The organism is Phormidium sp. FACHB-1136 (assembly GCF_014697375.1).
Lineage (GTDB): Bacteria > Cyanobacteriota > Cyanobacteriia > Phormidesmidales > Phormidesmidaceae > Nodosilinea.
Genome location: NZ_JACJRS010000035.1, coordinates 1 through 55,143 on the forward strand (window position 1 = coordinate 1; position 55,143 = coordinate 55,143).

47 protein-coding genes and 1 tRNA gene are annotated in these 55,143 nt (G+C 58.1%); 29 read left to right on the forward strand and 19 right to left on the reverse strand.

Features of this window, described 5'->3' with window-relative positions:
* Positions 1-479 precede the first annotated feature (479 nt).
* The 4 genes from H6G62_RS12280 to H6G62_RS12295 all read left to right on the forward strand — a co-directional run bounded on the left by H6G62_RS12280 (position 480) and on the right by H6G62_RS12295 (position 6,920).
* The gene (locus H6G62_RS12280) at positions 480-914 is read left to right on the forward strand and encodes a DMT family transporter (protein WP_190495492.1); all 435 of its coding nucleotides are present in this window, start codon (positions 480-482) and stop codon (positions 912-914) included.
* A gap of 313 nt (positions 915-1,227) precedes the next feature.
* Complete coding sequence (locus H6G62_RS12285) at positions 1,228-3,507, forward strand: NACHT domain-containing protein (protein ID WP_190495494.1); 2,280 nt, start codon at positions 1,228-1,230, stop codon at positions 3,505-3,507.
* Positions 3,494-6,463: an ATP-binding protein gene (locus tag H6G62_RS12290; RefSeq protein WP_190495497.1), complete on the forward strand. Its 2,970-nt coding sequence runs from the start codon at positions 3,494-3,496 to the stop codon at positions 6,461-6,463. The genes H6G62_RS12285 and H6G62_RS12290 overlap by 14 nt, the downstream gene beginning before the upstream one ends.
* A 1-nt stretch (position 6,464) precedes the next feature.
* Positions 6,465-6,920, forward strand: coding sequence for a response regulator (locus H6G62_RS12295; RefSeq protein WP_190495499.1), 456 nt, complete (start codon positions 6,465-6,467; stop codon positions 6,918-6,920).
* Positions 6,921-7,106: 186 nt separating this feature from the next.
* On the opposite strand, the gene H6G62_RS12300 is transcribed toward H6G62_RS12295, so the two are convergent.
* The 10 genes from H6G62_RS12300 to H6G62_RS12345 all read right to left on the reverse strand — a co-directional run bounded on the left by H6G62_RS12300 (position 7,107) and on the right by H6G62_RS12345 (position 20,170).
* A complete protein-coding gene (locus tag H6G62_RS12300) occupies positions 7,107-7,721 on the reverse strand; it encodes a WcaF family extracellular polysaccharide biosynthesis acetyltransferase (protein WP_199324939.1) in 615 nt (204 codons plus the stop codon).
* Positions 7,722-7,787: 66 nt separating this feature from the next.
* Positions 7,788-8,591: a glycosyltransferase family 2 protein gene (locus H6G62_RS12305; RefSeq protein WP_242051960.1), complete on the reverse strand. Its 804-nt coding sequence runs from the start codon at positions 8,589-8,591 to the stop codon at positions 7,788-7,790.
* Positions 8,592-8,621: 30 nt separating this feature from the next.
* Positions 8,622-9,878, reverse strand: coding sequence for a glycosyltransferase (locus H6G62_RS12310; protein WP_190495501.1), 1,257 nt, complete (start codon positions 9,876-9,878; stop codon positions 8,622-8,624).
* 78 nt (positions 9,879-9,956) lie between these two features.
* The gene (locus H6G62_RS12315; protein ID WP_190495503.1) at positions 9,957-11,150 is read right to left on the reverse strand and encodes a glycosyltransferase; all 1,194 of its coding nucleotides are present in this window, start codon (positions 11,148-11,150) and stop codon (positions 9,957-9,959) included.
* 125 nt (positions 11,151-11,275) lie between these two features.
* On the reverse strand, positions 11,276-12,322 hold the full coding sequence (locus H6G62_RS12320) for an MraY family glycosyltransferase (protein ID WP_190495505.1): 1,047 nt from the start codon (positions 12,320-12,322) through the stop codon (positions 11,276-11,278).
* A gap of 87 nt (positions 12,323-12,409) precedes the next feature.
* Positions 12,410-13,309 (reverse strand): glycosyltransferase family 4 protein, encoded by a 900-nt coding sequence (locus tag H6G62_RS12325; RefSeq protein ID WP_347239348.1) that lies wholly within the window; start codon positions 13,307-13,309, stop codon positions 12,410-12,412.
* Between the two features lie 276 nt (positions 13,310-13,585).
* On the reverse strand, positions 13,586-15,124 hold the full coding sequence (locus H6G62_RS12330) for a hypothetical protein (protein WP_190495509.1): 1,539 nt from the start codon (positions 15,122-15,124) through the stop codon (positions 13,586-13,588).
* Between the two features lie 10 nt (positions 15,125-15,134).
* Positions 15,135-16,514 (reverse strand): glycosyltransferase, encoded by a 1,380-nt coding sequence (locus H6G62_RS12335; RefSeq protein ID WP_190495511.1) that lies wholly within the window; start codon positions 16,512-16,514, stop codon positions 15,135-15,137.
* A gap of 147 nt (positions 16,515-16,661) precedes the next feature.
* Positions 16,662-18,959: a tyrosine-protein kinase domain-containing protein gene (locus tag H6G62_RS12340; protein ID WP_190495513.1), complete on the reverse strand. Its 2,298-nt coding sequence runs from the start codon at positions 18,957-18,959 to the stop codon at positions 16,662-16,664.
* A gap of 29 nt (positions 18,960-18,988) precedes the next feature.
* Positions 18,989-20,170: a polysaccharide biosynthesis/export family protein gene (locus tag H6G62_RS12345; RefSeq protein WP_190495515.1), complete on the reverse strand. Its 1,182-nt coding sequence runs from the start codon at positions 20,168-20,170 to the stop codon at positions 18,989-18,991.
* A 289-nt stretch (positions 20,171-20,459) separates the two neighbouring features.
* Here H6G62_RS12345 and H6G62_RS12350 point away from each other — a divergent pair, with 289 nt between their 5' ends.
* The 10 genes from H6G62_RS12350 (at position 20,460) to H6G62_RS12395 (ending at position 31,507) form a co-directional block, all read left to right on the forward strand.
* A complete protein-coding gene (locus H6G62_RS12350) occupies positions 20,460-21,290 on the forward strand; it encodes an ABC transporter permease (protein WP_190495517.1) in 831 nt (276 codons plus the stop codon).
* Between the two features lie 50 nt (positions 21,291-21,340).
* The gene (locus H6G62_RS12355) at positions 21,341-22,714 is read left to right on the forward strand and encodes an ABC transporter ATP-binding protein (protein ID WP_242051961.1); all 1,374 of its coding nucleotides are present in this window, start codon (positions 21,341-21,343) and stop codon (positions 22,712-22,714) included.
* 38 nt (positions 22,715-22,752) lie between these two features.
* Positions 22,753-23,784: a polysaccharide pyruvyl transferase family protein gene (locus H6G62_RS12360; protein ID WP_190495519.1), complete on the forward strand. Its 1,032-nt coding sequence runs from the start codon at positions 22,753-22,755 to the stop codon at positions 23,782-23,784.
* 53 nt (positions 23,785-23,837) lie between these two features.
* Positions 23,838-25,115, forward strand: a complete 1,278-nt coding sequence (locus H6G62_RS12365) for a glycosyltransferase family 4 protein (RefSeq protein WP_190495521.1) — start codon at positions 23,838-23,840, stop codon at positions 25,113-25,115.
* Positions 25,116-25,141: 26 nt separating this feature from the next.
* Positions 25,142-25,948 (forward strand): glycosyltransferase, encoded by an 807-nt coding sequence (locus tag H6G62_RS12370; RefSeq protein WP_190495523.1) that lies wholly within the window; start codon positions 25,142-25,144, stop codon positions 25,946-25,948.
* A gap of 172 nt (positions 25,949-26,120) precedes the next feature.
* Entirely contained in the window at positions 26,121-27,095 is a 975-nt protein-coding gene (locus H6G62_RS12375; RefSeq protein WP_190495525.1) for a glycosyl transferase, read from the forward strand.
* A 75-nt stretch (positions 27,096-27,170) separates the two neighbouring features.
* Entirely contained in the window at positions 27,171-28,007 is an 837-nt protein-coding gene (locus H6G62_RS12380) for a hypothetical protein (protein ID WP_190495526.1), read from the forward strand.
* Positions 28,008-28,065: 58 nt separating this feature from the next.
* Positions 28,066-29,100 (forward strand): glycosyltransferase family A protein, encoded by a 1,035-nt coding sequence (locus tag H6G62_RS12385; protein ID WP_190495528.1) that lies wholly within the window; start codon positions 28,066-28,068, stop codon positions 29,098-29,100.
* A complete protein-coding gene (locus tag H6G62_RS12390) occupies positions 29,085-30,455 on the forward strand; it encodes a glycosyltransferase (RefSeq protein WP_190495530.1) in 1,371 nt (456 codons plus the stop codon). Before H6G62_RS12385 ends, H6G62_RS12390 begins: the two co-directional genes overlap by 16 nt.
* Positions 30,452-31,507 carry a glycosyltransferase gene (locus H6G62_RS12395; RefSeq protein WP_190495532.1) on the forward strand — a complete coding sequence of 352 codons (1,056 nt, stop codon included), beginning with the start codon at positions 30,452-30,454 and terminating at the stop codon, positions 31,505-31,507. Before H6G62_RS12390 ends, H6G62_RS12395 begins: the two co-directional genes overlap by 4 nt.
* Positions 31,508-31,673: 166 nt before the next feature.
* Here the strand turns inward: H6G62_RS12395 and H6G62_RS12400 are convergent, their stop codons facing one another.
* Together H6G62_RS12400 and H6G62_RS12405 are read right to left on the reverse strand one after the other, a co-directional pair.
* Positions 31,674-32,522 (reverse strand): archaeosortase/exosortase family protein, encoded by an 849-nt coding sequence (locus H6G62_RS12400; protein WP_190495534.1) that lies wholly within the window; start codon positions 32,520-32,522, stop codon positions 31,674-31,676.
* 4 nt (positions 32,523-32,526) lie between these two features.
* The gene (locus H6G62_RS12405; protein WP_190495536.1) at positions 32,527-33,411 is read right to left on the reverse strand and encodes an HpsJ family protein; all 885 of its coding nucleotides are present in this window, start codon (positions 33,409-33,411) and stop codon (positions 32,527-32,529) included.
* A gap of 148 nt (positions 33,412-33,559) precedes the next feature.
* On the opposite strand from H6G62_RS12405, the gene H6G62_RS12410 reads away from it, so the two are divergent.
* The 13 genes from H6G62_RS12410 to hisG all read left to right on the forward strand — a co-directional run bounded on the left by H6G62_RS12410 (position 33,560) and on the right by hisG (position 47,453).
* Positions 33,560-34,174 (forward strand): YdcF family protein, encoded by a 615-nt coding sequence (locus tag H6G62_RS12410; RefSeq protein WP_190495538.1) that lies wholly within the window; start codon positions 33,560-33,562, stop codon positions 34,172-34,174.
* An 87-nt stretch (positions 34,175-34,261) separates the two neighbouring features.
* Positions 34,262-35,053 carry a DUF4114 domain-containing protein gene (locus tag H6G62_RS12415; RefSeq protein ID WP_190495540.1) on the forward strand — a complete coding sequence of 264 codons (792 nt, stop codon included), beginning with the start codon at positions 34,262-34,264 and terminating at the stop codon, positions 35,051-35,053.
* Between the two features lie 96 nt (positions 35,054-35,149).
* Positions 35,150-37,705: an EAL domain-containing protein gene (locus tag H6G62_RS12420; RefSeq protein WP_190495542.1), complete on the forward strand. Its 2,556-nt coding sequence runs from the start codon at positions 35,150-35,152 to the stop codon at positions 37,703-37,705.
* A gap of 226 nt (positions 37,706-37,931) precedes the next feature.
* Positions 37,932-38,183: a TIGR02450 family Trp-rich protein gene (locus H6G62_RS12425; RefSeq protein ID WP_190495544.1), complete on the forward strand. Its 252-nt coding sequence runs from the start codon at positions 37,932-37,934 to the stop codon at positions 38,181-38,183.
* A gap of 102 nt (positions 38,184-38,285) precedes the next feature.
* Positions 38,286-38,630, forward strand: coding sequence for a DUF2605 domain-containing protein (locus tag H6G62_RS12430; protein WP_190495546.1), 345 nt, complete (start codon positions 38,286-38,288; stop codon positions 38,628-38,630).
* 100 nt (positions 38,631-38,730) lie between these two features.
* Complete coding sequence (locus H6G62_RS12435; protein WP_190495548.1) at positions 38,731-39,027, forward strand: DUF2973 domain-containing protein; 297 nt, start codon at positions 38,731-38,733, stop codon at positions 39,025-39,027.
* Between the two features lie 305 nt (positions 39,028-39,332).
* Entirely contained in the window at positions 39,333-41,627 is a 2,295-nt protein-coding gene (locus H6G62_RS12440) for a ComEC/Rec2 family competence protein (RefSeq protein WP_190495550.1), read from the forward strand.
* A 147-nt stretch (positions 41,628-41,774) separates the two neighbouring features.
* Positions 41,775-42,989 (forward strand): amidohydrolase, encoded by a 1,215-nt coding sequence (locus tag H6G62_RS12445; protein WP_190495552.1) that lies wholly within the window; start codon positions 41,775-41,777, stop codon positions 42,987-42,989.
* 176 nt (positions 42,990-43,165) lie between these two features.
* Positions 43,166-43,762 (forward strand): hypothetical protein, encoded by a 597-nt coding sequence (locus H6G62_RS12450; protein WP_190495555.1) that lies wholly within the window; start codon positions 43,166-43,168, stop codon positions 43,760-43,762.
* Between the two features lie 44 nt (positions 43,763-43,806).
* Positions 43,807-44,454 (forward strand): hypothetical protein, encoded by a 648-nt coding sequence (locus tag H6G62_RS12455; RefSeq protein ID WP_190495557.1) that lies wholly within the window; start codon positions 43,807-43,809, stop codon positions 44,452-44,454.
* A gap of 84 nt (positions 44,455-44,538) precedes the next feature.
* On the forward strand, positions 44,539-46,296 hold the full coding sequence (locus tag H6G62_RS12460) for a VWA domain-containing protein (protein WP_190495559.1): 1,758 nt from the start codon (positions 44,539-44,541) through the stop codon (positions 46,294-46,296).
* A gap of 40 nt (positions 46,297-46,336) precedes the next feature.
* The gene (locus H6G62_RS12465; protein WP_190495561.1) at positions 46,337-46,714 is read left to right on the forward strand and encodes a hypothetical protein; all 378 of its coding nucleotides are present in this window, start codon (positions 46,337-46,339) and stop codon (positions 46,712-46,714) included.
* Positions 46,715-46,796: 82 nt separating this feature from the next.
* On the forward strand, positions 46,797-47,453 hold the full coding sequence (hisG, locus tag H6G62_RS12470; RefSeq protein ID WP_190495563.1) for an ATP phosphoribosyltransferase: 657 nt from the start codon (positions 46,797-46,799) through the stop codon (positions 47,451-47,453).
* 10 nt (positions 47,454-47,463) lie between these two features.
* Here hisG and H6G62_RS12475 read toward each other — a convergent pair whose 3' ends face one another.
* From H6G62_RS12475 to H6G62_RS12485, 3 genes are all read right to left on the reverse strand, one after another.
* The gene (locus H6G62_RS12475; RefSeq protein ID WP_190495565.1) at positions 47,464-47,661 is read right to left on the reverse strand and encodes a hypothetical protein; all 198 of its coding nucleotides are present in this window, start codon (positions 47,659-47,661) and stop codon (positions 47,464-47,466) included.
* 58 nt (positions 47,662-47,719) lie between these two features.
* Positions 47,720-50,257, reverse strand: a complete 2,538-nt coding sequence (locus tag H6G62_RS12480) for an HDIG domain-containing metalloprotein (RefSeq protein ID WP_190495567.1) — start codon at positions 50,255-50,257, stop codon at positions 47,720-47,722.
* A 108-nt stretch (positions 50,258-50,365) separates the two neighbouring features.
* A complete protein-coding gene (locus H6G62_RS12485) occupies positions 50,366-51,148 on the reverse strand; it encodes a hypothetical protein (protein WP_190495568.1) in 783 nt (260 codons plus the stop codon).
* A 225-nt stretch (positions 51,149-51,373) separates the two neighbouring features.
* On the opposite strand from H6G62_RS12485, the gene H6G62_RS12490 reads away from it, so the two are divergent.
* On the forward strand, positions 51,374-52,069 hold the full coding sequence (locus tag H6G62_RS12490) for a peptidoglycan-binding protein (protein WP_190495570.1): 696 nt from the start codon (positions 51,374-51,376) through the stop codon (positions 52,067-52,069).
* Between the two features lie 156 nt (positions 52,070-52,225).
* Here H6G62_RS12490 and H6G62_RS12495 read toward each other — a convergent pair.
* The 4 genes from H6G62_RS12495 to H6G62_RS12510 form a co-directional block, all read right to left on the reverse strand.
* Positions 52,226-52,297: transfer RNA gene (locus tag H6G62_RS12495), tRNA-Asn, on the reverse strand.
* Positions 52,298-52,449: 152 nt separating this feature from the next.
* Positions 52,450-52,998, reverse strand: a complete 549-nt coding sequence (locus tag H6G62_RS12500; RefSeq protein ID WP_190495571.1) for an NYN domain-containing protein — start codon at positions 52,996-52,998, stop codon at positions 52,450-52,452.
* 124 nt (positions 52,999-53,122) lie between these two features.
* Positions 53,123-53,797, reverse strand: coding sequence for an energy-coupling factor ABC transporter ATP-binding protein (locus tag H6G62_RS12505; protein WP_190495573.1), 675 nt, complete (start codon positions 53,795-53,797; stop codon positions 53,123-53,125).
* Positions 53,798-53,810: 13 nt separating this feature from the next.
* Positions 53,811-54,083: a hypothetical protein gene (locus H6G62_RS12510; RefSeq protein ID WP_190495575.1), complete on the reverse strand. Its 273-nt coding sequence runs from the start codon at positions 54,081-54,083 to the stop codon at positions 53,811-53,813.
* Positions 54,084-54,430: 347 nt separating this feature from the next.
* Between H6G62_RS12510 and H6G62_RS12515 the strand changes: the two genes are divergently transcribed.
* The coding region (locus tag H6G62_RS12515; RefSeq protein ID WP_190495577.1) for a photosystem II D2 protein (photosystem q(a) protein) at positions 54,431-55,143 on the forward strand (713 nt) is incomplete at its 3' end.

Genomic DNA, 55,143 nt, shown 5'->3' on the forward strand with positions numbered 1-55,143 from the left:
TGCTTCTGAAGCTCTTGCTTTTCCTCTGACGTTAGATAGTTTCTGACTCCCATGGCTTATTCCAGAATTTTAATGTATTATACGCAGTTTAGATGACTAACAGCTTATGTCGATTTCTTTGACCTATTTGAAGATTTTCGGGGCTATGTCGAGTTCTTTCTGCTCCAGGATATGGTCACCCCTGATTTCTCCGCTGTGAAATTTTTTATGCCCTTTGAGGGTTTTGAGTCATCACCGCTGCCATCGACCAAAGCCGCCTATTTAGACTACAAGCAGCAAGCCATAGCGTTTATTGAGGCCCGAAACCTAAAAATCCAAAAGGCTGGAGCAGATGGCCTATCGTAAGGATTTTGGGTCTATCGGGCTGATGTGTAGCCACGCCTACCGCTTCCGATGATTTTGATGCGTCTTCACCAGAGAATCTGCGCTGTGTCATAGACTAAATAGACATTTACCCCTCCTTTGAATAAGCATCTCCTATGGCAAACCTGTTTGTAATTTTTCTGGCCATGATGGGCGGCATTGCCACGGCGCTGCAAGGGCAGTTTATGGGGCTGCTGTCGGTAGCGATGGGGCCACTGGAGAGCGTGTTTATTACTTACTCTGGCGGGGCGGTAGTTGTGGCTATGGCGATGCTGGTGGCCCAGGGGGGGAACCTCAAGGCTTGGAATACGGTGCCCTGGTACGCCCTCACCTCTGGCCTGATGGGGTTGGTGATTATTGGGGCGATTGGCTATGTGGTGCCCCGACTGGGGGTGGCGGCGGGGTTTACGGTGATGGTGGCCACCCAGTTTGTGGCGGGGGCCATCATCGACCACTACGGCCTATTTGGGGCCATGGTGCGGCCTATGGATCTGACCAAGGCGCTGGGGCTGGGGTTGCTGATGGCTGGGGTAACGCTGCTGGTGCGGTAGAGTTTCACCTAGATCGCGAACCGTGACGAGGACGTACAGAATGGCGTTGACGACGTTATGGCAGTCAACAGAGCGTGGCCGTTACCTGCAACGGTTCTGACGATGGCCATGAGGTTGTCCAACTCCAAGGCTTGACCTTGCCATGGCCGCATAAATACTGGTTTTGATTTGTGTTCTCAGTGTATTTAAGGCAGAGTAAATACTGATTTTTGCCTGTTTTTCTGGTTTATTTCCGGTTCTAGCGGATGGCCTCTAGAACAGTGTCTTAGAAAGCAGTGATTTGCTAAGACCTCACAATATACCCGGAAGAACCATGGCGAAACGGTCGTTCAAGGCATCTCAAGACGGCATCATTAGGGCCAAGCGAGCCTTTGACTTGCGCGGATGGACCCAGGAATATTTGGCGGCTGAGGTGGGTTTGCAAACCCGCCAGTCTGTGTGGAAATTTTTTTCTGGGCGTCCGGTAGAACGCCACATTTTTATTGATATCTGTTTCACCCTGGATCTAGATTGGGAAGATATTGTTGACCGATCCGCCTTTGTTGCGGATACGCCGGATCTGGTTTTGGAAGAGGCCCAGGCTGCCGTTGCCTCGACCTCCGAGAACCCAGGGGGTGATTTGGCCGAGGCGCGGTTGCACCTGATTACCCTGGCCCAATCCCAGTGCCACCTGCTGGAGATCCCCCTCGATCTGCACCAGCCCATCACCCTGGCCCAACTCTACACAGAGGCCTATTTACGGCCCCACCAACGGTTTGGAGCAGCGGCTAGCCTCGCCAAAACACCCGCGACCGAGGCCATACAGCCCCACTCGCGGGTGTTGATCGTGGGGGGGCCGGGGGCGGGCAAAACCACCCTGTTACAGCATCTAGTTTTGGAAATCAGCGCTGAGGGTTTGCGGGGCGACGGGATGGCTTACCTGCCCGTTTTTCTGCGTTTGCGCCAGTTGGCCCTGGTGTCTGAGGCGGACATCCCTGTGCAGCAGTACCTCAACCAGCGCTGGTTGGCCAGTGGGTTAAGCCCATCGCAAGTGGATCATCTGTGGCAGCAGGGCCGGATCTGGCTCTTGCTAGATGGCTGGGACGAACTCCCCATAGAGCAGCATCGGGCCGTAACGCAGCAAATCCAGACCCTATTGGATACCTACCCTGGGCTGCGGGTGCTGATATCTGGGCGCAGCGGTGGGCCTCTGCCGCAGCTTAATGGCTTAGTCACCCTGGAACTAACGGAATTTGCCCCCCAGCAGGTCGAGGCCTTTGTGGAGAAATGGTTTGCGGCCAGCCAGCCCATCCAGGGGGAGTGGTTCGCCCAAACCTTCTTGCAGACCCTCAACCACCCGGAGAACGACCGCCTGCGGGAAATGGCCCTCACCCCCATCCTGCTGCATTTGATGTGTCTGGTTTTTCAGCGGTTTGGCCAGTTTCCAGAGCAGCGCAGCAAGCTGTATCAGCAGGCGCTAGATTTGCTGCTGGGGCAGTGGGATCAGCAGCGGGGCATCCATCGCAGCCACCCCCTGCGGCACCTATCTCCCCTAGATTTGACCGGAGTTTTGGCCGACGTTGCGGCCCACAGCTTTGAACAGGGCCGGGTGGTGCTAGAAGAGGCGGAACTGCTGGGCCTGATTGCCAAAAGCCTAGTAAATCGGGGTGCCCAGGGCGATACCCTAGAGCGGCTGTGGGCCGACAGCAAAGCTATTTTGCAAGTGTTGATTGAACACTACGGGATGTTGACGGAACGGGAATTGGGCAGCTATGCCTTTGCCCACCTCAGCTTTCAGGAATTCCTCACCGCCCGCCGATGGGCCTTAACGGCCCTAGCCAAAACCAACGCTGAGGACTGGGCCGACCTGGCCAGCCACATTGCCGATGCCCGCTGGCGGGAGGTGATCCTCCTCACGGTGGAAATGGTGCCCCAACCCGACGCCCTGTGGGAAGCCCTCTGGCGACAGAGCCAGCAGTACGTCCTGGCCCATCCCCGGTTGATGGCGCTGGTCGGTTGGGCCAAAGATCAGGCGGAAGCCATCGCCGAGGACTATCATCCGGCGGCGCTGCGGGGATTTTACCTGGGCCTGCGGTTGGAGCAGGGAATCGACCTGGCCACCGCCTTAGAGGCCCGACTGGCGCTAGATTTGCCCCCCAGCCTCGCCCTAGATGAGGCCCTGATACGCCTGCTGCACCAGGCTCGGCACTGGCTGAGGGATACCGATGGGCAGCGGGGATTTGACCTGGCCTTTGCCATGGATCTGCCCCAGCGATTTTCCCTAGGGCCGGATTTGGCGGATGCGCTGAGTCAACTCCAAACTCAACTGCTGGATGCGCTGGAAGAACAGGGGGACTTGGCGACCTGGTGCGAGTCCCAGGGGGCGGCGTGGTGCCAAGGTCTTCAGGATGCCGTGTTCCGCTATCGCGGCTGGAGTGGTGATTGGGGCAATGGGTCTACGGACGGGTCTACGGACGAGTCCCCACGCACCTACTACCACATGCAGCGGCTGCTGGTGGACAGTTTGCGACACAACCGATCCTTCACCGCCGACAGGATCCAAACCCTTGAACAATGCCTATTCGTGCGAGAGGTGCAGTATGAGTCTGCCTGATCTCAATGGCGCAACTCACTTTTTAGATTTAGTCTCCACCACGGCCCTGCGGCTATACCAGGCCGATAGCCTGACGGACATTCTGCAAAACACCGTGGATGATGTTCAACAACTGCTGGGAACTGATCGGGTCGTCATCTATCAGCTTGGTGCCTCCGGTCAGGCTCAGCCTGCGGCGGTGCAGGCCAAGGCCACCCTGCCCCCCCTGCCAGACCATTCCCTCGATTTCTCCCAATGCCTACAACGCTGGTTGGCGGAGGCCACCCTACAACAGCCCAGAGCCATTGATAACCTAACAGAGGCGGATCTGACCCCCTGCGAGCAGACCATGCTCTCGGCCCTAGGCATTCAGGCCAGTGTGCTCGTTCCCATCTACCTGAGTCTCGACTGGCAAAAGGCATCGCAATGGCAGGACGAGACGACGACAAGCCTTGAGGTTTGGGGCTTTCTGGTGGCGCAGCAAAGCCATCCTCGCCACTGGAGCCCGCTGGAACTATCGTTTTTGCGGCAGCTCACCCAACACCTGTTCCACGCCATTCAGCAGATGCAGCTACGGCAATTTTCGGATCGGCTGATTGAAAGTGCCGTGGATGGCATTATTGCCCTGGATACCAACTTTCGCTACCAGGTCTGGAATGGGCCAATGGAAAAGATGTCTGGTCTATCTCACCGCGAGGTGATCGGCCAGGTGGCCTGGGAGGTGTTTCCCTGCCTGAAAGACAAGGGCGAAGACAAGCTGATGGCCATGGCCATGGCGGGGCATTCTGTCGTAGCCCAAAATCGAGCCTTTACCGTACCCGAAAGCGGGCAGAAGGGGGTGTTTGAAGCTCGCTATAGTCCTCTAACCGATCCATCGGGCAAAGTATTGGGGTGCCTGGGGCTGGTGCGGGACATCACCGAACAAAAGCAGATGGAACTGCAACTGAGAAAGACCACATCTCGCCTGACCACCCTGATTCAAAACCTGGAATCTGGCATTTTGGTAGAGGACGAAAACCGTCGGATTTTGCTGGCCAACCAGACCTTTTGCGATATCTTTCGGCTGCCCCTTTCCCCCGAAGCCCTGCGAGGCCCCGATTGTGACAGTCTGCTGCGGCAGGCGGCGGCCCTATTCCAGGATCCCCAGACCGTGATTGAAGATATTCAACAGATTCTCCAGATCCGCCAACCCCTGATCGGTCAGGAAATTCAGTTGATTGATGGTCGCACCCTAGAGCGAGACTACATTCCCATCTTCATTGACAACGACTACCAGGGGCATCTCTGGCAGTATCGCGACATTACCGAGCGCAAACGGGTGCAGCAACAGCTAGAGCAGGCAATCCGGTCTACTGAGGCGGCAAATCGGGCTAAATCAAACTTTTTAGCTACCATGAGCCACGAAATTCGCACTCCCCTCAATGCCATCCTTGGCCTCACCGATCTGCTGCGCCTCACCCGCCTGGATGACGAGCAACAGGATTTTGTCGATACCATCCACAACAGCGGATCGATGCTGCTGGCGCTGATTAACGATATCCTGGACTTCTCAAAAATTGAGGCCGACAAGCTGGAACTAGAGCGGCGGGGCTTTGGCCTGCATCGCTGCGTGCAGGATGTGGTGCATATGATGTCTTCCCTGGCGGACGAGAAGGGGCTGGAATTGCAATTGAACATCGCCCCCGACGTTCCCCGCCGTATCATTGGCGATGTGACCCGGCTGCGGCAGGTGCTGGTTAACCTGGTCAGCAACGGGGTGAAATTTACCCAAAAAGGCCGCGTCACCCTCGACGTCGCCGTTCAAAAAGACCCTACAGCCCTGGAGAATACGGCTGAAATTCGCTTTGCCGTTCAAGATACGGGCGTGGGCATTCCTGAAGAAAACTGTGATGGCTTATTCAAAGCCTTCAGCCAACTGGATACCTCCGTCAACCGACGCTTTGGCGGCACTGGGTTGGGGTTGGCGATCTGTAAAAAGCTCGTGGAAGCCATGGGAGGCACCATCGGATTCCAGACTCAACCGGGCGTGGGCACCACCTTCCACTTCACCATTCAAGCCCCGCTGATGCTATCTCGACAGCATCCTGACGGCACCAAACCCGTTGAGGTCGAGACCTCCGCCCTGGTGAATGGCCATGACGACTCCAATCAGATCCTGGGAACATCATTACCCCTAAATATTCTGGTGGTCGATGACCTGGCCGTAAACCAGAAGGTTGCCGTTAAAATGCTGCAACGGCTGGGGTATAAGCCAGACTGCATCAGCGACGGCCTCACCGCCTTCGACCGGGTGCAGCAGGTTCCCTACGATCTGGTGCTGATGGATGTGCAAATGCCGGGAATGGATGGCTACGAAGCCACCGAGCTGATTCGCCACCTGCCTGCCGTTACCCCCGAACGCCCCTGGATTGTGGCCATGACGGCCCACTCTAACCAGCAGGATCGCCAGCGGTCTTTGCAAGCGGGGATGAACGACTTTCTCAGTAAGCCGATTCTGCTGCAATCCCTCACGGATTGTCTGGTGCGCTACGGACGGATCTACCACCCGGATGCCATGGCTCAGTTTTCGCGGCCTACCTCTGACCAACCCGCTCCATCCGCCCCCAACCCCGATCAACCGCTGCTGGATCGGGAGATGATCAACAGCATTCGCGCCATGGCTGGCGAGGAGGCCGATAGCCTGCTGGCCGAGTTAATCGCCAATTATCAAGAAGATGCCGCCCGCTGCCTACAACAACTCCACCAAGCCATTCAAGACCAGGAGGGTAGCCAGATTCGCCACCAGGCCCACGCCCTACGGTCGATGAGTTTGAACCTGGGGGTGCTTTCCCTGGGCAACCTCTGCCAGGAACTAGAACTGCATTATGGCCCAATGTCGCCCAACGACCAGAAAACCGCCCTGGCTGAAATCGAGCACCTCTACGCTGAGGTCATGGTGGCCCTACAGTCCGAGATTGCCACTCTATCCCTTCCTTAACATGACCCATCCTCAACCTACGGTGCTAATTGTGGACGACGAGCGTAACCTACGCCGCCTGCTCACCCACGCCATCACCGTCGAAGGCTACCAGGTAGAAACCGCCAGCAACGGCAAAGCCTGCCTCAGCTTCTGCGAGCAACACCTGCCCGACCTGATCTTGATGGATGCCCTTATGCCCGAGATGGATGGCTTCACCTGCTGCGAGATTCTGCACACCACCTTTGGCGACCACTGTCCCCCCGTCCTCATGATTACGGCCCTGTCGGACAATCCCTCCGTAGAACGGGCCTTTGCCGTAGGCGCAGTGGATTACGTCACCAAACCCATCCACTGGGCAGTGCTGCGCCAGCGGGTGCGACGGGTGTTGCAAACCCATTTACTCCATCAAGACTTACTCGCCGCTCGGCAAACCATTCACGACCTGCAAGCCCAACGAGTCCTAAATCCTCAGTAGATTGCAAAGCCCCCGCAGCCCTCACCCTAAATCCCTCTCCCCAAGGGAGAGGGACTTTGAAGACCGTTTCCAGTTCCCCTCTCCTTGTGGGAGAGGGGTTGGGGGTGTCGCTTGCTTCCCGTAGGGTGGGCGGGATCACGGCAAAAGAGCGTGTTTGTGATCTACTGAGTCTACAAGTCTGATTAATTACCCTGATATCAGTGGGTGAGGCAACCTCTCCCCGACGGTTGCCTCTAGACCGGGCTCGTTCGCTTTAAGGGATCGCGGCTTGAGGGCTTGGGCTGGGTTGCCGCCGTAGATCGTCCACGGTTTTAGGGACTGGGAGGCCACGCTACCCAGGGCCAGAATGGCCCCTTCCCCAATGGTAACTCCCGGCCCAATCACCGCTTTGGCGGCAATCCAACTGCTCTTTTTAATGTGAATAGGGCTAACCCGCAGGTCGAAGGTCGGCTGACTCCAATCGTGGTTGCCCGTACAGAGGTAAACGCCCTGGGACAGGCAAACCTGATCCTCAATCACGACGGGGGCTAAGTTATCAATCCATAGCCCCTCACCGAGCCAGGTGTGATGGCCTACCGTCAGCCGCCAGGGAAACTTAATTTTAACGTGGGGCTTAATCCTCACACCTCGACCGATTTGGGCACCAAAGCCACGAAGAATAGCCACTTTAATACCCGAAAAAGGTAAGAGCGGTGTTTGTACAAGAAAATCGCCCAGGTAGAACCAGAGAAGCTGTTTGAAAACCGATGCTCCAGGGGTGTAGGAGCCTGTACGGTACTGATCAAGACAAATATCAGCCATGGCCGTGACCTTAAGCGTTAAAAACAACGTGTATTCTTGTGCGGACGGATGAATTCAACAAGTGATCTACTGATGTGATTTAGCCTCGATCAACCGCAGGGAAAGGATTAACTCCGCCACCACCCGCTGAAAGGCGTAGTACCATCCGGCCCAGCCATCGAGAATGCCCCCTTTGAGAATCAAGCAATAGGCCAAAATGATGGGGGCAGATAGACCAGGAACGCAGCGGATACGATCACTCCATCCCAAGGCTTCTGGGGGGGTATTCAGTTGCTTTTGAACTTCCAACAGAGCGTAGCGATCCTGTGCCCAGAGCCAGCAGTTAAGGGATTTGCGGTCATCATGCAGAATGGGATTTTTGAGGGTAGCGGTCTTGCCCCAACACTGCAACAACTGAGTATGGCCATCGTCAATGTAGGTGGCTTTATCCCGCCGGAATAGGGCCGCTCTTGGTGGCAGAATGTTCCCCCTTAGGGGCTTGCCAAAGACACAGTACTGGAAGGGAATTCTATAGCAATCTATCCCATTTTCTGGGTCAAGGGAGGTCAATTCATCGGTCAATTCGTCACTCAAACCATAGTCGGCATCGAGGGAGAGCACCCAGGGCGTTTCGACTAAAGACAGCCCATAGTTCCACTGATTTGCATGGGTATCAAAGGGGCGCTGATACAAGGCTACTTGGGGATAGTTCTCCAGAATATCTAGGGTTTCGTCGGTGCTGAAGCTGTCTACCACCACGATGCGGTTGGCCCAAGTTAAACGCTTCAAGGTGCGGCTAATATTGTCGGCCTCGTTGTAGGTCAAAATCACTGGCGTGATGGTGGCCAGCATGGGGTTAGCGGCTTGGGTAGACAGGGTGAGAGTTTGCATAGGTTTCGGGTGGGTAGTCGGGTGTCATGGCTAGGACAGCAGGACTTTGGATGGTTCTGCCCCATCGGAAATCGGGAATGCTTCGGTTTTCTGCTGGGTCAAGCGAGCGTATTGCTCCGTCAACCTTGCGGCCTGGGTTGGCCAGCTAAATTGGGTTTCCACCAGGGTGCGACCGTTCTGGCCATCCCTGCCAGCGAGGTCGGGATGGTGCAAATAGTGCTGAATTGACATCGCCAAGGCGGGGGGATGAGCGGTTGTCACTAGGCCCGTTTGGTGGGTTTGGATCAGGGGTGAAATCGCCACCTCCAGCGTTGTAATCACGGGCAATCCGGCGGCCATAGCTTCCAGTACGGCAATCCCTAAATTCTCTGAGTAGGAGGGCAGCACAAACAGGTCAGATCCTTGGAGCAGAAGGTTTTTCCATTCACCGCTGACGAAGCCAATTTGTCGGATTTTCTCGCTCAATCCGGCCATTAGGATGCGCTGGTTAATCGCCGTTTCGTAACTAGAATCGCCACGGCCCGCAATCACCAGGGTAACGTTTTCCTCAGGCACATTGGCCAGGGCATCGATTAAATGCTCAATCCCTTTTTTGGGGTGCAGCCGTGAGAGAAACAGCAGAATTTGATGATCGGCGGGAATTTTCAATTCAGCCCGCAATTGTTGACGAGCATGGCTTAAAACGGCGGGCACCTGCACCCCATGAGGCAGGATGAAGTTAGCGCCATCAAACCCGGCTTCTAGGGCTTCTTGTTGTTCTTGGACGGTGGTGAAATGGAGGGCTTCGCTGGCGGCCAACAATCTGCGACCCACGGTGTTGAGGTAGATCTGTTTCTTGGTGCGGCCCTGCTCTAGCGACCAGCGGCACAGCGAACCGATGGGACGCACGACGTAGGGCACGCCCCTCGCCTTAGCCACGGCCATCGCCATCGTGGTGGGATAGTTAAAAATCGCGTGGATGTGCACCAGGTCAAAGTCTGGGACATGCCGCCACAGCCAGGGGGCCAGGGCCGGGGCGATGGCAAATTCCCGCAGGGCCGACCGCTGAGACAGCACCCGAGGAAAAATCCAGACGGGAACGGACGGGCCGACCAGTTCAGGAATGGAGCCGCTGTCGATGCGCTGCCCAAAGGGGGCCGAGAAGGTGGTATCTCCGTGGTCGTTGGTGGTGGCTACGACGGCATCAATGCCCTGCTGGCGTTGGGCTTGCACCATTTCTAACAGGGCTTGGCTGGGGCCACCCCGAACGGGGGACAGGGAAGGGATGACGTGGAGGATCTTCATCATGGATGGGCCTGGATGAGGGGTGGGCGGGCGGGGAGACCCTGCCCCTACGGGGGGGGTGGGGATCCCGTGGATTTGGTGTCATCGCGAAACCAGTAATCTCGCGGGATGCAGGGGTTCTGCGGATTGGTCGAGGGGTGGGGCGGCAGGTTGCAACAGTTGGGAGAGATGTCCGGCCAGAATTCGCTGAAAGGTGGGCTGTCCAAAGGATTGGATGACGTTTCGCCGGAGCATTTGGGGTTCGTACATCAGGGCATTGGGGTAGGTGCCGGACAGAATTTGGGTCAGGGTGGTGGCGATAGCGTCCACGTTGTCTGGATTGACCAGGGCACCGAGTGCTCCTTGCTTGAGGGCATTCCGGCCACCGTCGAATCCGGCTAGGACGGGTTTGCCGCTGGCCATGGCTTCTAGGTAGACAATGCCGAAGCCTTCGAGCTTACTGGGCATGGCAAACACATCGCAGAGGGCGTAGTAGTTGGGCAGTTCGTCGTCGGCAATGAACCCGGCCAGGGTGACGCAATCTTGCAGGTTGCGTTCGGCAATCAGCCGCTCTAGGCGGGGGCGGTCATCGCCTTTGCCGACAATCAGGTAATGCACGTTGGGGAGGGATTTGCGGATGTCAGGCATTGCCGCCAAAATTTGGTCGTAGCTGTGGAAGGGTTCGCCTGCCGCCAGTCGGTTAACGGTGAGGATGACGGGCTGATCGGGTTGCAGACCATAGCGCTGGAGCAGGTACCCCGGTTTGGCCTTAATCTGAAACCGATTGGCATCAAAGGTGTTCGGCAAAATGCCCAGGTTCTGAAGGGCTTGGGACTGGCGGATGCGGTCGTAGGTGAAACCACTCACCGCCAAAATTCGGTCGGCCCCGGCCATGCCCCGCCGCACCTGGGGTTTCTCCACATCCCAGGCTTCAAACCCGTGGGCGATGGCAACGTAGGGAATCCCAACCAGCGTTTTGAGGGCATGGGCCACGGGCGTGAAATTGACGTGGGTGGTGATGATTAGGTCGGGCCGCTCCCACAGAGCCTCTTGAAACGTCTGGGCGGCAAAGTAGGCCGTCCGTAACCGGGGATGGACTTGCCCTGCCGTGTGAAAGGTGAGCCGGGAGACGCCCTTTCGAGACAACCCCATGGGCCGATCATGCATGGTAAACACGCGCAGGGTGGCGTCCGGTAAGACGGCCTTTAACGCCTGGAGCAGAAAGCCTGAGTAGGTTTGAATGCCGCCTTTGAAGTCAAAGAGGCCAGGGGTCCAGAGGTGGATGGTTTGGGACATGGTGAGGGTGAAGGGTGAAGGGTGAAGGGGGGATCCAGAGGAGTCGGGAGTCGGGAGTCGGTAGGGGCGAGGTCTCCTCGTCCCTTGGTATCGGGGAGAAGCGGGGCGGATGTTGTCAAAATGGTTTACGGACTGACCGAAGGGAGACTTGCAACGGTGATCTCCGGCTGGGGCCAGAGCGAGCGAGTGGTGAGGGTGAAGAGAGCCAAGGTAGCCCCAATGAGCCACCAGCCAGCGTGGGTATGTTGCAGCGCCATGGCTCCTAGGCCGGATAGCAGGGTGAGGCCGTACACGCACCAGACCACGGTGGATTTTGGCAACTGGGCGTGCATCAGGCGGTGGTGGATGTGGCGTTGGTCGGGGTGGAAGGGGGATTTGCGGTCGCCCAGTCTGGCCCCAATCACCAGGGTCATATCCAGGACGGGAATCAGGAGGGCCATGAAGGGTAGAAGGGTGGCGGTGAAGGAGCCATTGGCGGGGAGGCCGATAGTGGCGAGGGCAGCGAGGGCAAACCCTAGGAAGTAGGAGCCGCCATCTCCCATGAAGATGCGGGCGGGGGCGGCGTTGTACTTCAAAAAGCCCAGGGTGGCACCGCAGAGGCCCAGGGCCATCAGCGCCATGGTGGGATGCAGGGGCCAGATCATGGCGGCTAAAACGGCGGCAGCGACGGTGGTGGTGCCTGCGGCCAGACCATCCATGCCGTCTAGCCAGTTGATGGCGTTGGCCATGCCAGCCAGCCAGAGGAACGTCACCAGCAGGCTCAGCCAGGACGGCAAGGCTGCCGTCAAACCGGGCAGGGGCAGAGCCTCCAGCCGGATCCCCAAACTCCACACCGTTGCCGACAGAATGGCTTGCATCCCCAACCGCACAAAGGGCGACAGGTTAAACAGGTCATCCAATAAACCCGTGGCAAAAAAGCCCAGACCGCCCAACAACAGACCCAGAAAAATAGAGCTGTCTAAGGCATTCAGGCCCAATCTGCCAACCAGTAACCAAGCCAAAAAGGTGCCCGCAAAAATTCCGACCCCACCAATCCGGACGATGGGTTGTTGATGAATCTTGCGGGCATTGGGCTGATCAACACAACCTAATTTCAGGCCCAGACTTTGGACGATAGGTGTTAGGCTTGCAACCGTTAGGGCCGCAGCCCCCAGAACTATCAGTGGAAACATAATGTGTGAGAAGAGAGTTGATAGTTCTTAGTTTGGGGGAGGCAAGTTTGCGTTCGGGTTTAGCATCATGTTTGTGGATGTATGACTTTATGAGGCCGAGAGGGCCGAGAGTAATCCCTCGGTGGCGTAGTGGTAGCTGTAATGGCTAATGTGGTGCTGTCCGGTTTGTCCCCATAATTTGAGTTGCCGACCACCCTCGCTAAGGGCAGTCTGTAAACTGCGGCCCAGGGCATCGATATCCCCGGCGGGAAAGATTAAACCCGTCTTTTCGGGTATGACGAGATCCGACGCGCAACCCACATGGTCACTCACAATCACGGGCACTCCTAGACAGAGGGCTTCGTTAACGGCTAATCCCCAGGTTTCGCTGGGGCCATAGCTCGGTAAAACCATCACATCCCCCGCCGCATAGGTGCGGGGCATCGTGCTTTGATTTTGAAAGGGCGCAAAGTAAATATGGGGATGTCTAGACAACTGAGCCTGTCGTCTGAGGTCATCTTCCAATTCACCCGCACCGACAAAGAGTAGCGATACGTTGGATAACTTTGCCTTGAGAAACGCCTGAAGCAAATCTAGGGGACGTTTTTTGTTAATAAACTTGCCTGCAAAGAGAATAACTTGGTGATCCAGGGGGATATCCAGATCTTTCTTCCACCGAACAGCTTCTAGGGCGGTTGTTTTAGCCTGTCCGATAAACCGATCATTGTCGATGGCGTGGGGCGAAAAGAAGAGTCGATTTTCCTCAACACCGTGATATCGAAAATAATCCCGATTCGCCTTACCCACATAGAGACAGGCATCAAAGCGTCGATAAATCTGGGTAATCCACTGTCGCTTCAAGTTAGCCTTTAGACCGATTTCAGGGATCAGGCGATGGGAATCTCCCCGAAACAGCAGCGGCGTGTCGTTCCAGGAGGCTAAAAATCTGTACAGGCTGGCGTAGTTGTAGTTCATCATCAACACCGCATCCGGTTGGAAAGCTTTCACCTGTTGGATGAGGGTTGGATTTTGTAATCCCCAAAAGTGACCTGTCCCCGGTCTTTTACTGACATTGGAAACAAATTCATGATCATAGCCTTCCAATAAAGGAATATCCCATTGCATACCCCCCTTAAACTGTTGATCAGCCTGATTAGTGACTGTTGGATCTAACAAATAAAACACTCGAAGAATTAAACCAGCGTTTGCCTGTAAACAGCGAAACCAGGGGGCATAGTATTGAATTGGATGGGAGGTGATAATAGCAAGACGTTTCATGGAAATTTACCGAAATGATTTGGCGGCCTGATTGTCTTTTGATTTGGGTTGTATTAAATAGGGATAGTAATTTTTAACTGGAGATTTATAGGCTAGGAGGTTATTCGGCTTTCGACCTCGCGAGTTTGGGCGATAGACTTTCATAAAGGCATACTTAATACCAACGATGGGTACTGAAGATTGGAAAAGCGTGGCGGCATACACACCTGCGGTCCACTCGGTTGAAGCTAGGGCCAAACTCATCACCAGCACACAGAACATCATCCGAGCGGAGAAGGGTGGAGTGCCGATGGCCGCTAGGGTAATGGTGCCGTAGAATGCGCCCATAATGCCGCCAATCAGCAGACAGCCAAAATAGCCGAAGTTGGCGTAGGCTTCTGGCAGTAATCCCCAGGCGATGGTGGTTTTCCAGGTTTGCTGGTAGGTTTGCCGCCGCACATGGACGTTCAGCATGTGGGTACCTTCGTGACTGCGAGGTTTTTGGGGATTCAAAATTCTTGGTACCAACAGTCCGGGAATGATGGCATAGGTTTTGCCGCCTAGGTAGGGATAGGGTTCTGGAATCTTTTCCTGCGCCATCATCAGCATGTGGATAACGCTAGATCGTTCCACAAAGGACTCTTTTTCTTCGACTTTTTCCCACCGTTCAGGAACATGATTTTTGTTTTCTTCGGCATAGCCATGCCACTCGCTAAACCAGGCCGGATACTGCCAAGGCTGCACATAGTGAGCCGTTTCACTTTCCCAGTATTTATGGCGCATTTCGTGTTTGCCGTAGTGGAGAGGCAGCAGCAGAAAAAATCCCATCAACAAGCCAATCACAGGAAGTCTTTTGCCGCCAATAACATAGGCCATCACCGACAGCAAAAACAGGGTTAGCGCTGTTTTGAGGATCAATCCTGCCGCAGCGGTGGCGATATTGGCCACCAGGGCCGCAAAGAAAATGTACTGCTTGGTGCGTGGCATGGAATTTTGGCCTGCCCGGTAGGCCAATACAAAGATTCCTAAAAAGCTCAGCCCCAGAATGATCCCCCGCACGATGGTAAACAGCTTGTCGGGGATGCCGCTCCAGCCGCCGACCACGTACATATTCAAAAAGGCTCCCGCCGCCACCATGGCGATGAAAACGTTATCGGCGGTGTCTGTCTTGAGGGCGCGAAAAGGTTTCTTGACGGTTTCTGGGGTGCGCACAATTTGCAGCCAAATGACGGTGCCGCTCACTAAGAACAACACCGTTGAGAGAGCCGCCTTGAGATGAGCCTCTGGGCTGTAGGCCCACACGTTGGGGTTTTCGCTCAGCAGGGGCAGGCAAAACGTCCACAAATAGGTGAGGGAAAAGAAGGGAAAAACGGGCAACCCCTGCACCTGACCATCGCACCAGAGATAGACCGGGAACATGCAGGCTACCCCAATCGCCAAGGCCCCAATGGCGGTGGAGGGAGGCACCGCCCGCAGGCTGTCTAGGTTAGCGGACAGCAACGCCACCATCCCGGCCCAGAACAGGAGGGTCATGGTTTGGGTTTTTTGGGGAGGGGGAAGGGCCATGGTTTGGGCGTTAGGGGGATGGAGAGGAAACCGCTTGGTCAAACACTCGGCATAGGGTTTGGGTCATGGTGCGGGCGGTGTAGGGCGCAAAGGCGTCCCACTGGGTGGGGGGCGGGGTGTGTTTTGGCTGGTCTAGTAAGGTTTTCAGGTGGGGAATCACTTGGGTCGCAAGGTGGGCTGGGTCGGTGGTTTCGTCAAAGGTGATGGCTTGGCCCGCTTGGGTTTGGTGCAGAATGTCTACGACGGAACTGGCTTGATGAAAAATGGCCAAAATTGGCTTTTTTGCCAACACGGCTGGGTAGAGCTTGGAGGCTGTGTATTGGGGGTCGGCGGAACCGATTAGGAGGATGACATCGCTGGCGGTGAGCAGCTTTTGGGCCTCAAAGTAGGGGATGCGTTGGGGATGCTCGGTCACCAGGTCATCGACGCCGCAGGCCGTGGCGATGGGCTGGATAGTTGGGGTGTCGCGTCCGGCGGGGGCGTAGCTGGTGCCGACGAAGTGAAGGTGGAGACGCTGGGGCAGGTTGGGGTCTTGGCATCGCAGTTGCTTTAGCCCCAAAAACAGGCCGCGCAACGCCAGGGCCATATCTGGCCCACCCCGACCCACGTACACCCAATGCTGGCGACCATCCTGGGGATCGAAGTGGGTCTGACGGAGGGGTAGGTGGGGCAAGCGATCAAAATCTGCCTCTGGGGCACCAAAGGGCAGCACCGTAAGCTGATCGGCCTGAAGCCAGGGATAGTGGCGCTGCAAGGTTTTGGGATAGGCGGGGGAGACCGAAATCACCTGGCTGACCTGCTGCATCACCCTGGGTTCCCAAAAGGTGGCGAGGGCCTTATCCAGGGCGTATTTGAGCCGTCCGCCAGGGCGGTGTTGTCCGGCAGGGGCCGTTTCTACGCGCCAGGGGTCTTGAAAATCCACCACAAAGGGAACGCCAAACCGCCGCCGCCAGTAAGGCCCTAAAATCATCACCGGAAAGATGGTGGTCGAAAAAAAGACCAAATCAAAGGATTGCTGCCCTAGAAGCTGATTTCCGGCCTGGGCCAGGTAGGGGAGACAACGCCAGCCCACATTCCCCAGGCCCACCAGCCGAGTTAGCCGCTTCGGCAGGGCATTTACGGTGTGGATCGCCAGGGATTCCGGCAACGCTTGCCACAGCAGATCATCCTGGGGGTGGGGCACTTCCCCTGGGTGGACGGTGAGGATTTCGGCCTCCCAGCCAAATTCGCTGAGGTAGGGCAAGGCAGTGCGAATGCGCTGGTGATCGGGCGCATTGATCGGCGGAAAGTGGGGGCTGACGATCAGCACTCGACGGGGCAAGGGCTGGGCATCAGAGGACGCCCGATACGGAGCTGGCGGTTCGGTCTGAGGGGAGGCGGCAAACGTCATGGGGAGATCCGGTGCGGCATGATTTCCATGGTGCGGGTCGGGTGTTTGCGATCACGTTTGCCCAACCATTTAGGCAAAACGTAGGGGCGAGGTTTTCTCGCCCATTTCGTGGATACCAGGGGCCAGTCGAACCATACCCGCAGGGGTCTACCCCGACCGGGCATAGAAATCCACGGCGTAGTTCTTCACCTGGTTCACCACTAGCCCCATAATGGGTACCCGCGCCACCTGCATTCGTTCTAGGGTGCGGTTCAGGGCATCGGCAATGCGGCGACGACCGAGGGAGGTCACCAGGAGAACGCCGTTGGTCTTCGAGGCCACCAGGCTGACATCGGCCAGACCCATCAGGGGCGGCATGGTGTAAACCACCAAGTCAAAGTTTTTCTCCATGCGGGCCATCAGCTCTTTCATGCGCGACGACGACAGTAACCGAGTCGGATCCATAGACGGGGTACCCGAACTGATGGCAAACAAATTCGACTCCCACGACAGCCGTTGGGTAATGTCGTTGAGGCTGGCCCGGTTGTTGATGTAGTCGCTCAGCCCCGGTTCGGCCTGGATGCCCAGCAGAGAACTCAGCCGAGTGCCTCCCCGGCGAAACTGGCCATCCACCAGCAGCACGCGCTTTTCCATGGCGGCGGCGGCCTGTACCAGGTGTACGGCCACGGTGGTCGATCCCTCACCGGGGAGGGCCGAGGTGACCACGAGGGATCGCAGGTCAAAGGGTTCTAGGTTAGCGTGCAAGGCCCGAAACGCCTCCAGAAAACCGTAGCTGTCGTATTCCATCAGCCAGCGGTCGGCGGGGGATGGCGAATCGGAGGACGGATCGGATTTCGCGGATTTTGCCGAGGCGGGAGCCTGGGCATCTGTCTCGGCCAAGTCTAACTGAGCCTGGTCAGCAGCCTTTTTCTCCAGCACATAGTCCTGCCAGTTGTTGAGTTTGGGGCTGATGATGCTCTTGAGCTGAGCTTTCAGGGCCTCTGCATCGGCGGCTAGGGAGGTGGCGGCGGTCTCTGGCCGCAGGTCTACCACATGGGCTTCGGGCTGGGCATCCATTAGTTCGGGGTACAGGGGAATCACCCCCAGAACGGGCAGGGGCACCTTCCTTTTGATGTCGTCGAGGGTGTAGTAGGTGTTGGCCAGCTTTTCGATCAGGTAGCCCAGGGCCAACCCTAGGATGGATCCCATGGCAAACCCCGTCATCAAGGCTTTGATCGGAGAGGTGCCCGGTTTACGGCGAGCGTCGGTGGGCGGGGTGATCAGTTCCCAGGGAATTTCGTTTTGGGAGGCCTGGATTTGTAGAATTTCCTTCGTTTCCTGGAAGCGGGTCAGGCTGTTGGAGGCCAGCAGTAGCTCCCGTTGCAGTTCTTGATAGTTGCGGGCCACCCCCGGCACCGCCTGAATCTGGCTGTTTAGGGCCGCTTCGGTGGCTGCCAAATCCTGATCACGGGCAGAGATAGCCGCCATGCTGCTCATAACCTGGGCAATCTGATCTTGAATCACCCGCTCGGCTTCTTCAAAGAGGAGGGGGGCCAGGTTTTCCTGCTGCCGCTGGATGAGCTGAATGGTGGGGCTGTTGGGGCCAAAGCGGGCCGACTCGATGGCGAGTTGTTGGCGCAGCACTTGGTATTCCTGGCGCAGGGTTTCGTAGGCCGCAGACTGGCGCAGGGTGGCCGAGGCGCTGGCCTGATCGAGGAGCGCGTTGTACTGGGACTCTAGGGCAATGTATTCATCCCGCAAGGCCTGTCGGGCACTGGTGATGCCTGAGGTGCGGTCGAACAGTTCGGCAGCGAAGTCGTCGGGTTCTAGGAACTGGTAGGTTTGTTGCAGGTTCTGGATCTGTTGCTGTAAACCGTTGACCTGCTCCTGAATGCGGGGAATGCGCTCATCCACAAAGGCGATGCCCTGCAACAGTTGCGACCGCTGGGAGTCCAGACTGTACTCCAGGTACCCCTGGGCAACAACCTCCAGCAGCGCCTTCACCCGATCCGGGTTGCTGTGGGTGTACTTTACCTCCAGAATTTTGGTTTCCCCTAGGCGATAGACCGAAAGCTTGCCAATCACGCCGCCATAACTCACGTCAGGATAGCGATCCGTCGCCTGCGCCAGAATCGGCTCAAGCACCTCGGGGCTGAGCAGCACCTCGATTTGGGTGGTGTAGTCTAACTCCTGTTTGGTGCCGCCCTGTTGGCTATCCGTTAGGCGGGAGAGATTTTTTTGATCCCTCACCGGCTCCACCAGCAGGCGAAAGCTGCTCTGATAGACGGGCACTACCTGGGCATTCTGAACCACCGAAATCGCTCCCATGGTCAATCCTAGGGTCAGCATCAGCCAGAGTTTGCGGCGCACCACGCCCAGCACCGTGCTCATCAGGCCAGAGTCGGTGCCAGACGTAGACGGTATCGGGAAGGGGTTTTGGGTCGTAACGTCTAGATCGTGAGTCATGGTAGATGGGGAGACACCCAGGGGTTGGCTTAGCGAAGCAGCAAAAACGGCAGGAACAGGTTAAACAGGGAAGACGCCCCACTCAGGGGTTGCAGTACCGTGCCGATGGAGTCGCTTAGGGAGGCTGACCAGTTGCGCCCCACCAAAATCACATCCCGGTCTTGCAGGAGGGGATTGGTTTCGTCGTTGATGGCGCTAGCGAAGTCTACGGGTAGGGTGCGCTGGGTCACGGTGCCATCGGGGTTGAGGCGTAGGAGCTGCACATCCACCCGTCGGGAGCGGTTGGTAAAGTTTCCGGCTAACAGCAGGGCTTCCGAGAGCGCGGTATCGGGGGGAACTTCCATCACCCCAGGGCTGGCAATTTCGCCCACCAGATTGACCCGAATCCTGCCCGACGAAAAGGTAGACCGAGCCATTTCCCGCGAGTCGGCAATGGCAATGGGGTCTGCCCTCGGCACCACAATCGTGTCGCCATCCCGCAGGGAAATATTCTGATTGCGGTCTCCCTGGGTCAGCACATCCCACAGGCTAACGGTGAGGGTTTCCTGTTGGCGATTGTTGGGGCTGACTCGGCGCACCTGAATCGAGCGTAGGTCGGTGTGCTGGGTAATGCCCCCCGCCGCATCCAACGCAATGGCGACGGTCGGTAGCTTGCCCTGATCCGGGGAGAGGGCATAGGTGCCGGGACGGGTGACTTCCCCAATCACTGCAATCCGCAGAGGGCTGATCTGAGACAGGGTAACGGTAATGCGGGGTGCCACCAGAATTTCGGCGGTGGTGTAGGCCTCGGTAATGGCCTGCTCCACTTCGGTCAGGGTTTTGCCCCAGGCCTCCACCCGCCCCAGCACGGGCAAGTTCAGCGATCCATCGGGCATGACCTGGAAGGTGCCGCTGTAGTCGGGCACATTGGCGACAATCATGTAAATGATGTCGCCCACCGTTAGGCGGTAGTCGTCGAGGGGATAGACGAGCGGGCCATCCAGTGCCGTCGGTTCCGTCGGTTCCAGGGGCCGTAGGGATGGCATCCGGTTCGGCAAGGTGTCGTCCGGGTAGAGGGGCTGACTCTGGGCGGTGGCTTCGCCCATGGTGAGGGCTTGGGCGGGAAGGGTGAAGCCGCAACAGACGATGAATGACCCCCATAGCGGTAGACCCCATCGACGTAGCGAGATTGGGTAGAAAGTTGAACCGTGGCAAGGCAGCATGGCGGTCATGGTGAGATCCCTGAACGTAGCGAGGTGGGGGTGGTGGGCAGTGCCCACCCTACGGTGAGCCGAATTTCTCACATCTGTTTTGCAGATTGGGCCTGTTTCTTTCTTCCTAGGGGGGGGACGGAATCCGCTTAAAGGTGAGGCTGAAACCTTGAGAATTATGGAACTTCCGTGGATCTGCGTAGGCAATTTTGCTGAGGAGTCAGGGTTTTTGAAGATGGACGGGAGCGTAGACGTGATCGCAATCATGCCCCCGCCACCGTAGGAACAGAGTCCTCTCAAGGCCCTTGCTATGCCCTACCCATCCGCCGAACTTGTGATCACCGCCGGACGCGCCCAGCGCCAGTACTGGCGAGATCTCTGGCGCTACCGGGAGCTGTTTTACTTTCTGGCCTGGCGCGATATTTTGGTGCGCTACAAGCAAACCGCCATCGGCATTATTTGGGCCTTGATTCGCCCCTTTTTAACCATGGTGGTGTTTACCGTGGTGTTTGGCAAAATTGCCCAGCTTCCCTCCGATGGGGTGCCCTACCCAATCCTGGTGTTTGCCGGAATGCTGCCCTGGCAGTTCTTTGCCAATGCCCTATCGGAATGCAGCAATAGCCTAATTTCTAACTCCAACCTGATTTCAAAGGTGTACTTTCCCCGCCTGGTCATCCCCACCAGTGCCGTCATTGTCAGCCTGGTGGATTTCTTCATCTCCGGCTTCATTCTGCTGGGGCTAATGGTGGCCTATCACTTTGTGCCCAGTTGGCGCATCATCACCCTGCCCTTCTTCATTGCCATTGCCTTCGCCGCCGCCATGGGAGTCGGGCTGTTGCTTGCCACCCTGAATGTCAAATATCGCGACTTCCGCTACGTGGTGCCCTTCATTTTGCAGTTTGGCCTCTATATTTCCCCGGTCGGCTTCAGTAGTGCCGTTGTTCCGGCCCAGTGGCGCTGGCTCTATTCCCTCAACCCCATGGCCGGAGTGATTGACGGCTTCCGCTGGGCCATCCTCGGCGGCGAATCTCAGCTCTACCTACCGGGCTTCCTGGTGTCGGTCGGCCTGGTGGTGTTCTTCCTCTGGTACGGCATTCGGTACTTCCGGGCCTACGAACGCACCTTTGCCGATGTGATTTAGCCGTGGATTTTGACTCTCCCAGCGCCATGATTTGAGGTTCTCCCAGGGTCATGATTCAAAGCTGGTGGGCAGTGCCCACCCTACAGATCCCCACTCCCCACTCCCCACTCCCCACTCCCCACTCCCCACTCCCCACTTCCCACTCCCCACTCCCCACTCCCCCCAAAATGACTCACCCCATCATCACCGCCGAAAGTCTCGGTAAATACTACAAACTCGGTCGCAGCCCCGAAAGGTATCAGTCCCTACGGGATACCCTGGCCAGTCAGTTGCGGCACATGCGGCGGGGGCTCACTCGGCGGCGACGGGTGGCCCCATCCTTGGAGGACGGCTTTTGGGCCTTGAATGATGTCAGCTTTTCGGTTAACCAGGGAGATCGCCTCGGCATTATTGGCCATAACGGGGCAGGAAAATCGACGTTACTAAAAATTCTCAGCCGCATTACCGAACCCACCACCGGACGCATTGGCCTCCGAGGTAGAGTCGCCAGTCTGCTAGAAGTGGGCACCGGATTCCATCCTGAATTGTCGGGGCGAGAAAATATCTTCCTGAACGGTGCAATTTTGGGCATGGGGAAGGTCGAAATTCATCGCAAGTTTGACGAAATTGTTGCCTTTGCAGAGGTGGAAAAGTTCTTAGATACCCCTGTTAAGCGGTATTCTTCGGGAATGTATGTGCGGTTAGCGTTTGCCGTTGCGGCCCATTTAGAACCGGAAATCTTGATTGTCGATGAGGTGCTTGCCGTGGGAGATACGGCCTTTCAAAAAAAATGCCTGGGCAAAATGGAAGCCGTCGGTAAAGAAGGTCGCACCGTCCTATTTGTTAGTCACAATATGGGGGTGATTCAGGCTCTGTGCAATCGCGGCATTGTCCTAAAAAAGGGTCAGGTTGTTCTGGATGACTCGGCCCAAAAAGCGGTCAGCACCTACCTCTCAAACCTAGAAACCGCTGTTTCCCAAGATTTGGCTGAGCGTCAAGATCGAAGGGGAATCGGAAACATCAGGCTACAGAAAATTGAAGCCTATACTGCCGACGAATATCAATCTTCCACCCTGGCCACTGGGCGTCCCGTGAGATTCATTTTTTCCCTGAACCGTCCGACGGCAGGGGTCTCCTGCATTTTCACCTTGTATGACCAATATGGCAATGCCGTGGTGAATTTCAATAGCTCAATCCACAGCCAAGCCGACCAAATTAAAGATAATTTGCACAACCAAATCGTTTGTGAGTGCGACACCTTAACCCTGATGCCCGGTCGTTATCGGATGAATGTGGCCATCTTCAAGGCCAAGGAACTCGAAGACTATCTAGAAGCCGCCGCCATGATTGATGTGAAAGATGGCGAGATTCAGGGTCGGCCTGTACTATCGGGCATTCAACCCGGTCATCTGGCCATTCCGCATCGCTGGTTAATGCCTGCCTAGTGTCATTTCTGAAGATCCAAACGAAAGAAAAATTAGCCATGAAAACATGTTTATACAGCCCTGGCTTGGCCGACCACCAGGGAAACCCCAGTGCCAACTTAGGAGACCTGATCATTCAGGAAGCGGTGGTTCGAGAAATCAACACCCTCTTCAATAGCCCAGAAATTCTGAAGCTACCCTCCCATATTTTTCCCAAACCAGACCATATTGCGGCGGCTCGTCACTGCCAGCTTGCTTTAGTGGGGGGCAGCAATTTGCTAGAGTCCCGCATGAATGAACATAAAAAATGGAAAGTGTCTCTGCGGCAGCAAATCTTTCTGGCCAAGCCCGTTCTGCTTGGGGTGGGTTGGCGGGTGTATCAAGACGCCCCCAATATCTATACCCGTTGCTTTTTACAGTTGGTGCTGTCAAAACGTTGGCAGCATTCCGTCAGGGATAGTTTTACCCTAAAGCAGCTCCAGGCGGCGGGAATTAAGAACGTTATCAACACGGGATGTCCCACCATGTGGCCATTGCTGGAGTTTGATCTGAGCCAGATTCCCTGTCAACGGGCCAACACAGCCCTGGTTATGATCACTGACTATGCCAAAGATCCTTTAGCGGATCGACAATTACTCGACCATTTAAGTCGTGAGTATCAACGGGTCATTGCATGGCCTCAGGGTGAGCAAGATCAAGCCTATCTCCGACAGCTCATGGCAGGGTTACCTAATAATTTTGAACTGCTTGAACACTCGTTCGAGGCATTCCAGTCTCTCCTACGATCTGACCGCCAGTTTGACTATATTGGGACTCGTCTCCATGGAGGGATTAAATGTTTGCTGTCTGGACGACGTTCCTTAGTGATCGAAATTGACAATCGCGCCAGGGAAATTGCCAAAGATACTGGTTTAACCACCCTTGAACGGGGTGACTTTGCAGGGTTATCGCGATGGATTAAGGGCTCTCCTATCCCTCAGATCACCTTACCAAAAGACAATATTTTAGCTTGGCGGGCTCAGTTCAAACAACTCCCCAGCCCCCGTACCATCCTAGAAACGGACAATCTAGGTCAGGTGGCCCAAGCTTAAGAAATGTCATCGGTCAGGGTATTTCTCACGACACCCAGACGGGTGCCAACCCCATGAAAATTGCCTTTGTTAGTTACGAATATCCCCCCGATACAGCCGTTGGGGGCATTGCCACCTACACCCTGCAAATCGCCCAGCTCATGCAGCAGCGAGGCCATCAGGTGGAGGTATTTACGGGCAGTAACCATCGGCAAGGAGCCGTTTTAGAGCACAACATTCTGGTGCATCGCGTACGTTGCCAAAACCGGGCTGCCTTTGTGGCCGCCGTGGCCCCGGTGTTTGCGGAACGCCATCGAGAGGCCCAGTTTGAGGTGGTCGAAAGTCCTGAAATTGGGGCCGAATCCCAGGGCATTACGGCGTTGGTGCCGGAGGTGCCCCTGGTGGTGAAACTCCACACGCCCACCTATTTAATTCGGCAGGTGAATTACCTGCCGCCCACTGTGGGAATGCAGATGCGGCGAGTGGGGGGGGCCTTGCGACGGGGGCAGGTGCCCTCGCTGTTGTCGAGGCCCGACTATGATCCAGAAACCGACCCAGAACGGGCACAAACCCTCAAGGCCGATCTCATTACCACGCCCTCCCAGGCGTTGGGCCAAGCCTTGACACAGACCTGGCAGCTTGACCCCGACCGCATTCGCGTGGTGCCCAACCCCTACCTGCCAACCCCGGATCTGCTGGATATTCCCGTGGACACCCAGACGAATCGAGTCACCTTTATCGGTCGTCTGGAGGTGCGTAAGGGGGTGTTAGAACTGGCGGTGGCCATCCCCCAAATTCTGCGCCATCATCCCAAGACGCAGTTTCGCTTTGTCGGTGCGGCTTGGCCTTCTCCGGTGCCCGGTTTAGATATGGAGCAGTATCTTCTCCAGCGGCTCCATCGCCATCGGGGGCAGCTTGAATTTACCGGGGCCGTCCCCCTGACCGCGATTCCCCCATTGCTGGCCGAAACCGATATCTGCGTCTTTCCGAGCCGCTGGGAAAACTTTCCTGGGGTGTGCCTAGAGGCGATGGCCGCCGCCCGTGGCATTGTCGGCAGCACCGCCGGGGGCATGGTGGAAATGCTGGATCACGGGGCTGTAGGGCGGTTGGTCAACCCCCAAAACCCCCAGGCCATTGCGGCGGCGATGGGCGAGTTGTTGCACGATCCTACCCTGCGTATGCGCCTTGGCCACGCCGCCCGTGAACGCATCCTCACCCGCTACAACCTAGCCACGATTGGGCAACTACAGGAACAAATCTACCGCGAGGCCATAGAGCGCCATCCCCAACGGCAGGGCCACAAGACAGACATTCCCGCAGGCGTGATCGCAAACGTTCCCACCCCACACTGAAGCTAAGGTTTTTAGGGCTTCTCCCCATGTCGCCTCCCCTCACCGTCATCATCTGCACCCACAACCCCCGTCAGGATTACCTCATCAGGGTGATCGCCGCGCTTCAGCAGCAAACCCTGGCCCCCACCGCCTGGAACCTACTGCTGATCGACAACGCCAGCAATCAACCTGTGGAATCGTGGCTGACGCTAGACTGGCACCCCCAGGCGCGGATGGTCGTCGAAACCACCCTGGGGCTAACCGCCGCCCGACAGCGGGCCTTTCGCGAAACCCAAACCCCCACCATGGTGTTTGTGGATGACGATAATGTGCTGTCGCTCGACTATCTGGAGCAGGTGATCGCCCTTCTGGATCGCTATCCCCAGGTGGGGGCCATGGGCGGTAAATGCCTGCCTGAGTTCGAGCGGCCTCCCGCCGAGTGGTTTCAGGCAATTCAGATTCCCATGGGGCTGTTAGAGACCGATGCTCGGCACCTGGCCCTAGGACGCACGGGGGCCAGCCTCACCTCCGGCGAAGACAACGACATGATGTTGACCCTGCTGGAACAGGGCTGGGCCGTGGGCTACTTTCCCCAGCTCAGCCTGCTACACCTGATTGCCGCCCGTCGCCTGGAGGCCGATTATCTGCGGCGGATGAATCGGGCCTCCTGCCGTTCCTGGGTGCAGGTGTTGGATCTCCACGACCTGCGCCCCTGGCCCAAAATTCCGGCCTGGACGTTGCCCCTACGACAGTTGAAAAGCTATCTGGCCCTGCGACCCTGGACGGGAACCGCTGCCGCCATTCGCTGGCAGGGAGCCTGTGGTCTGCTGGAGGGCCAAGCCCGACTGTCCTAGGGGGCGAGGTTGGGACGGGTAGACCTCGCCTGTCTTCCTGTCAATGTCACTGGATCAAGGCTGGTGGGCAGTGCCCACCCTACTCCTACGGCTATGGCTGGTGGGCAGTGCCCACCCTACGGCTGGTCGTTGTGATTCCCTGTTTGGCTCGATCCCTCATCGGACTTTTACTATGACGCTCTCACCATCCTCTTCTCCTGTACAAACCCTGGGTCGCCACCTGGGATTGGGCAAACTGATCTACAGGCTGGTTTACGCCCCGCGAGGGTTTGTTAAAACCACCTGGCAACGCGGCCCCCTAAACCGTTACCTGAGCTATCGCGGCAGGCAGCAGATGGAAGCCGCCGTCAGCCAGCTCCAGCCGTTGGTCATGGTGGCCGACTGCCCCACCTACGACCTCTATTTCATGACCGGGAGCAAATATTGGTACCAGACCTGCTTTTGCGCCTACTCCATGCAGCGGCATTCCCCGGTGAACCTGCGTCCGGTCATCTACGATGATGGGTCGCTACAGCCGGAACAAAAGGTTGAGATTCTGCGCCTCTTTCCCAACGCAGACCTTGTTTCTCTGGATCGGGTCGAGGCTCGTTTAGACCAGGTGCTCCCCGCCGAAACATTTCCCTGTTTGCGATCTCACCGCCTCAAACAACCCCTGATTCGTAAACTGATTGACTTCCATGCCGGGGAAACCGGATGGAAACTTTTCCTCGACTCCGACATGCTGTTCTTCCAGACGCCCCATTTTTTGCTGGATTGGCTGGCCCATCCCCAAAAACCTTGCTACATGGTGGATGTGAAAAACGCCTACGGCTACTCCGAAGCTCTTTTACAAAAACTGGCCCCAGGCCCACTACCGCAAAAAGTGAACATTGGCATTTTTGGCTTACAGAGTGAGGCCATGGACTGGCACCAGATTGAAGCCTGGTTGCAGACCTTTCTCGAACAGGAAGGTGCCCACTACAACGTGACCCAGGGGTTGAGCTGTCTGTATCTGTCTGGAAAGGAATGCGCGATTGCCCCTCAATCCGACTACCTGCTGTTGCCAGATCGTCAAGAATCCCAGCATCCTCAATCGGTGATGCACCACTATGTAGCGGAATCCAAACCCTGGTATTTCCGCTACGGCTGGCGACACATCATTCCATAGTTTGCTAATACCTATTTAGCCAAATTTAGCTCCAGATTCTATTCATTCTTTCGCGCCAAAATGGAAGACCCCATCATGCCAACACCCATCCATTACTCCACCAGTGAGGCCAGCCCAACACGGGGTTTTGTCTACGTTGCCACCGGAAAAAAGTACGTTGACGAAGCGGCCCTATCGGCTGAATCCCTACGCCGATTCCATCCAGAACCGATATGTCTGATCACCAATGCCTCAACGGATCATACCGTCTTTGATCAGGTCATCATTCAAGACCATCTGCCTAACACTGTCGCCTCAAAATTAGCGATGGATGCCTGCCCCTACGACCGTTTTGTTTTTCTGGATAGCGATACCTACATTGTTGCGCCCTTAGACGAACTGTTTCAACTCCTGGATGTTTTTGATATTGGTGTTCCTCCAGCCCTAGGAGGCTTCCATTACGATCTCCCCGGTGTTTCTCCAGCCTTTAGAGAACCGATGACGAATGTCATCGCCATGCGTCGTAGTCCTGCTTTGATGAACTTCTTTGAGAAATGGCGGCAGTATTTTTCGGAATACGAATCGATCATGGGGCGAGAGTGGGATCAGCGCAGCTTTCGCCATGCCGCCTATGAAACGGAACAGCTCAGAATTACCTTTTTGGGGGATGAATGGAGCTTGTCTCCCTATCCCGGTGGTCTGCTCTGTCGCGATGTGAGGATTTTTCACGGTCGGCCCAGGGAACTGCTCTATGAAATGGAAAAAATGGTGAATGGGCGTTTAGGCTATCGCGTGTTTTGGAGGGGCTTTGGCTGTATTTATGAGCCTTACAAAATGCAGCCCATCGAGCATTTGCAAGTTCTGGCGAGATCCCTCGTACAAAGCACCAAAGCCTCCCTAAGACCCTTGAGAAGGGCCATGGCTAGTCGGTAACCCACAGAGAAGCATGTTACGGCTGAACGTCACAATCGCTGTCTAACTCTACAGGCCTATGCAACCGCTGGTTTCTGTTCTCATTCCCTGCCACAACGCCGCCCCCTGGCTGGCCGAGACCCTGGAATCGGCCCTGGCCCAAACCTGGCCCAACCTGGAGGTGATTCTGGTGGACGATGGCTCCACCGATGACAGCCTCACCGTCGCCCATCGGTTTAAGCAGCCAAATCTGCGGATTATCGCCCAGGCAAACCAGGGGGCCGCCGCCGCCCGCAACCGAGCCTTGGAGTCGGCCCAGGGAGAGGTGATTCAGTTTTTGGATGCCGACGACCTCCTGGCCCCGGACAAAATCGAGCGGCAGATGGCCCTAATTCAGGATCATCCCGATGGTCTAATTTCTGGGGCCTGGGCCAGGTTTCGGAATCAGCCCCAGGAGGCCACCTTCACCCCCGAACCCCTCTGGCAGGACATGGCCCCCGTGGATTGGCTGGTCTGCGCCTGGTCGGGCCATTGGATGATGCACCCCGCCGCCTGGCTGGTGCCTCGATCCCTCATTCAGGCCGCTGGCCCCTGGAACGAGGCCCTTTCCCTGAACGACGATGGGGAATACTTTGCCCGCGTCATCCTCGCCAGTCAGGGGGTACGGTTTTGCCAAGAAGCCCGCAGCTACTACCGATCCGGCCATGCCGTCAGCCTCAGTGGCCGCAAGACCCCGGAAGCCTGGGCCTCTCAATATCGGGTGTTGTCTTTGCAGAGCCGATACTTGCTCACCGCTGAGGATAGCCCCCGCACCCGCCAGGTTTGCGCCAACCTGATGCAGCGCTTCATTTACGAAGTGTTCCCCGATGTGCCCTCCCTGCGGAACCTGGCTGCCAAGCAGGTGCGCCGTTGGGGCGGGGCCACCGAAAAGCCCATGGGTGGCCCCCTGTTTCAGATGGCAGCCAGGATCGTGGGGTGGCAAGCGGCCCGCCATGCCCAGCTCTTTGTCAACCAGTGGGGCTACCGTCGGCTACCCCTAGGGCGGATGCTGCCCGCCGCCGATGCCGACGCCCCCCCTCTGCAAGAGGAGCAGCCCCAATGGCAAGGATCCTGATTGTAATTGGTGGCCATCTCTGCACCGCCCCCCGCCCCCAAAAGGAAGCCACCGCCCTGGCCGCCGCAGGCCATGAGGTGAGGGTAGCGGGCCTCTGGTTTGACGAAACCCTGGCCCAGCGAGACCGGGCGCTGTTGGCCCACCAATCCTGGACCTTTGACCCGGTTGTAGACTTTCGGCCCGGACAAGCCAGCCGCTTCGGCGTTCGTCTTCAGGCCAAAACGGCGCGAAAACTCTACCAGGGGTTGGGCCTCCACCATCCGGCCCTGCTGGGCTATGGTGCCCCTCGCCTGCTTCAGGTCGCCCAGGCCCACCGCGCCGATCTCACCATCGTCCACTCCGAGGCGGGGCTATGGGTGGGCCAACAACTCCTAAAGCAGGGCTATGCCGTGGGGGTCGATTTTGAGGATTGGTTTTCGCAAGATCTGTTACCTGCGGCCCATCACCAGCGGCCCATCCAGTGGATCGCCGAGCTAGAAGCCCTTCTGTTGCAGCACTGCCGCTATCGACTAACCACCTCCCAGGCCATGGCGGCGGCAATGGCGAACCATTATCAGGTCACACCGCCGACGGTGGTTTACAACGTCTTCCCCAAGTCGGCCCCCCCCTCAGAGAACTCGTCCTCAGCAACGTGTCCAACGCAGACTTCAGACCCATCTCCAGAGAAGTCCCCAGAGAATCCCCCAGCTAGGAGAACGGATGAAGCCGTGCGGCTGCACTGGTTTTCTCAAACCATTGGCCCAGGCCGAGGGCTAGAGCTTTTGTTTGCCGCCCTCTCCCGGCTCACGGTAAGCGTCGAGGTACATCTGCGGGGCCACTGCTCTCCCCAAAACCAGAGCTGGCTGGCCCAGCACATCCCCCTCGGCTGGGCCAATCAGGTTCATATTCATCCCACCGTACCCAACAACGAACTGCCCGCCCGCATTGCCGAAAACGACATCGGCCTCGCCCTAGAGCAAACCAGCCCCCCCAGCCGCAACCTGACAATCACCAACAAGCTGTTTCAGTACCTTCAGGCGGGGTTAGCCGTCATCGCCACCGACACCGCAGGGCAGCGGGAGGTCTTCCAGCGGTTCCCGGCTATCGGTCAGATTGTGGAGGCTCAGGATGCCACCGCCCTCGCCGCCGCCATCGAAGCCCTCGTCTGCCATCCCGCCCAACTGAGAGCCGCCCAAGCCGCCGCCCGCCAAGCCGCCGAAACCCAGTTTTGTTGGGAACTCGAAGGCCAAACGCTGGTAGCCGCCGCTGAAATGGCCCTGTCTGAGGTTCTAGATGGTGGGCAGTGTCCACCCTACAGCGCAATCAAGAATCCGAATTACAGGCGCTTTCACCTATCTCTATCCAATCAGCCATGAAAATTCTTCTCACCGCCGACCCCGAATTGCCCGTACCCCCCACCCTCTATGGGGGCATTGAACGCATCATTGATTTGCTCATCGAGGGCTTGCGGCGACGGGGCCACGAGGTGGGCTTGGTGGCCCATCGCGACTCCACCTGTGCCGTGGATGCCTTCTATCCCTGGCCGGGGCTGAGTTCTCAGTCGGCCTGGGATACGGTGCGCAATACGGCCACGCTGTTGGGGGCGGTGCGGCAATTTCAGCCGGAGGTGCTGCATAGCTTTTCGCGGTTGCAGTATTTGTTGCCGCTGCTGGCGATGGATTTGCCCAAGGTGATGTCTTACCAGCGCAAACCCACCGAACGCACCGTGCGCTGGGCCGCAAAACTGGCGGGGGACAGCCTCACCTTCACCGGATGCAGCGAACACATCTGCCGTCAGGGACGAGTCGCAGGTGGCACCTGGTACCCCATCCACAACTGCGTGACGCTGGAAAAATTCACCTTTCAGCCCCAGGTTGAGGCCGATGCACCGCTGGTCTTTCTCAGTCGGTTAGAGGCCATTAAGGGGGCACACAACGCCATTGCCGCCGCCAAAGGGGCGAACCGTCGGCTGATTATTGCGGGCAACCAGGTCGATTCTCCAGAGGGCGTGGCCTACTGGCAAACCCAGATTGCGCCCCACCTCGGCCAAGACGGCATTGAGTACGTTGGCCCGGTGGATGATCGGCAGAAAAACGAACTCTTGGGCCAAGCCGCCGCCATGATCGTCCCCATCGAGTGGGATGAACCCTTCGGTATTGTGTTTGCAGAAGCCTTGGCCTGCGGCACTCCGGTCATTTCTACTCCACGCGGATCGCTCCCCGCAATTGTCCGCCCTGGGGTGGATGGCTTTTTGGTGAACTCCGTTGACGAGGCCGTGGAGGCGATCCGGCAACTGCCATCCATCCAGCGGCACCACTGCCGTCAGCGGGCCGAGGCCCATTTTTCCGCCGAGACCATTGTGGATCAGTACGAGCGGCTCTACCACCAGCAGGTGGGTGCCGTCTTGGCTGAAGCGGCCCTGGTTTAAGGGCGGTTGTCGGTTCCCTGAGGGGGCGTTGGGTGCCGAATCCGCATCCCGTGCCCCCGTTTCCCAATTCGTCCAAACTCCGGCAGGGCGAGGAGACCTCGCCCCTACCGCATTGGGGTAATGTAGGGGGCAGGTCTCCTGACCTTTGATTGCCAGTGAAGGCGTTTTACCCGTTGTTGTGGGTCGCCAATCGTCCATCTTTGCCAAGGGCGCTGTAGCTGAGGATGGCCAAGGCGAGGAGGGTGAACAGTTGCCCCCCGCTCGACCCATGCCAGAACTGAAAGAGGGCTTCATTACCCACCACCGCTGCCATAATGGCGACGCGCACGGTGCTGAGTAGGGCCGCAATCGCCACCGACCCCAGGATCAGCCCCCTTATCTTGGCCCAGGCTGTCACCACGGCGAGCAGCACTGAAACCTGTAGGAGTAGTCCCAGCAGGGCGGCCCCGGTGCAGGCAAACTCCACCTCCACGGTGCCGCTAGGGAGTTGGATGAAAGTCCCCTGCTGCGCTACATCGAAGCCCAAAAAATGTAAGCCAAAGGCCGCTGCTGCCGCCGTCGCCACCCGGAGCGGCCTATCCAGAACCGTTTCTAACACGAGCGGCAACGTCCTGGGGGGCACCGAAAGCGCGACGACTAAGGCCCAAACCTTCCAGCCGTGGCCGCTTTGCCCCTGGCGTACCACCAGCGACCACCCCGCAAAGGCCAACAACGGAAACAGCCTGACAAAGGCCGATTCCGTTGCGGTGATCGGTAAGGACTTCAGGCAAAGGAGGGCTAGCAGTGCAAGGCCCAATATCCGAGCGAGGGGAGATCGCGCCCACCGTAGCGGGCCAGCCTGACGGCCTTGGTCTACGATGGCTCCCCAAAACAACAGGCTCAACACCACCTGATCGGCATTGCCCGTGACCCCGACGATTAAAGCAATATGCCAACCCACTAGGCCCAGGCCCAGGAGAGCGATTCTTGAAGACAGGGGAATGCGTAGGAGGGAGAAGGACTGATCGGTCATCATCGCCTTACCGAATGCGGTGCTTCATGCGTTTGGGTTTGCGCCCCACCATGCGCCCTACCCTGTGGCCAAAGGCGGTTGCGGGGTTGATCTGGGGGTCACTGGCGTTGGCCTTGAGGGTGCCCTTGCCGCGCCTTGCCCAACGACTCACCAGCCAGGCATAGAGGAACAAAAAGCTGCCTAGGAAGCTTCCAGCAATCAGCTTCAGGCTGTTTTTAATCAGGTTTTGCTTCACATTGGCACGGGCCTGGTTAGCCTGGGCGGTTGCCTGTTCTCTCGCTTGGTTGAGGTTGTCCAAAATTTGGGCGCGGGCATCTTCAGGGCTGGCGGGGGCGTTGGGCAGTTGGCCCTGGGCATCGGGGGTGGGTACCAGGCTTTGCAACTGTTGAGGGGTCGCTTGTTCGAGTTGGGTACGGGTCGATTCAATCTGCTGGCGCTGCTGATTCACCTGGGTACTGATTTGCTCGTTGTTGAAGCGGTGAATCCGCAGGGTATTGGCGGCGGTGAGGGGAATGAGCAGAAACAACGTGATGCTGAAGATCAGCGTTAACCAGGACAGAAACTTGAGGATAGGCCATTCTATATCCTGCCGTTCGACGTTATCGCCCCAAAACACCAGCACCAGGGCCAACAGGGGAACCGGAACCAGTTTGACTAAATCACCCGCAAACTGATACTCCCACACCGGATCCATGAAGTCGGCAGGAATCAGCACATACAGAAAATCGATCAACGACAACAGCAGCAGGCCATAGCCCACCACCCTCACCAGCCGCAGGAGATGTCCCATTGTGATGGTCTGGCTGACGGTATCCGATGGATTAGGGATAGGGGAGTCTTCGTAGATCGGCGGATCGGCCCGAAACGAATTCACTCTCGAAGAAGAAGCCATAAACATGCCCTCATAACCGATAAGAGCACCCTAACCACGGCCTGTGTGCGTTCTGGTTTGCGTTGTTGGGGTCAAAGCGCAAATGGGATCGCAATCATGCCCCCGGCACAGTAGAGACAGGCTTGGTTTGTTGTTATGGAAATTTGGCATGTTTGCATCCGGCCACCCTACCCCTCATCAGAGAAGTCTTCGGAGTCGTCGCTGGCGGCCATTTCTGCGACGAGTCGTGCTGGGCGGCCTGGGGGTATTGCTCCTGTATGGGCCGATCAACCTGGCCTTGGCCCAGGCGCTCTGGCCCACACCCGACGGCATTTTGGTCTTGGGTGGGCATCCTCATCGAGAAGCTACTGCCGCCCGATGGGCCAGGTTGCACCCCAGCTTACGGGTGTGGTCATCCTCCGGCTTGGGGCCAGATCAGGCCTATCCGATTTTTGACGCCCTGGGGGTGAGCCGTGATCGCGTCACCCTTGATTACCAGGCCGTTGATACGGTCACCAACTTCACCACCTTGGTGAAAGCGTTCAAGTCGCAGCACGTGCATCACCTCTACCTAGTCACCTCCGATTACCACATGCCCCGCGCCCGCGCCATTGCCACCGTCATCCTCGGTAGCCACCGCATCGCCTTTACCCCCGTCATAGCCCCCTCCATGGAGCCCGCCGAATCGCCCCTCCGCATCTGCCGCGATGTCCTGCGATCCTGGCTTTGGCTCACCACGGGCTGGAGCGGTGCCAGTTTAGGCGCAGGTTTTAGGGATGTTTAGCCCCAGGGGCGGCTTCAAATCGCCATAAATGAAGGCTGGTGGGCGGTGCCCACCCTACAGCTACTCCCATCACCCCATCACCCAACCATGACTCTATCCGTCGGCCCTGTCCAAAGCTACGTACCCGGTTCTACCTGGTTTGACCTCACTAAATATTCCAACTTAGGTACCCAGGAGCGGGTTTCCATTAACCTTGCAGACAGCAATCTCTGGCTGATCGACAGCAGCGATCTGTATCTGCCCTACAACTACGCTCCCCGCATTGCCTTTATTAATGAAGGGGCGGGCTATCAGTCTCCGGTTTCGATGACGGCGGCTGGATCTACCACGGGCGAAGTTACCGTATTTGCTAACCTATCGGGCACCAATAGCATTTTGCCCAGCCGCAATGCGCCTTTGCAGATCGGCGACTGGGTGCAGCTTTCCGAAATTCAGGCCGGAACTCAGCTCAACTTTGCGGTCACCCCCAATGGTGCGGTCAGTTCCGGGAGAGCGCCTTTGAGCACAGACTACACCCTGAATCCTACCGACCCTTACAATCCCAACAGTCCGGTTTTCTGGACAGCTTACGCCGATCCCAAAGCGACCAGACCCCTGATTTTGCTGGGCTATGAAGATATCGCTGGTCGAGGCAGCGACAACGACTTTAACGACGGCATTATCGCCATTGATGTTGGGGTAGACAACTTTAGAGCGATTTTTACCACGGCCAACCTAGGTCAAGACCCTCGCATTAACTTAAGGGATGCCCAAACCCAGGCCGTCCCCTTTGAAATGCACAGTGCCGCTGGCCTGTTGGTGATTGGGGCGATAGTGCTCGGTCGGCGCTGGGGCTGGGGGCGGTTTTGGAAAACAAAGTTTTGGAAAACAAAAAACTAGGCCACGAATGCAAACTCAAACGCAGACGGCCCCCCTTTAGCGTTGACCCATAGGCTTATTTCCCCGTCCGCCCTGTTTTCTTTCCCTGGCAAAACCATGTTTAAATTCCTGAATCAGTGCTTCCGACCGGATGCGTCATCGCAACCACCGCTGGAAAGCCATCCAGAGCATGACCATCGCCCGATTCGGCTCACCATTGTCACTCAGTTTTTTCCGCCCGACTTTGCCGCCACCGGGCAGTATATGGACGAGTTAGCCACTCACCTGGGCCAGCAGGGGTTTGAGGTACGGGTGTTTACGGGCCAACCTAGCTATGCCTTTGAGGTGGTCGAAGCCCCCGCCGAAGAGCAAAAAGGCCCGGTGCATATCACCCGATCGAACTTTTTGCGCAGCCGTTCTCGCAGTATGAAGGGCCGCACCCTCAGCAGCTTGGCCTTTTGTTTGCATACGGCCTGGCACCTGCTGAACCCACGCAACCGGGGGGATATTGTCCTGTTCGTCAGCGAACCGCCCTACGTGCAGGTAGTGGGGTTTCTGTTTAGCCTTATCTTTGGTACGGCCTACGCGGCTCTGGTGTATGACCTCTACCCTGACGTGGTGACGGGGCTGGGAATGCTGCCCGCCCATCACTGGGTGGTGCGCCTGTGGGATGCGGTGAATCGTTGGGTGTGGCAGCGGGCGGAGGCCGTGATTGTGCCCTGCGAAACCATGAAGGCTCGCATTGGGGCCAAGCACCCTACCCTGGCGGAGCACATCACCGTCATCCACAACTGGTCAGACCCCGACTGGGTGAAACCCCTGGCCAAGGCGGACAACGACTTTGCCCAAACCCACGGCACCGACCACCTTTTCACCGTGCTCTATTCCGGCAATATGGGGCGCTGCCACGACATGGACACCATCATCGGTGCGGCCCAAGCGCTGCGGGAGGATCCGGTACAGTTTCTGTTCATCGGCGGTGGCCCCAAACGGGAGATCACCGAGCGGCAGGTCGAAGATCTCGGCCTCACCAACTGCCGCTTCCTGCCCTACCAAGACAAAGCCCTGCTGCCCCAGTCCCTCACCGCCTGCGACCTGCACCTAGTCAGCATCGACACCGATATGGAGGGGCTGGTGGCCCCCAGCAAGTTCTACTCGGCCCTGTCCTCCGGTCGGCCCGTGGCGATCATTTGCGAAGGCCATTCCTACCTGCGGGGGGTGGTGTCTCAGTCGCACTGCGGGGCCGCCTTCAGCAACGGCGATAGCCAGGGCCTCGCCAGCTACATCCGCTACCTGATGAAAGACGGAGAAGCCACCCAGCAATTGGGCCTTTCGGGACACCGTTTCATCCGCGAAAACTTCACGGTCGAGGCCATCAGCCGCCAATATTACCGCCTGATTCAGCGGGCCGTCGTCAAAAATGCCGACCTCTACCAGGCCCTAGAAAACCAGGAATTTGAACTCTACTACCAGCCCATCGTAAACCTGGGCAATGGTCGCATCGACACCCTAGAAGCCCTGGTGCGGTGGCACCATCCCCAGAGAGGAATGCTGCCCCCCGAAGACTTTCTCTCCGCCACCAAAGATACCCATCTGATCATTCCCCTGGGCTGGTGGGTGCTCGATCAAGCCTGTCAGCAGTTGGCCACCTGGCGGCAGCAGTTCCCGGAACAGCGGGTTCGCCTCAGTGTCAACCTCTCCACCCAACAATTTCTCCATCCCGATCTGATGGCCCACCTAGACCGGGCCTTGGCCACCCACCACCTGCGGGGAGACGACCTGGTGCTGGAGATCAAAGACCACACCATCGTTACAGATACCTCGGCCACCATGGGGGTCTGGATGCAATTGCAGACGCGGGGCATTCAAATCTGTATTGATGGCATCGGCACCCGCTACGCCTCCCTCAGCTTTCTGCATCGATTCCCGGTCAACAGCCTCAAAATTGATGCCAAAACCGTCAATCGTTTGGATATTGACCCCAAACTGGCGGAATGGCTGAAAAGCCTAATTATCATGTCCCACGATCTACACATTGACCTCGTGGCCATGGGCATCGAAACCGCCTTTCAGCACCGCCGCACCCGCGAAATGGGGATGACCTACGGCCAAGGCTACGGCTTCTCAAAACCAGAGCCAACGTCTGTCATCACCCGCTTGCTGGCCCACAGAAACCCATTTTCGTTTTTGCTTGAGCCTTTACCTGCACCTACCATGACGACCTCCATCGATGCGCCCCTCGTGCTGGTTGTAGACGACGACCGATCTCTCCGTCGCTTGCTAACCATGGCCGTTCAGCAAGCGGGCTACCGCACCATCGAAGCCACCAACGGCCAAGAAGCCCTAGAACGTTACCAACAAGAGTCCCCCGATCTCGTTCTCCTCGATGCCATGATGCCCGAAATGAACGGGTTCACCTGCTGTCAGCAAATTCGCCTACTGCAAGCCACCGAGAATGTCTTCTATACCGACCAGGTTCAGGGTTCGCTACTCACCCAGCAGAGTTGTCAAACGCCCATCTTGATGATCACCGCCCTGGATGATGAAACCTCGGTCGAAAATGCCTTTGCCGCAGGCGCAACCGACTACATTACCAAACCCATCAACTGGTCGATTTTGAAGCAACGCCTTAAAAAGCTACTCAGAGGGCGTTTGAACGGTGATCCACTGTAATCTCAGTCCGGGGTAAGCTAGCGGCCCATGCCCTGGCAGCCCTCTCCCCATGGGCTACTGCTTATACTGATGCTTGTTATCCTGGGGTTTGGGTGCATCATTCCGGGACTACGATTGTGGTGTATGGCTGTGCGCTTGGCCCTTTAGGCACGGCTGATGCTAGTACAGTGGCCTCGTTTGGGCGCTAGGCACCCCGCGAAAAACAGCTTGGTTTTCCATTTTTTCCATGACTCGTAAACAGAAATTCCCCCACCTGCTCGGTTCTAAATGGACAGCCTGCCACACCACCGAGGGTTGGCGGCATTTTCAGGTCGCTAATCGGAAGCAGGAGGGCGATTGGGTCTTTGCGGAGATCGTCGCTTCCTGCGATCCTTCGGTACGGCTGTGGGTGAATGCCAAACAACTCAACAATCGAGACCTCTGGCAAGCTGGATGGCAACCCCTAGGGCCAAGGGAGACCACAGAGGTCTCACCCTAAGCCCATTCCCTCTGACCACCCCAAGGGCTTAAGGTTGCGTTAGGATCAAGACATCCACCCCGAAATGGGAGCATCCACCCTCGCCGTCCTAACCTCACTGCTATGCCCCCTGCCCCCTTCGATGATGCCCCTGCCGATGGGATAACTTCTGGCGAACCAACCCTGCTGGCTCAGGTGCTCTCTCCCTTGCTTGACGACTTTCAGTACTGGTTTCAGCGTTCCCTAACGCTGTTCGAGGAGGGGCCACTGCTCGGTACCCATGCAGACGATCAGGCGAACTTGCTGGCTCGGCTGAAGGAAGCCATGGCTGAAACCCAAACGGCGGCGTCCTTGTTGGCGATTACCGAAGGACAGGTAGGCGTTGATCCGGCCCAGGTGATGACCTGGCACGCCCTCGTTGCAGAATGCTGGATGGTCGCCCGTCGCCATCGATCCTTATCCCGTTAGCGTCAAATCTGGGGGCGAATTTGGCCTGGGCGAATGGGCCATAATCAGGGTAAACAGGTTACAGTCAATACAGGCAGCGATTGGCCAGAGGATACAAGTCATGTGGCAAGTTATTTATATTATTGCGTTTGCGGTTCTCGCCATTCTGGCCATTGCCAACCTGGTGAGAAATCTTGTTTTGCTGGGTAACAACGCCCGCAATTCGCAATCCCCCAGTGCCTACGGCAACGATACTCGCCGTCCAGTGCCCCACCCCGAATTGCTCGATCAAGACGGGCAGGTGATTCGCGAACCGCTCTTGGTAATGCGGTCGATCTCCGTGAAGGATGCCCGCGAACAACTGGATGCCCTCTACAACGACGACAGCGACGAAACCAAGCCTAGCCCAGACGTTTAGTCACAAATCGCTAACATCACAACCCATGGGCTTAGGTACGGGGCTCTACCCCTCTGAGTCTCGATAACCTACGACCCAGACCCTATATCTGCCCGGAGTTCTAGACGATGATCTAGACGATGCATGGTTGGATCGGTCTAGGACTAGCCATTGCCCCAGAACATCACCTGTAAAAAAGTAGTTGCCATCCGTGGATTTTGAGAGCCAAAACGGGCTTTCTAAGTCTAGTTATGGGTGCAATAAAAACGATGGGTGCCATGGCAGGAATGTTGGGGTGCGGCGCGTACGTTGCCGGATTATTGGTCGTGAGTTTATGGGTACGCCACGGCGGGCTAGGGCTGTGGGCTGGGGTAGGGCTAACCGGGCTAATGGCGTTAGTCTTGGGGGCCATCGCCGCCCTCACCATGCCCCAACGTTGGCCCCTGGGGCCACAATCTCCCCTATGGCTGGGGTTGGGGGGGCTGGGGTTGGTGGCCGCTCTGAACTATGGCTGGCAATCGCCCATGCCTTCGGTGTTAGATATCAGCCATCGGCTTCAGCCAGAATTCACCGATAGTTCGCAGGTGGTTTGGGGCCGAATCGACGATACCCCCAAAATTAGCCGCAGCGGTAAGGGACAGTTTTGGCTGCAAACCCAGCAAATTCAGACCTTGGGTGAGGACAATACCCCCCTCGGTTCACCCACCACCACCGAAGGCAAGCTCTACGTCACGGTGCCCAAGGACGCCATTCAAGATCTGCGCCCCGGCCAAACCGTCCAAGTGCAGGGCAAACTCTACCGCCCCTCCACGGCCAAGAATCCCAACGCCTTTGACTTCCAGCAATACCTGGCCAGTCGGGGAGCCTACGCCGGGTTTAGCGGTCGCTGGGTTGAGATTCAAACCGAGGCGGGCTGGGGGCTATGGCCCATTCGACAGCGCATTGTGCAGGCCCATCGCCAGGGGCTTGGCCCAGAGCAGGGAGCCCTGGTCAGCGCCATGGCCCTAGGACGGCGGGCGGTGCAGGTGCCCTACGACCTCCAAGATGCCTTTATTCAGGCAGGGTTGGCCCACACCCTCGCGGCCTCAGGCTTCCATGTGTCGCTGTTGCTGGGCCTGGTGATGGGGATTCTGCGTCTCCCTGCCCTTCAGGGGCGATTGGCCCGTCCCGGTTTAGCCCAGCTCATTATCGGTAGCCTGGTACTGGTAGGCTATGTGCTGATGACGGGAGCCCAACCCAGCGTCATGCGGGCGGCCTTGATGGGACTGGGGGCGCTGGTGGGGTTGGCCTTAGAACGGAGTGTCAAACCCCTGGGCTGTCTGTTGCTGGCGGTGACGCTGCTGCTGGTGTGGAACCCCACCTGGATTGACGACGTAGGCTTTCGGCTCAGCGTCATGGCCACCCTAGGGCTGATGGTGAGCGTGAAGCCGATCACCGAGCGGTTGAACGGGCTACCTCCTACCCTAGCCACGCTTCTCGCCGTGCCCCTCGCGGCCTATTTTTGGACGATTCCCCTCTCCCTCTACTATTTCAATACCCTCACCACCTACAGCATTGTGCTGAATATGGTCGTCACGCCCTTGGTAACGGTGATTAGCCTGGGGGGGATGGTCAGCGGGTTAGTGGCCCTTGTCCTTCCGGCCCTAGGCAGTGCCTTGGCCTTCCTGCTGGGGTTGCCCACTACCCTGCTGATTGCCCTCGTCCACTGGGAAATTAGCCTCCCTGGTAGCACCCTGGCCATGGGCCACATCGCCCTCTGGCAAATGATCGGCCTCTACCTGCTCTACGGACTGGGGGGATGGTCATCCCTGGGGCGGCGCTGGCGCTGGGCCGTGGCGCTGCTGATTATGCTGATCGCCCTGGGGCCACTGTGGTATCGAGGAGCCACCCTCTCCCAGGTGGCGGTGCTGGCGGCGGGTCGCGATGCGGTGATGGTGGTGCAAGATCACCGCTCGACCCTGTTGATCAACAGCGGCACCGAGTCCACCGCTTTCTATACCGTGGGGCCGTTTTTACGGCAGGCCGGAATCAACCGCCTCAACCACGCCATCGACGGCCAGGGCAGTGATGATGACAACTGGAAAACCCTGATCGCCCAAACCCCCATCCAGCATTTTTACTATACCCATCCCCTGCGGGTGCCGCCTAAGGAGATCCAAAACCCCATTCGCCTGGGCCTTCACCAAACCCTCACCCTGGGGCCACACCGCATTGAGTCGCTTCTGGATGTGCCCCCTGCCGCCCCTAGTCTGGCCACGCCAGTTCGTCCAGCCCTCGGCACCGCCCTCAAACTTACCCTCTTCCAGCAACACCCCTGGTTAATGCTGACCCACCTGAGCCAAGCGGATCAGCGGGCCTTGCTCCAGTCGGCCCCCGCCCTTGCCAGTGATGTCCTGTGGTGGGATGGGCAACCCCTCCAGCCCGCCTTGGTGGAGGCCATTCACCCTCGGATTGCCATTGCCTCCACCCAAAACCTCGCCCCAGACATCGCAGACGACCTCAAAAAACGGGGCATCCAAGTGTGGTGTACGGAGCAAGACGGGGCGATTCTCTGGCAACCCAGGCAGGGATACTACGCCTATCTCGCCACCAGCCCCCCACCGCAAACTGCTTGGGACTAAGGGGTGTGAGGTCTGTTTTCCCGTGGCGGCGGTGGGGCGGGGCATCCCTAGGAAAGGGGACATCGGTTTCTCGTTTATGCTGTGAAAAGTAGGCGTGGGTTGCCCAGCTTGCTGTTTGGTTGCTCCTTCATACCCTCATACAATCCGATGTTTGCGACTTCTTTGCCGCCCCGGCTCATTCATGCCCAGAACATTCGTCCGGCCATCCACGTCCTTCAGTCCCTCCTGGTAGATTGGCGGCGACGGCTGCACCAGCGGCCAGAGTTGGGCTTTCGGGAGCAGTTAACGGCGGAATTTATCCAACAGCGACTCACGGAATGGGGCGTTCCCTTCCAGGCGGGGGTGGCCAAAACGGGCGTGGTGGCGGTGATTGAGAGCGATCATCCGGGGCCAGTGCTGGGCATTCGAGCCGATATGGACGCCCTGCCCATCCGGGAAGAAAACGAGGTGCCCTACTGCTCCCAGCACGAGGGCATTATGCACGCCTGCGGCCACGATGGCCATGTGGCCATTGCCCTGGGTACGGTGCGCTATCTGGTGGCCCATCGCGATCAGTGGCGGGGCACGGTGAAGGTGATCTTCCAGCCAGCGGAGGAGGGGCCGGGGGGCGCGAAACCCATGATTGAGGCGGGGGCGCTGAGAAATCCTGATGTGGAGGCGATGATTGGCCTACATCTGTGGAACAATCTGCCCTTAGGCACGGTGGGGGTGCGCACTGGCCCACTGATGGCGGCGACGGCCCTGTTTCATCTCACCATTCAGGGTAAGGGAGGGCATGGGGCACTGCCCCACCAAACGGTGGATGCGGTGGTGGTAGGGGCGCAGATTGTCAACGCGCTGCAAACCATCGTGGCCCGCAATGTGGATCCAACCCAGGCGGCGGTGGTTAGCGTGGGCAAGTTCCACAGTGGCCATGCCCCCAACGTGATTGCCGATGTGGCCGAACTGAGCGGCACCGTGCGCTACTTTGACCCTCGCTACACAGACTTTCTGCCCGCCCGGATGGAGCAAATTGTGGCGGGGGTATGCCAAAGCCAAGGCGCGACCTACGAATGGAACTATCAGGCGCTCTATCCCCCGGTGATTAACGATGCTGGGATGGCGGAGTTGGTGCGGTCGGTGGCGCTCTCTGTGGTGGAAACTCCGGCGGGGGTGGTGCCCGACTGCCACACCATGGGCGGCGAAGACATGGCCTTTTTCCTGCAAGCGGTTCCCGGCTGCTACTTTTTCCTGGGGTCGGCCAATACCGAAAAAGCCCTCGCCTATCCCCACCATCACCCCCGCTTTGATTTTGACGAAACGGCCCTCAGCCTAGGGGTGGAGATGTTTGTGCGCTGCGTGGAAGCCTACGGCCTAGGGTAATCCAGCCTCCCATTGGGAGGTCGTTTTCTTGCCCTTAGCGGTTTTCTCGCCCCTAGCGGCTTCCTTGTTCCTAGAGGGGTGCGTTAAGGTTGGTCGCTATTTTTTTACATAACCTGGGGGGTTTGGGTCTCCGTTGCTATGCTTAGCGGTGAAGTGTGGTACCGGGACGTAAACTCATGGCGATGGGACACCGACATCGATATCGCTGGTTGATGGTGGCTGTGGTTAGCCTCGGCCTGTGTTTGTGGCTGGGCTGGCGTTGGGGCGGAGACCCCCCTACGGCGGCGGCCCAAAATGCGCCGCCGCCGACCTTGGCCCCGGCCATGCCCATGCTGGCGGGCAATTTTGACGACCCCCAGGGCCGTTTTCAGATCGGCATTTTTGAGGGCTACCAGGTCAGCCGAGCGGGAAATGCGCCCCTGATTCAATCTCCTGACGGAAGTTTGGCCTATACCGTGGCGGTGGCCCCTTTGCCCGCTGGAGCCGCCATCGCCACGGAGGCCGATTTGGTGCAGGTCACCCAGCAAACCTTCGGCCAGGGGGAAGGCTTCACCACGGGGGACGTGCAGGCGATTCCGGGGGGCGGCATTCGGATTAACTGGACGGGACGGCTCTCCCAGGGGGCGGCTCCTCCCCAGCCGATTACGGGGAAAGTGTTTGCCCGCCAGCGCAACGGTTCGGCCTTTCTGCTGATGGTGGCGGCAACGGCGGATCGAGAGGCCCAGGTCTCCGATGCCATCGTCACCTTGGGCGGCACTCTGACGGTGCCCTAGGCTGGACCACACCTTCCCTGGCTACCACATTCAACGGGTTCCCTATGCATATCCACTGGGCTAAGTTTTGGCGGCTGCCCCAGACCTATCTTTTGTTGGTCGGTCTGGGCCTGGGCTGTGCGGTCTTGTGGGGGCTGGCCGGAAATCGGTGGTTGACCTTCCTGGGCGGGGCGGTGATTGCCGGGGCCATGGTGGGTAGCTGGGCGCTGGGTTTTCGCCGTAATCCCTCCGTGGCCAGCGATAGCAACCTGTTGAATGCCGAAGCCTTTGGTTACCAAATGGAACCCCTGGGGCAGCGGGTGCCGGGGTCGGGCCAAAAGACTTGGCGGCAGGTGGAGGCTTGGGCCGCAGAATCCCAGCAGTTTGCGGCCCGCATTGCCGAGCGGGATCCCCTCTTGCAGATGGAACTTCTGGAGGCACTGCATACGGTAGTGGATCTGGCCCGTCAGGTGGCCGATGGACTGGCGGTGATCAACCAAATTGAAACCTCCACCTATCGCCAACTAGCCCAGCAACGGCTGACGGCCAGCCGAGATCGCCTCCAGGCCACCCATGCCCAACTCCAGCAGCTTCAAGATCAAGTCGCCCTCTCCAGTCTGGAAGCGGAGGCCAGCCAAGCCCCTCTGCCCCAAAGCCTCCAAATTTTGATTAGCGCCAACAAGCTCATTCTGGAGGATCCACCGCCCCCCTAGCGCCTTGTCCAAGGCCACCTGGAACCCTGGGGGGTGGGGTCGCCCCATTCCGTTATTTCACTGCTGAGTTCACAGCCGTTATCCATGCCTACCTTCCTTCGTCGTCGTCCGCTTTTGGCCTTTTTGCTGGGATTGTGTGCCGTTTTTCTGTGGAACTGTGGCCCTGGCGGTTTGCCCATGGGAACTACCATTGATTCTCCAGAAAGTGCCCAGGTGGCCTTAGTCAATTCGGTATTACCCAAGATTGATGTGATCGATGAGGTGGTGTCCGACGAAATAGCGGCCCGCTATGCCACGGATCAGATTGTGGAGCCCATTCCCCAAACCGAGGATTTTCCGCTCTATGCCGCCCAGCCCAGCGGTGGCAATACGGTGCATGTGGAAATCTTTAGTTCCTCAGAGAAGGCCAATGTCAACCGTCAAAACGAGCGCTGGCTGGTGGAGGTAGCCGAAGCCTTTAACCAGCGCCAGGAAACCCTGCCCTCTGGGGAGGTGATTCAGGTGGGGGTGCGTCAGGTGGCCTCTGGAACGGCGGCGCGGATGTTGGGGGCCGGAGTGGCCCAGCCCCAGGGGTATAGTCCGTCCAATGACCTCTGGGTGGCGATGATTCAAAGCGAGGGCGTGCCCGTGACCCCCGTGGCAGAACGCCTAGTGCCCAATACCGCTGGCTGGGTGTTGCCGAAGGCCGTCTACGACCAACTGGCGGAAAATGGCACCGTCAGCTTTGATCGGTTGCTGGCCGCCATTGCCTCGGAGCAAATCACCGTGGCCTATCCCAACCCCTATTCCAGTTCCACCGCCCTCAACCTGCTCTATACCCTCTATTGGCGGGCGGCGGGGCACCAGCAAAGTGGCGGGCAACTTACCACCGCCGAGTTGCAAACCCCCCAGGTCAACTCGGTGTTCGATCAGTTCCAGGCCCAGGTGTTGATTACCACGCCCACCACCCTCGACCTGCAAGAACTATTCCTGCGGGATCAGTCCAATCTGCAAGCCTTCCCCCTGGAGTACCAAAACTACCTGGCCCTGCGCCAGGTGCCAGGGTTTGAAAACACCGAATTCGTTCCCTTTGGGATGCCCCACAACAACCCCCTAGTGGGCTTTGGGTGGAACAGCCCTCAACAGCAAGCCGCCCTAGAACGTTTCTCGGCCTTTGCCCTGTCGCCCGATATGCAAGCCCTCGCCGCCCAGCAGGGCTTTGTGGAAACCGACCACCTGCGGGCCACCGCCGACCACCCACCGATCCCATCAGGGGAGGTGCTCCTCGCCGCCCAGTCGAACTGGAAGTTGCGCAAAGATGGGGGCCGCACGGTCTATATGGCCCTGGTGATTGACACCAGCGGTTCCATGGAAGGATCCCGAATGCAAGCGGTCAAGGATGGGCTACGCATCGCCGCCGGACAAATTAACCCCGGCAACTACGTCAGTATCGTCACCTTTGATAATCGCCCGGTTCGCCGTCTGCCCCTGGCCCCCTTTGACCAACCGCAGCACCAGCGCTTTCTGGCCACGGTCGATCTGCTGCGGGCCGATGGAGCCACCGCCATGTACGACGGCATGATGGTGGGCCTAGCTGACCTGATGGAGAAAAAAGCGGCTGACCCCACCGGGCGCTTCTACCTGTTGCTGCTCACCGATGGCGAAGCCAACCGAGGCTTTCAGTTCGATGCCGTGCAGGACATCATGGCCTACAGTGATGTGCGGTTCTACCCCATTGCCTACGGCGAAGTCAGCCAAAGCGAGCTCCAGGCCATCGCCAGCCTGCGAGAATCCACCGTGCAGCAGGGCAACCCCGACAACGTCCAAAGCCTGTTCCGCGATCTGTTCCAGGTCAACCTCTAGAACCCCTCCCAACTCCCGACTCCCCCCTCCCGGCTTCCCCATGCGCAAACCCACCCTCCGCCTCCTGCTGACCCTCGGCCTCGGCTGGCTGGCCTTCATCGGCCTAGGGCTGGGGTTGCGACAATGGAACACGGGCCCTACGGTGACGGTGATTATTGACCGCAGCTATTGTGCCCCCGCCCAGTGGCAAGCCCAGGCCCAGCGCTACACCGACCTCTATGAACAGCACGACCAGGGCCGCCTGCGCATTGTCCAGGTCATCTACGTCAGCGATCTGGGGGCCATCGTGGCGGAGACTCTCCCCACCCCGGAGGAGATCAACCGCCTCAACACCTTTGGTCGGTTTAACGCCGCCCAAATGAATCAAGCACGGCAGGCGGCACCCAACCCAGAGGTGTTGTCTTGTCAGGGCAACTGACGGCATCCGGTTGTGGGCAGGCCGACAGTAAATCCCTGGAAACGGCGGTGTAAGATAGCGAAGGCCATTGTGTTCCAATCCTATGCTTACCATTGCCCTGCCCAAGGGAGCCCTGCTGGGCGACAGTATTCAACTCTTTCAGCGGGTTGGCCTAGATTTCAGCCTGTTCCAAGACAAGGCCAACCGCCAGTTGCAAATCCTCGATCCCACCGGGCGGGCCAGGGCGCTGCTGGTGCGGGCTCAGGATGTGCCCGTCTATGTGGAGTATGGGCAGGCGCAGATCGGCATTGTGGGCTACGACGTGTTGCGAGAAAAGCAGCCCAAGGTAGCCAATCTGGCGGATCTGGGCTTTGGCGGCTGTCGGCTGTCGGTGGCGGTCAAGGCCGATAGCCCCTACCGCTCGGCCCTAGATATTCCGGCCCACAGCCGCATTGCCTCCAAGTTTGTCCACTGTGCCCAAGACTATTTCCAAAGCCTTGATTTGCCCGTGGATATTGTGCCCCTCTCTGGATCGGTGGAGCTTGGCCCCATCACCGGGATGTCTGAGGCGATTGTGGATTTGGTGTCCACGGGCAAAACCCTGCGGGAAAACAATCTGATTGAGCTAGAGGTGCTCTACTACAGCACTGCCCGCCTCATCGTCCATCCCCTCAGCTACCGGGTCAACCCCTACGGGCTGGGGGACTGGATTACCCAACTGCGCCAACAGGCCACCGCTGGGGCGGCTCAATCGTCGTGATGATGCGGCCTTATTCGGCGTCGTCGGTGTCGGCGTTGACCTTGGGAATAAAGTCGGGCTTGTCTTTATTTTCCCAGCCCGGTGGGCGCTTAGAGTTGTACCAGGCAATGGATCCAATGCTGACGGCGGCAATGAAGCCCACCACATAGACCAGCACGAAGGTGGATGGGAGACCGCTGCTGGCGGCCACGCCAAGGGGAAAAACCATGGTGACTTGCACTCCGAAATTGAGGGGTGAGTATCCCAAATTATAGATGACCGCCGCCCTAGCCCGCCTTGGGCGAGAGGGTGGCTTTGGGGTAGGCAATCCGCTTGTGGTTGTACTGCTGCCACACCTGCACAAAAATATCGGCAATCACCGTCATATGTTCGCGGGTGAGGCCCGATTCCACCAATTGATTTTCCTTCCAGCGGGTGCGCAAAATTCGGTTCACCATGGCTAGAGCCTCGTCGGGGGTGGCGTCGGTGAGGGAACGAAGGGCCGCTTCGCAGGAGTCGGCCAGCATGACAATGCCCGTTTCCGGCGATTGGGGAATGGGGCCATCGTAGCGAAAGTCCGCCTCTTGCAGGGTGATGGTCGCATCCTGCTGGGCCATTTCCTGGGCTTGGTGGTGGAAATAGCTGATCAACATGGTGCCCTGGTGTTCGGGGATAAAGGCCTGAAGCGCCTTGGGAAGACGACATTTGCGGGCCATCACCAGGCCCTCGCTGACGTGGCGCTTAATGATGGTGGCACTCAGCCAGGGGTCGTTGAGTTGGTCGTGCTTGTTGGGGCCACCCATCTGGTTTTCGATGAAGCCTAGGGGATCGTGCATTTTGCCGATGTCGTGGTATAGGGTGCCCGCCCGCACCAATTCCACATTGCAGCCCAGGGCGCGGGCGGCGGCTTCGGCCAAACTGGCCACAAACACGGTGTGCTGAAAGGTGCCCGGTGCCTCTGAGGCCAGTCGCTTGAGCAGGGGCCGATTGGGGTTGGAGAGTTCGGCCAGACGAATGGGGGTAATCAGGTCAAACAGATGCTCTAGGTAGGGGCTGAGGCCGAGGGCGGCCACGCTAGACAAAATGCCGTAGCCGCCCTGAATCGCCGCTCCTGTCAAAATACCCGACCAGGCCGAGACCAGCGACACCGGGTTCACGATCAGGGTGAGTAGCAGATAAACCACGCCCTGGGTCACCCCCACCCCAGCCCCTAGGAGGGCCAGTTCTTCGCGGGATCGCATTCGCCCAGACCACAGACTACAGACCATGGCCCCGGCGGCCCCGGCGATCCAAGAGACCCCGCTGACGGTGGATCCGATGGGCACCAGCAGGGCCAACAACCCCACCAGCGTGCCCCCCAACACTGGCCCATAGAAATTTCCGGCCAAGAGCCCAATGGCTGGGAGCCCATAGGCGGCAATGCTAAGGGCTTTGAGGATGCCCGTACTCACCACCATGGCCGAGATCAACACATAGTCCTGCGGACGGAGATGCTGGGGACTCCAGCGCTCAATCAATAAAAAGACGCCAATACCACCCCCTACTAAGCCACCAAAGATCGCCAGTCCCCCATAGTTAAACCGACGCTGGCTGAGGTTGAAATGGTCGAGCAAGACAAAATTGCTCTGGGTGATACTCTCTCCCACCACCACAATTGAATCCCCTTGGCGAATATCCACCAGCACAGGCTTAACGGCTTCAGCGGCCATGTCGGCCTTCAGCCTGGTTTGGTCGGGATCTTCAATCAGGTTAGGCTGAAGACTGCCTTGCAGCAGTTGGCTGGCAATGTCCTCCCCAGGGCGGGGCACGGTGCCCTTCAACTGCATTTGGATAGCGCGGTAGATCACCTCTGAGGACAGTCCGGGGGTAATGCCTTGGGCCAGCATACGCTCTGCCGCCCGTCGCACCCCAACTTGGGTATCTGTCCAGTGTTCCGCGTTCAAGTCGAGCACTGTGGGGGAGTAGGTGAGCCCTTCCACCTCGTTAGACAGGAGGGCCAAATTGGCCTGGGCCTGCTGATAACTCTGGCGGGCTTGTTCTACTTCATTCAGTAGGGTGTTAAACTCCTGCACCGAGGATCGCTGGGCATAGTTCCACAGTTCCCGCATGGCCTGTTGCTGGGAGGGGGTGAGGGTTTGCCCCTGGGTAAGAAGGCCCAAGCTTAGGGGGGGCAGCAGGGCAGGATCGGCGTCACGTTCTGCCAGGGGAGACACCAAACTACGCAGCTTGAGCCACGTGGCATCGTTGGAACGCCGCAGATAGATCTGCATTTGGGTGGAGATCATATCGGTGGGCACAAAGGGTAGGGGGCCAGCCTCCCGCCGCAGGGTGGTCAATTGGGCTACCGAGGCATCGATGGTACGGAGGGTGGTGTCGGTGGTCGTAGGGTCTACCTTCAGCACGCGCAGGGCACCATTCCGGGCATCGCGGCGGCGTTCCTCGGTGGTCTGCTTATCCTCCACGGAGGCATCGGCAGGGGCGTAGATTGTCTCTGGGGCCACGCTGCCCACCTGCAAGCCGGGTTGATTATAGAAGCGTTGGCCTAGCACGGTGGTGAGCCCCACCGTGGTGATGAGAATGGCCAGACGAGGATGGCGAATGTCGCGATGGCGTTTGGCGGCGCGACAGGGCAAGGGCGATCTCAGGCCCTCGGCTTTGCCCAGGGGAGGAACGGCGGTGGCCTGGGTTCTTTCTGGCCCAAAAGTAGACCGATAGAGGCGCGACGACCGGGCCAAGGACGGCTTTGGAAGCATCTCCGCCATGGCTTCGGGCGCTGCCGAAACCCAAGTCTCGATAGCGGCAACCAGTTCCTTAAGCGCTCTCATAGGCTAGGTCAATTCAGCAATCGGGCGCGAACAGCCAACAGGCAGAAGGACTTGGGCTAGAGCTTGACTGGCTAGTTTCGCCCTAGGCCATTTCAGAATCTCTAGTCATTATAGGCGTTCCCCTGGGAGACCGGATGCCACACCACACCAGCGTTGGTAGAGGGCATCGGCCAAGCAATCCATTTGGGCGAAATCGTAGTTCTGCCAGCGCGGCCCTAAATCTCCCCGATTCGCCTGGTCGGCTAGCCTAGCCAAGGGTAGCCCCCCGGATCCCAACCGCAGACTCGACAACACCCCCACCAGGGCTAGTGCCACCGATGGCCAGCCCTGCCGATGGGCCAAGGTCAAGGCAGGCAAGGCTTGACCTTGCAGCGAGGCAACCAACCTTACGACATCATTAAAATTGGCGTCCATCGTCAACGGCGCTGCCATTCCCCTGGGGGTTGCCCAGGGCCAATCATCGCTCGCCCACCTGCCCGCCCGACCCCGCTGCCCCACAAGCTGAAAGTAACGATCCAGGGTCACTAGGGTAGACGCACCCAAGCCGACCTGCTGTCCCCAGGCTTGGATGACCGAGCGTCGGTGGCCCTGGGGATTGGCATTGATCAGCACCATGGGCGTAGCCATCATCAGCACAACCCATTCCCGTTCTTGGTCTGTGGCAACCACCACGTTGTTTAGGGCCAAGGACCAGGTTCCTACCCCCACGGGATGCCCCGTCGCGCAGGCCTCCGCCACGGTGAGAAAGGCCGCTGGCCAGTTGGCCTCGGCGCTAGGGCGGTCGGGCGACCCTACCCCAACCCAGCAATCAGCGGCGACGACCATCCGCAGCAGAGGCCGAAAGCCCAGCGGCCAGTCTATCCATTCGGGTTGGTCTACCTTGGGCTTCACAGTCTTTCGATCCTCAACATCTCGATCCTCACCAGGTACCCCCTCGCCAATGGGAGGGTTCGGTCTATAATGGCTCTCGGCTAAGCCCGCTGGAGCCGTTTGCAGGCCAGAATGCCCGCTATGTTGCCCCCTTGCCGCCCTCCTGGAGTCACGCCTATGTTCTATCCCCATCGATACGTACTCTGCCGTCCCCAAACCAGGTTTGGGCACAGCCTCGGGCTCTTCATGCTACTGGCTACAGGATTGGGATGGGGTGGCCATGCGGTTGCCCAACAGCCCGTGCCCAGTGCCGATCCTTCCGTCGCCCCCGCTAATCCCACCATTAGCGGCGGACGCATTGTGCGCCCCACCCTTCGCCTGGGTAGCCAAGGGGAATCGGTGCGCGAACTACAGTCTATGTTAGTGTTACTCGGCTACTATGCAGGGCCAGTGTCCGGTGTTTTCCAAGAAGACACCCAACTGGCGGTGCAGCGCTTCCAACAGGCCACCGCCATCACCGCCGACGGCATTGTGGGGCCAGCCACCTGGAGCAAACTCCTGCCTGCCCCCGCCGCAGAAACCACTCCCCCCGGCCAAACCGTGGCTACCACCGCCCCAGCCACCAATCCACCCACGGCAAATCCGGCCCCCACCAACCCAGCCACCAATCCCCCAGCCACCAATTCTCGACCCACCCCTCCGCCCGCTACCGCCACGCCCCCGGCCAGCACCACCGCCAGCCTGCCCATCCTTCGCCCCGGCATGGAAGGGGAAGCCGTACGCTTTCTGCAACAACGACTGACGGCCAAGCGGGTCTACAGTGGCCCCATTAGCGGCGTCTTTGGCCCCCAAACCGAAGCGGCGGTTCGGCAGCTTCAGCGCACCAATAACCTCACGGTAGACGGCATCGTTGGCCCCGCTACGTGGAGCGTCCTCAACTAGCCGCCGGGGGCGCAGAAGCAGGACAGGGCAGGTATCTTGCCTGTCCCTGAAAGAATTCAACCCAACCGATTGAGCAAGCCCAACGCTTAGAATTGGCGCTGAGTTGCTAAAAGCTTCGCTGCTTTCACAGGCGCTTTTACCGTGTAAATCTAAAAACTCCCCAGGTAGGATTCGAACCTACGACCAATCGGTTAACAGCCGACCGCTCTACCACTGAGCTACTGAGGATTAAGTCGAAACTAATACTAACGAGAAAAGTGCCCCTTTGACAACCCCTTCCCCCAAAAAAATCTGCGCCACCTCAGATCCCCCTGTACGGGCTCACAGCAGTGCGCCCCAACGCCTAAGCTCCAAACCCCAAGCCCCAAGCTCTAATACCCCTAGCCCCGATGGCCAAATCGTAAGCGCATCAGCTTTTCCTGGGCCTCTTGGTTCAGGCCACTCATCAAAGAACGACTGGCAGGCTGGGGACGGCGAGGGCGACGGCGCAGACTTTGTTGGTGGATGAGGTGAATATCGCTTTCGAGCTGGCGGGCCGACATCCATTCGGCCCCGTAGCCCGTGACGGTGAGTTGATGTACCCGGTCGGAGGTGGCGACGATGATCCGATGGTTGCGGCGAGATTGGTGCATGAGCTGGGCGCACACTTTTTCAATATAGGTGTCGGCGGTTTGGCCAAAGTTGGTGTAGTGCACCGAAAGACGGTCGGTGACAACCTCTTGGACACTGGGCGACTGCACCCCGTGGGCATCAAACACCAGGTGCGTATCTAACCCTTTGCGGGCGCTGTAGTTGGCGAGGATTTCAATCAGTTCACGACGGGCCGCATCGAAACCGTCCTGTTGTTTCCTCTGCACCAACAGGGGCCACGCGCCAATCATGTTGTAGCCGTCTACCAAGAGTTTGGCTATGCAATCATCCTGCTTCATGACCCCATCCCCCCGCCCCAAGGTTACATAACGACATAATTCCTTAATCTTACTGGGGATTTTTGGTGTTTGGGGTTGCTTTGGCTACGGGACAAGCAGACCGATGATAGGTATCTTGTCTGGACTAAGCCGCCTGCAACAACGCCTTCAACCGTTCCGGGCTACCTTCATCCGTGACCTGACCCGCTTGCAGCAAAAAGGCTCGGTCGCAATAGTCCAATTCCACGAGGCGATGCGTCACCCAGAGGGCTGTTAAGCCCCGCTCTTTCACCAGTTCCCGCACCCGCTTTACCAGGTCGATCTGGCTGTCAGGATCTAATAAAGCAGTGGGTTCATCCAGCAACAGCACATGACAGTGACGGGCAATGGCTCCGGCGATGGCGACCCGCTGTTTTTGGCCCCCGCTGAGGGCATAGATGGGGCGACGCTTGAGGTCGAGCAAATTGATGGCGGCGAGGGCATCATCGACGCGATTGCGAATTTCCGCCAGGGGCAGGTTTTCTTCCACCAAGCCAAAGGCGACATCCGCCCCCACCGTGGGCATTACCAGTTGGTGATCGGGATTTTGAAACACAAAGCCCACCGGGGATTCAATGAACCACTCCCCGGATTGGGGCTTCAGCAACCCACCCAAAATTCGCAGCAAAGTGGATTTGCCGCTGCCGTTGTTGCCCAGCAGCATACAAAATTCCCCCCGCTCCACCGTGAGGGAACAGTTCTGCAATACAGGTTGCCCCGAAGGCCACTGAAATTGCAGGTTGTGAACGGCGATGGCAGCGTTGGGGTAGGTGGCGGTCATGGATGGGTTGATTTTATTGATCGGCGCTGAGGGCAAAGAAGCCTGGGGGACGCCCGCCCGCTACACCCGCCGCCTTCTCAAAGATTTGCACGGCGGCAACTTCGCTGGCGAGCACCGTCACTTTTTTGTTGGGGATTTGATCGCAGGTCATTTCCAGCCATTGGCCGCTGCCACTGCGAACGTCGTTAACAATGGATCCATAGAGCGCTTCTGCCGCTTCCTGCTCCTTCTTCTGCACCGAGAGGGGCATGGCCGTATGCTTGAGGGTCAATTCAATCGTAAACATAGGTTAGAGAGTACTCGCGACGTTAAAGATGGCCGATGGCAATGCCTCCACCATATACATAAGTGTAGTGCTGGGTACGCCAAAGCTGACATTAAGGGGATTTCTCTCGCACGGATTAGGTATATCGACTCATGGGAAGCCCCAAATCTTAAGGAATTCAGCGGCTAGAGGTTGGGATCATCAAAAACACCCCCTATAATGATCAGTACGGTAAAGAATAGTAAACACTCCTCATAATTCGGGGCTGCGGTCTTGACAGGTTGTCAGGCTTGGCTCACGAAAATCTGGGGAAGCGCCATTATCTTCCGTGTACATAACTGTCCATTGATGATTACGGAGATCCGCGTATGACCATTGCAATGGGGCGCGCGCAAGCACAACGGGGATGGTTCGACATCCTCGATGACTGGCTGAAGCGCGATCGCTTTGTCTTTGTGGGCTGGTCTGGCATTCTGCTGTTTCCCTGCGCCTATCTGGCGGTGGGCGGCTGGCTGACTGGCACCACCTTCGTTACTTCCTGGTACACCCACGGCCTCGCGTCGTCCTACCTGGAAGGGGCTAACTTTTTGACCGTGGCCGTTTCTACCCCCGCCAACAGCCTGGGTCACTCCCTGCTGCTGCTCTGGGGTCCTGAGGCCCAGGGCGACTTTGTGCGCTGGTGCCAACTGGGCGGCCTGTGGAGCTTCGTCGCTCTGCACGGTGCCTTTGGTCTGATTGGCTTCATGCTGCGTCAGTTTGAAGTGGCTCGTCTGGTCGGTCTGCGGCCCTACAACGCCATTGCCTTCTCCGCGCCGATTGCGGTGTTCGTCAGCGTCTTCCTGATGTACCCCCTCGGCCAAAGCAGCTGGTTCTTTGCTCCCAGCTTCGGCGTGGCGTCCATCTTCCGCTTCCTGCTGTTTTTCCAAGGCTTCCACAACTGGACCCTCAACCCCTTCCATATGATGGGCGTTGCTGGGGTGCTGGGCGGTGCGCTGCTCTGCGCCATCCACGGGGCCACGGTGGAGAACACCCTGTTCAAGGACGGCGAGAATGCCAACACCTTCCGCGCCTTTGAACCCAC

Coding starts and splice junctions, on each gene's coding strand:
- H6G62_RS12280 (WP_190495492.1), top strand. CDS start 480: ATGGCAAACCTGTTTGTAATTTTTCTGGCCATGATGGGCGGCATTGCC.
- H6G62_RS12285 (WP_190495494.1), top strand. CDS start 1,228: ATGGCGAAACGGTCGTTCAAGGCATCTCAAGACGGCATCATTAGGGCC.
- H6G62_RS12290 (WP_190495497.1), top strand. CDS start 3,494: ATGAGTCTGCCTGATCTCAATGGCGCAACTCACTTTTTAGATTTAGTC.
- H6G62_RS12295 (WP_190495499.1), top strand. CDS start 6,465: ATGACCCATCCTCAACCTACGGTGCTAATTGTGGACGACGAGCGTAAC.
- H6G62_RS12300 (WP_199324939.1), bottom strand. CDS start 7,721: ATGGCTGATATTTGTCTTGATCAGTACCGTACAGGCTCCTACACCCCT.
- H6G62_RS12305 (WP_242051960.1), bottom strand. CDS start 8,591: ATGCAAACTCTCACCCTGTCTACCCAAGCCGCTAACCCCATGCTGGCC.
- H6G62_RS12310 (WP_190495501.1), bottom strand. CDS start 9,878: ATGATGAAGATCCTCCACGTCATCCCTTCCCTGTCCCCCGTTCGGGGT.
- H6G62_RS12315 (WP_190495503.1), bottom strand. CDS start 11,150: ATGTCCCAAACCATCCACCTCTGGACCCCTGGCCTCTTTGACTTCAAA.
- H6G62_RS12320 (WP_190495505.1), bottom strand. CDS start 12,322: ATGTTTCCACTGATAGTTCTGGGGGCTGCGGCCCTAACGGTTGCAAGC.
- H6G62_RS12330 (WP_190495509.1), bottom strand. CDS start 15,124: ATGGCCCTTCCCCCTCCCCAAAAAACCCAAACCATGACCCTCCTGTTC.
- H6G62_RS12335 (WP_190495511.1), bottom strand. CDS start 16,514: ATGACGTTTGCCGCCTCCCCTCAGACCGAACCGCCAGCTCCGTATCGG.
- H6G62_RS12340 (WP_190495513.1), bottom strand. CDS start 18,959: ATGACTCACGATCTAGACGTTACGACCCAAAACCCCTTCCCGATACCG.
- H6G62_RS12345 (WP_190495515.1), bottom strand. CDS start 20,170: ATGACCGCCATGCTGCCTTGCCACGGTTCAACTTTCTACCCAATCTCG.
- H6G62_RS12350 (WP_190495517.1), top strand. CDS start 20,460: ATGCCCTACCCATCCGCCGAACTTGTGATCACCGCCGGACGCGCCCAG.
- H6G62_RS12355 (WP_242051961.1), top strand. CDS start 21,341: ATGATTCAAAGCTGGTGGGCAGTGCCCACCCTACAGATCCCCACTCCC.
- H6G62_RS12360 (WP_190495519.1), top strand. CDS start 22,753: ATGAAAACATGTTTATACAGCCCTGGCTTGGCCGACCACCAGGGAAAC.
- H6G62_RS12365 (WP_190495521.1), top strand. CDS start 23,838: ATGAAAATTGCCTTTGTTAGTTACGAATATCCCCCCGATACAGCCGTT.
- H6G62_RS12370 (WP_190495523.1), top strand. CDS start 25,142: ATGTCGCCTCCCCTCACCGTCATCATCTGCACCCACAACCCCCGTCAG.
- H6G62_RS12375 (WP_190495525.1), top strand. CDS start 26,121: ATGACGCTCTCACCATCCTCTTCTCCTGTACAAACCCTGGGTCGCCAC.
- H6G62_RS12380 (WP_190495526.1), top strand. CDS start 27,171: ATGCCAACACCCATCCATTACTCCACCAGTGAGGCCAGCCCAACACGG.
- H6G62_RS12385 (WP_190495528.1), top strand. CDS start 28,066: ATGCAACCGCTGGTTTCTGTTCTCATTCCCTGCCACAACGCCGCCCCC.
- H6G62_RS12390 (WP_190495530.1), top strand. CDS start 29,085: ATGGCAAGGATCCTGATTGTAATTGGTGGCCATCTCTGCACCGCCCCC.
- H6G62_RS12395 (WP_190495532.1), top strand. CDS start 30,452: ATGAAAATTCTTCTCACCGCCGACCCCGAATTGCCCGTACCCCCCACC.
- H6G62_RS12400 (WP_190495534.1), bottom strand. CDS start 32,522: ATGATGACCGATCAGTCCTTCTCCCTCCTACGCATTCCCCTGTCTTCA.
- H6G62_RS12405 (WP_190495536.1), bottom strand. CDS start 33,411: ATGGCTTCTTCTTCGAGAGTGAATTCGTTTCGGGCCGATCCGCCGATC.
- H6G62_RS12410 (WP_190495538.1), top strand. CDS start 33,560: ATGTTTGCATCCGGCCACCCTACCCCTCATCAGAGAAGTCTTCGGAGT.
- H6G62_RS12415 (WP_190495540.1), top strand. CDS start 34,262: ATGACTCTATCCGTCGGCCCTGTCCAAAGCTACGTACCCGGTTCTACC.
- H6G62_RS12420 (WP_190495542.1), top strand. CDS start 35,150: ATGTTTAAATTCCTGAATCAGTGCTTCCGACCGGATGCGTCATCGCAA.
- H6G62_RS12425 (WP_190495544.1), top strand. CDS start 37,932: ATGACTCGTAAACAGAAATTCCCCCACCTGCTCGGTTCTAAATGGACA.
- H6G62_RS12430 (WP_190495546.1), top strand. CDS start 38,286: ATGCCCCCTGCCCCCTTCGATGATGCCCCTGCCGATGGGATAACTTCT.
- H6G62_RS12435 (WP_190495548.1), top strand. CDS start 38,731: ATGTGGCAAGTTATTTATATTATTGCGTTTGCGGTTCTCGCCATTCTG.
- H6G62_RS12445 (WP_190495552.1), top strand. CDS start 41,775: ATGTTTGCGACTTCTTTGCCGCCCCGGCTCATTCATGCCCAGAACATT.
- H6G62_RS12450 (WP_190495555.1), top strand. CDS start 43,166: ATGGCGATGGGACACCGACATCGATATCGCTGGTTGATGGTGGCTGTG.
- H6G62_RS12455 (WP_190495557.1), top strand. CDS start 43,807: ATGCATATCCACTGGGCTAAGTTTTGGCGGCTGCCCCAGACCTATCTT.
- H6G62_RS12460 (WP_190495559.1), top strand. CDS start 44,539: ATGCCTACCTTCCTTCGTCGTCGTCCGCTTTTGGCCTTTTTGCTGGGA.
- H6G62_RS12465 (WP_190495561.1), top strand. CDS start 46,337: ATGCGCAAACCCACCCTCCGCCTCCTGCTGACCCTCGGCCTCGGCTGG.
- hisG (WP_190495563.1), top strand. CDS start 46,797: ATGCTTACCATTGCCCTGCCCAAGGGAGCCCTGCTGGGCGACAGTATT.
- H6G62_RS12475 (WP_190495565.1), bottom strand. CDS start 47,661: ATGGTTTTTCCCCTTGGCGTGGCCGCCAGCAGCGGTCTCCCATCCACC.
- H6G62_RS12480 (WP_190495567.1), bottom strand. CDS start 50,257: ATGAGAGCGCTTAAGGAACTGGTTGCCGCTATCGAGACTTGGGTTTCG.
- H6G62_RS12490 (WP_190495570.1), top strand. CDS start 51,374: ATGCTACTGGCTACAGGATTGGGATGGGGTGGCCATGCGGTTGCCCAA.
- H6G62_RS12500 (WP_190495571.1), bottom strand. CDS start 52,998: ATGAAGCAGGATGATTGCATAGCCAAACTCTTGGTAGACGGCTACAAC.
- H6G62_RS12505 (WP_190495573.1), bottom strand. CDS start 53,797: ATGACCGCCACCTACCCCAACGCTGCCATCGCCGTTCACAACCTGCAA.
- H6G62_RS12510 (WP_190495575.1), bottom strand. CDS start 54,083: ATGTTTACGATTGAATTGACCCTCAAGCATACGGCCATGCCCCTCTCG.